Origin of the sequence: Sphingobacterium sp. 40-24, assembly GCF_001899705.1 — a bacterium.
Taxonomy (GTDB): Bacteria; Bacteroidota; Bacteroidia; order Sphingobacteriales; family Sphingobacteriaceae; genus Sphingobacterium; species Sphingobacterium multivorum.
Map to the genome: position 1 here is coordinate 1 of NZ_MKWH01000036.1, position 56,843 is coordinate 56,843.

At 40.8% G+C, this 56,843-nt stretch carries 56 protein-coding genes and 1 riboswitch (1 of these 57 running past the window's edge); of the genes, 24 read left to right on the forward strand and 32 right to left on the reverse strand.

Going from position 1 to position 56,843, the window contains the following annotated elements:
* Positions 1–154 precede the first annotated feature (154 nt).
* The 3 genes from BGP15_RS14170 to BGP15_RS14180 form a co-directional block, all read right to left on the reverse strand.
* Positions 155–895, reverse strand: a complete 741-nt coding sequence (locus tag BGP15_RS14170; RefSeq protein WP_286769898.1) for a MauE/DoxX family redox-associated membrane protein — start codon at positions 893–895, stop codon at positions 155–157.
* Positions 896–1,296: 401 nt separating this feature from the next.
* Positions 1,297–2,385, reverse strand: coding sequence for a hypothetical protein (locus BGP15_RS14175; RefSeq protein WP_286769899.1), 1,089 nt, complete (start codon positions 2,383–2,385; stop codon positions 1,297–1,299).
* Complete coding sequence (locus BGP15_RS14180) at positions 2,382–3,077, reverse strand: hypothetical protein (protein ID WP_286769900.1); 696 nt, start codon at positions 3,075–3,077, stop codon at positions 2,382–2,384. Before BGP15_RS14180 ends, BGP15_RS14175 begins: the two co-directional genes overlap by 4 nt.
* A gap of 423 nt (positions 3,078–3,500) precedes the next feature.
* On the opposite strand from BGP15_RS14180, the gene BGP15_RS14185 reads away from it, so the two are divergent.
* Both BGP15_RS14185 and BGP15_RS14190 read left to right on the forward strand, forming a co-directional pair.
* Entirely contained in the window at positions 3,501–4,529 is a 1,029-nt protein-coding gene (locus BGP15_RS14185) for a hypothetical protein (RefSeq protein ID WP_286769901.1), read from the forward strand.
* Between the two features lie 31 nt (positions 4,530–4,560).
* Positions 4,561–4,869: a hypothetical protein gene (locus BGP15_RS14190; protein ID WP_286769902.1), complete on the forward strand. Its 309-nt coding sequence runs from the start codon at positions 4,561–4,563 to the stop codon at positions 4,867–4,869.
* A gap of 16 nt (positions 4,870–4,885) precedes the next feature.
* On the opposite strand, the gene BGP15_RS14195 is transcribed toward BGP15_RS14190, so the two are convergent.
* The gene (locus BGP15_RS14195; RefSeq protein WP_286769903.1) at positions 4,886–5,512 is read right to left on the reverse strand and encodes a DKNYY domain-containing protein; all 627 of its coding nucleotides are present in this window, start codon (positions 5,510–5,512) and stop codon (positions 4,886–4,888) included.
* A gap of 163 nt (positions 5,513–5,675) precedes the next feature.
* On the opposite strand from BGP15_RS14195, the gene BGP15_RS14200 reads away from it, so the two are divergent.
* Positions 5,676–5,981: a hypothetical protein gene (locus tag BGP15_RS14200; protein WP_075993880.1), complete on the forward strand. Its 306-nt coding sequence runs from the start codon at positions 5,676–5,678 to the stop codon at positions 5,979–5,981.
* A gap of 30 nt (positions 5,982–6,011) precedes the next feature.
* Here the strand turns inward: BGP15_RS14200 and BGP15_RS14205 are convergent, their stop codons facing one another.
* A complete protein-coding gene (locus tag BGP15_RS14205) occupies positions 6,012–6,275 on the reverse strand; it encodes a 5-oxoprolinase (RefSeq protein WP_070567048.1) in 264 nt (87 codons plus the stop codon).
* A gap of 66 nt (positions 6,276–6,341) precedes the next feature.
* Positions 6,342–6,435: riboswitch (SAM-I-IV-variant riboswitch) on the reverse strand.
* Between the two features lie 210 nt (positions 6,436–6,645).
* Here BGP15_RS14205 and BGP15_RS14210 point away from each other — a divergent pair.
* From BGP15_RS14210 to BGP15_RS14225, 4 genes are all read left to right on the forward strand, one after another.
* Entirely contained in the window at positions 6,646–7,416 is a 771-nt protein-coding gene (locus BGP15_RS14210; RefSeq protein WP_088162597.1) for a DUF3050 domain-containing protein, read from the forward strand.
* A gap of 264 nt (positions 7,417–7,680) precedes the next feature.
* Complete coding sequence (locus tag BGP15_RS14215) at positions 7,681–8,958, forward strand: TolC family protein (RefSeq protein ID WP_088162596.1); 1,278 nt, start codon at positions 7,681–7,683, stop codon at positions 8,956–8,958.
* The gene (locus tag BGP15_RS14220; protein WP_286735364.1) at positions 8,958–10,019 is read left to right on the forward strand and encodes an HlyD family secretion protein; all 1,062 of its coding nucleotides are present in this window, start codon (positions 8,958–8,960) and stop codon (positions 10,017–10,019) included. Before BGP15_RS14215 ends, BGP15_RS14220 begins: the two co-directional genes overlap by 1 nt.
* Entirely contained in the window at positions 10,019–11,596 is a 1,578-nt protein-coding gene (locus tag BGP15_RS14225; protein ID WP_286735365.1) for an efflux MFS transporter permease, read from the forward strand. Before BGP15_RS14220 ends, BGP15_RS14225 begins: the two co-directional genes overlap by 1 nt.
* 70 nt (positions 11,597–11,666) lie before the next feature.
* On the opposite strand, the gene BGP15_RS14230 is transcribed toward BGP15_RS14225, so the two are convergent.
* The 4 genes from BGP15_RS14230 to BGP15_RS14245 all read right to left on the reverse strand — a co-directional run bounded on the left by BGP15_RS14230 (position 11,667) and on the right by BGP15_RS14245 (position 15,898).
* Positions 11,667–13,043 carry a HAMP domain-containing sensor histidine kinase gene (locus BGP15_RS14230; protein ID WP_088162593.1) on the reverse strand — a complete coding sequence of 459 codons (1,377 nt, stop codon included), beginning with the start codon at positions 13,041–13,043 and terminating at the stop codon, positions 11,667–11,669.
* On the reverse strand, positions 13,043–13,723 hold the full coding sequence (locus tag BGP15_RS14235) for a response regulator transcription factor (RefSeq protein ID WP_088162592.1): 681 nt from the start codon (positions 13,721–13,723) through the stop codon (positions 13,043–13,045). The genes BGP15_RS14230 and BGP15_RS14235 overlap by 1 nt, the downstream gene beginning before the upstream one ends.
* Before the next feature lie 204 nt (positions 13,724–13,927).
* A complete protein-coding gene (locus tag BGP15_RS14240) occupies positions 13,928–15,214 on the reverse strand; it encodes a sensor histidine kinase (protein ID WP_088162591.1) in 1,287 nt (428 codons plus the stop codon).
* 9 nt (positions 15,215–15,223) lie between these two features.
* A complete protein-coding gene (locus tag BGP15_RS14245) occupies positions 15,224–15,898 on the reverse strand; it encodes a response regulator transcription factor (RefSeq protein ID WP_088162590.1) in 675 nt (224 codons plus the stop codon).
* Positions 15,899–16,064: 166 nt separating this feature from the next.
* Here BGP15_RS14245 and BGP15_RS14250 point away from each other — a divergent pair, with 166 nt between their 5' ends.
* The gene (locus tag BGP15_RS14250; RefSeq protein WP_088162589.1) at positions 16,065–16,589 is read left to right on the forward strand and encodes a DinB family protein; all 525 of its coding nucleotides are present in this window, start codon (positions 16,065–16,067) and stop codon (positions 16,587–16,589) included.
* Between the two features lie 144 nt (positions 16,590–16,733).
* Here BGP15_RS14250 and BGP15_RS14255 read toward each other — a convergent pair whose 3' ends face one another.
* Entirely contained in the window at positions 16,734–17,483 is a 750-nt protein-coding gene (locus BGP15_RS14255; RefSeq protein ID WP_088162588.1) for a hypothetical protein, read from the reverse strand.
* 244 nt (positions 17,484–17,727) lie between these two features.
* Between BGP15_RS14255 and BGP15_RS14260 the strand changes: the two genes are divergently transcribed.
* Positions 17,728–18,852 (forward strand): serine hydrolase domain-containing protein, encoded by a 1,125-nt coding sequence (locus BGP15_RS14260; protein ID WP_088162587.1) that lies wholly within the window; start codon positions 17,728–17,730, stop codon positions 18,850–18,852.
* Between the two features lie 81 nt (positions 18,853–18,933).
* On the opposite strand, the gene BGP15_RS14265 is transcribed toward BGP15_RS14260, so the two are convergent.
* From BGP15_RS14265 to BGP15_RS14280, 4 genes are all read right to left on the reverse strand, one after another.
* Complete coding sequence (locus BGP15_RS14265) at positions 18,934–19,830, reverse strand: 3-hydroxyacyl-CoA dehydrogenase (protein WP_075993853.1); 897 nt, start codon at positions 19,828–19,830, stop codon at positions 18,934–18,936.
* Between the two features lie 64 nt (positions 19,831–19,894).
* Entirely contained in the window at positions 19,895–21,835 is a 1,941-nt protein-coding gene (locus tag BGP15_RS14270) for an oleate hydratase (RefSeq protein ID WP_088162586.1), read from the reverse strand.
* 97 nt (positions 21,836–21,932) lie between these two features.
* Entirely contained in the window at positions 21,933–22,829 is an 897-nt protein-coding gene (locus BGP15_RS14275; RefSeq protein ID WP_159333224.1) for a helix-turn-helix domain-containing protein, read from the reverse strand.
* Positions 22,830–22,893: 64 nt separating this feature from the next.
* Complete coding sequence (locus tag BGP15_RS14280; protein ID WP_088162585.1) at positions 22,894–23,394, reverse strand: GNAT family N-acetyltransferase; 501 nt, start codon at positions 23,392–23,394, stop codon at positions 22,894–22,896.
* Positions 23,395–23,611: 217 nt separating this feature from the next.
* Here BGP15_RS14280 and BGP15_RS14285 point away from each other — a divergent pair, with 217 nt between their 5' ends.
* Together BGP15_RS14285 and BGP15_RS14290 are read left to right on the forward strand one after the other, a co-directional pair.
* Entirely contained in the window at positions 23,612–24,064 is a 453-nt protein-coding gene (locus BGP15_RS14285) for a GNAT family N-acetyltransferase (protein ID WP_286769904.1), read from the forward strand.
* Between the two features lie 19 nt (positions 24,065–24,083).
* Positions 24,084–24,536: a VOC family protein gene (locus BGP15_RS14290; RefSeq protein ID WP_075993850.1), complete on the forward strand. Its 453-nt coding sequence runs from the start codon at positions 24,084–24,086 to the stop codon at positions 24,534–24,536.
* A gap of 16 nt (positions 24,537–24,552) precedes the next feature.
* Here BGP15_RS14290 and BGP15_RS14295 read toward each other — a convergent pair whose 3' ends face one another.
* The 5 genes from BGP15_RS14295 to BGP15_RS14315 all read right to left on the reverse strand — a co-directional run bounded on the left by BGP15_RS14295 (position 24,553) and on the right by BGP15_RS14315 (position 28,171).
* Positions 24,553–25,092, reverse strand: coding sequence for a GNAT family N-acetyltransferase (locus tag BGP15_RS14295; RefSeq protein ID WP_145329604.1), 540 nt, complete (start codon positions 25,090–25,092; stop codon positions 24,553–24,555).
* A 3-nt stretch (positions 25,093–25,095) separates the two neighbouring features.
* On the reverse strand, positions 25,096–25,458 hold the full coding sequence (locus BGP15_RS14300) for a DUF4180 domain-containing protein (protein WP_115050019.1): 363 nt from the start codon (positions 25,456–25,458) through the stop codon (positions 25,096–25,098).
* A gap of 128 nt (positions 25,459–25,586) precedes the next feature.
* On the reverse strand, positions 25,587–26,510 hold the full coding sequence (locus tag BGP15_RS14305) for a Dyp-type peroxidase (protein WP_145329601.1): 924 nt from the start codon (positions 26,508–26,510) through the stop codon (positions 25,587–25,589).
* Positions 26,511–26,583: 73 nt separating this feature from the next.
* Positions 26,584–27,405: an alpha/beta fold hydrolase gene (locus BGP15_RS14310; protein ID WP_286769905.1), complete on the reverse strand. Its 822-nt coding sequence runs from the start codon at positions 27,403–27,405 to the stop codon at positions 26,584–26,586.
* On the reverse strand, positions 27,386–28,171 hold the full coding sequence (locus BGP15_RS14315) for a class I SAM-dependent methyltransferase (protein WP_286769906.1): 786 nt from the start codon (positions 28,169–28,171) through the stop codon (positions 27,386–27,388). The genes BGP15_RS14310 and BGP15_RS14315 overlap by 20 nt, the downstream gene beginning before the upstream one ends.
* Before the next feature lie 499 nt (positions 28,172–28,670).
* Between BGP15_RS14315 and BGP15_RS14320 the strand changes: the two genes are divergently transcribed.
* Positions 28,671–29,504 carry a YgdI/YgdR family lipoprotein gene (locus BGP15_RS14320; protein WP_286769907.1) on the forward strand — a complete coding sequence of 278 codons (834 nt, stop codon included), beginning with the start codon at positions 28,671–28,673 and terminating at the stop codon, positions 29,502–29,504.
* A gap of 171 nt (positions 29,505–29,675) precedes the next feature.
* A complete protein-coding gene (locus tag BGP15_RS14325; protein WP_088162579.1) occupies positions 29,676–30,716 on the forward strand; it encodes a linear amide C-N hydrolase in 1,041 nt (346 codons plus the stop codon).
* Positions 30,717–30,801: 85 nt separating this feature from the next.
* Here the strand turns inward: BGP15_RS14325 and BGP15_RS14330 are convergent, their stop codons facing one another.
* From BGP15_RS14330 to BGP15_RS14340, 3 genes are read right to left on the reverse strand one after another with little or no spacing between them, the layout of a single operon-like run.
* A complete protein-coding gene (locus BGP15_RS14330) occupies positions 30,802–31,899 on the reverse strand; it encodes an efflux RND transporter periplasmic adaptor subunit (protein ID WP_075993843.1) in 1,098 nt (365 codons plus the stop codon).
* 21 nt (positions 31,900–31,920) lie between these two features.
* Entirely contained in the window at positions 31,921–35,211 is a 3,291-nt protein-coding gene (locus BGP15_RS14335; RefSeq protein WP_088162577.1) for an efflux RND transporter permease subunit, read from the reverse strand.
* Positions 35,212–35,221: 10 nt separating this feature from the next.
* Entirely contained in the window at positions 35,222–36,610 is a 1,389-nt protein-coding gene (locus BGP15_RS14340; protein WP_088162576.1) for a TolC family protein, read from the reverse strand.
* Between the two features lie 170 nt (positions 36,611–36,780).
* Here BGP15_RS14340 and BGP15_RS14345 point away from each other — a divergent pair, with 170 nt between their 5' ends.
* Both BGP15_RS14345 and BGP15_RS14350 read left to right on the forward strand, forming a co-directional pair.
* Positions 36,781–37,791 (forward strand): sensor histidine kinase, encoded by a 1,011-nt coding sequence (locus BGP15_RS14345; protein WP_286769908.1) that lies wholly within the window; start codon positions 36,781–36,783, stop codon positions 37,789–37,791.
* 3 nt (positions 37,792–37,794) lie between these two features.
* Entirely contained in the window at positions 37,795–38,490 is a 696-nt protein-coding gene (locus tag BGP15_RS14350; protein WP_286769909.1) for a LytR/AlgR family response regulator transcription factor, read from the forward strand.
* Positions 38,491–38,588: 98 nt separating this feature from the next.
* On the opposite strand, the gene BGP15_RS14355 is transcribed toward BGP15_RS14350, so the two are convergent.
* On the reverse strand, positions 38,589–39,065 hold the full coding sequence (locus BGP15_RS14355; RefSeq protein WP_286769910.1) for an OsmC family protein: 477 nt from the start codon (positions 39,063–39,065) through the stop codon (positions 38,589–38,591).
* Between the two features lie 382 nt (positions 39,066–39,447).
* Between BGP15_RS14355 and lpdA the strand changes: the two genes are divergently transcribed.
* Positions 39,448–40,851: a dihydrolipoyl dehydrogenase gene (gene lpdA / locus BGP15_RS14360; RefSeq protein WP_286769911.1), complete on the forward strand. Its 1,404-nt coding sequence runs from the start codon at positions 39,448–39,450 to the stop codon at positions 40,849–40,851.
* Between the two features lie 149 nt (positions 40,852–41,000).
* Entirely contained in the window at positions 41,001–41,570 is a 570-nt protein-coding gene (locus BGP15_RS14365; protein ID WP_153845230.1) for a Crp/Fnr family transcriptional regulator, read from the forward strand.
* Positions 41,571–41,607: 37 nt separating this feature from the next.
* Here BGP15_RS14365 and BGP15_RS14370 read toward each other — a convergent pair whose 3' ends face one another.
* Positions 41,608–42,504, reverse strand: a complete 897-nt coding sequence (locus tag BGP15_RS14370) for a LysR family transcriptional regulator (protein WP_075993836.1) — start codon at positions 42,502–42,504, stop codon at positions 41,608–41,610.
* A gap of 97 nt (positions 42,505–42,601) precedes the next feature.
* On the opposite strand from BGP15_RS14370, the gene BGP15_RS14375 reads away from it, so the two are divergent.
* Together BGP15_RS14375 and BGP15_RS14380 are read left to right on the forward strand one after the other, a co-directional pair.
* On the forward strand, positions 42,602–43,213 hold the full coding sequence (locus tag BGP15_RS14375; protein WP_088162571.1) for an NAD(P)H-dependent oxidoreductase: 612 nt from the start codon (positions 42,602–42,604) through the stop codon (positions 43,211–43,213).
* A gap of 81 nt (positions 43,214–43,294) precedes the next feature.
* Positions 43,295–43,585 (forward strand): putative quinol monooxygenase, encoded by a 291-nt coding sequence (locus BGP15_RS14380; protein WP_088162570.1) that lies wholly within the window; start codon positions 43,295–43,297, stop codon positions 43,583–43,585.
* A gap of 145 nt (positions 43,586–43,730) precedes the next feature.
* Here BGP15_RS14380 and BGP15_RS14385 read toward each other — a convergent pair whose 3' ends face one another.
* From BGP15_RS14385 to BGP15_RS14405, 5 genes are all read right to left on the reverse strand, one after another.
* Positions 43,731–44,054 (reverse strand): hypothetical protein, encoded by a 324-nt coding sequence (locus BGP15_RS14385; RefSeq protein ID WP_286769912.1) that lies wholly within the window; start codon positions 44,052–44,054, stop codon positions 43,731–43,733.
* A gap of 96 nt (positions 44,055–44,150) precedes the next feature.
* On the reverse strand, positions 44,151–44,882 hold the full coding sequence (locus tag BGP15_RS14390; RefSeq protein WP_088162568.1) for a type 1 glutamine amidotransferase: 732 nt from the start codon (positions 44,880–44,882) through the stop codon (positions 44,151–44,153).
* An 11-nt stretch (positions 44,883–44,893) separates the two neighbouring features.
* Entirely contained in the window at positions 44,894–45,625 is a 732-nt protein-coding gene (locus BGP15_RS14395; protein WP_286769913.1) for a YggS family pyridoxal phosphate-dependent enzyme, read from the reverse strand.
* Complete coding sequence (locus tag BGP15_RS14400) at positions 45,618–46,160, reverse strand: GNAT family N-acetyltransferase (RefSeq protein ID WP_286769914.1); 543 nt, start codon at positions 46,158–46,160, stop codon at positions 45,618–45,620. Before BGP15_RS14400 ends, BGP15_RS14395 begins: the two co-directional genes overlap by 8 nt.
* A complete protein-coding gene (locus tag BGP15_RS14405; RefSeq protein ID WP_286769915.1) occupies positions 46,157–46,783 on the reverse strand; it encodes an FMN-binding negative transcriptional regulator in 627 nt (208 codons plus the stop codon). Before BGP15_RS14405 ends, BGP15_RS14400 begins: the two co-directional genes overlap by 4 nt.
* A 153-nt stretch (positions 46,784–46,936) precedes the next feature.
* On the opposite strand from BGP15_RS14405, the gene BGP15_RS14410 reads away from it, so the two are divergent.
* Complete coding sequence (locus BGP15_RS14410) at positions 46,937–47,431, forward strand: GNAT family N-acetyltransferase (RefSeq protein ID WP_286769916.1); 495 nt, start codon at positions 46,937–46,939, stop codon at positions 47,429–47,431.
* A 104-nt stretch (positions 47,432–47,535) separates the two neighbouring features.
* On the opposite strand, the gene BGP15_RS14415 is transcribed toward BGP15_RS14410, so the two are convergent.
* The gene (locus tag BGP15_RS14415) at positions 47,536–49,350 is read right to left on the reverse strand and encodes a mechanosensitive ion channel family protein (RefSeq protein WP_286769917.1); all 1,815 of its coding nucleotides are present in this window, start codon (positions 49,348–49,350) and stop codon (positions 47,536–47,538) included.
* Between the two features lie 272 nt (positions 49,351–49,622).
* On the opposite strand from BGP15_RS14415, the gene BGP15_RS14420 reads away from it, so the two are divergent.
* Complete coding sequence (locus BGP15_RS14420; protein ID WP_502688441.1) at positions 49,623–52,091, forward strand: glutaminase family protein; 2,469 nt, start codon at positions 49,623–49,625, stop codon at positions 52,089–52,091.
* Positions 52,092–52,367: 276 nt separating this feature from the next.
* Here BGP15_RS14420 and BGP15_RS14425 read toward each other — a convergent pair whose 3' ends face one another.
* Both BGP15_RS14425 and BGP15_RS14430 read right to left on the reverse strand, forming a co-directional pair.
* The gene (locus tag BGP15_RS14425; protein ID WP_286769919.1) at positions 52,368–54,287 is read right to left on the reverse strand and encodes a sensor histidine kinase; all 1,920 of its coding nucleotides are present in this window, start codon (positions 54,285–54,287) and stop codon (positions 52,368–52,370) included.
* Entirely contained in the window at positions 54,284–55,027 is a 744-nt protein-coding gene (locus BGP15_RS14430; RefSeq protein WP_286769920.1) for a LytR/AlgR family response regulator transcription factor, read from the reverse strand. Before BGP15_RS14430 ends, BGP15_RS14425 begins: the two co-directional genes overlap by 4 nt.
* A gap of 235 nt (positions 55,028–55,262) precedes the next feature.
* On the opposite strand from BGP15_RS14430, the gene BGP15_RS14435 reads away from it, so the two are divergent.
* The 3 genes from BGP15_RS14435 to BGP15_RS14445 form a co-directional block, all read left to right on the forward strand.
* Complete coding sequence (locus BGP15_RS14435; protein WP_256604697.1) at positions 55,263–55,868, forward strand: Pr6Pr family membrane protein; 606 nt, start codon at positions 55,263–55,265, stop codon at positions 55,866–55,868.
* 71 nt (positions 55,869–55,939) lie between these two features.
* Positions 55,940–56,461, forward strand: a complete 522-nt coding sequence (locus BGP15_RS14440) for a hypothetical protein (RefSeq protein ID WP_286753346.1) — start codon at positions 55,940–55,942, stop codon at positions 56,459–56,461.
* 128 nt (positions 56,462–56,589) lie between these two features.
* Positions 56,590–56,843 carry the 5' portion of a VOC family protein gene (locus tag BGP15_RS14445; RefSeq protein WP_046675059.1) on the forward strand. The gene runs 154 nt beyond the window's last position, so the window shows 254 of its 408 coding nt (coding positions 1–254); its start codon is at positions 56,590–56,592; its stop codon lies off the right edge, out of view.

Here is a 56,843-nt window from a genome sequence, read left to right on the forward strand (position 1 = left end):
TTAACCTGATCCTCATCTTGAGGATTACCATGGAAGTAAATAGTCACAGGATCTAATTTTTTTCCTGCATAAGCCTCAGCACCTTTAAATGCTGAGAATCCGATAATCATGGCTCCGCCTAATATCATGTAGCCATAATTGTTTAAAAATTTGGTTAGCATGTAGCTACCCTCCTTTCTGTATTGCAAACCAGTAATTGATTAGTAAAGCTGCCAGTTTGCAAACTTTTGGTAAATAATTGTCGGTACGGTCCTGTGTACCGATCGTATGTAGATACCAGCAGACCTTTTACATTGCTGCTGGCAGTATTGGGCTGTTGATAGTCGTAAATGCTATCTGGTGCGTACCAAATATCCTTTGACTTCGTATAGTGGATATTACAGTAACTGATGGTTCCCATTGCCATAAAGCCTATCAGGAATAATGCGATATTTGTTCGGCCTGTTAGTGCCCGCTCGCCGTAGTTGATCGTCTTACGATGCAATCGCCATCCGGTTATCGATAGGCCAAGAATAATGAGATTAAAGATCAAATGTGCTGTCCAGGAAATATTGCTCAAAAAACTGGTGCACATGCAAGGTTTCTTGTCGTATACATTGAGGATGCCAAGACCGATATATATACTAAAAACGAGAATCAGTATGGTCGAAACTTTCCATCCCAGGGCACTCAACCTAGCTGATGGTATCGCTAGCAATACGCCAACACCAATTTCCATAAGCGGAAGTAGCCAAAAGAGTATTGGAGCCAGAGAACTGATCACTGGCTGCTGCTCCAGGGCAATCTTGAATGCACCGAGCTGCCAGAGTTTATCCATCCCCACATAGACCCAAAAAAGTATCATTGCTGCCCGGATGACCTTATATATAATGTTGCCAGTTTTATTCGCTTCCATAGCCTTTATTATTTGTATTGCAGTATTTATTATTTCTTTCCCTTGTTATATTATTTTTCCTCGTTTCAAAAACAGGGCGCCGTACCTGTCCCTCCAGTGGATACAGCGGCCTGCCTGAGCGTCAGCTTCTACTTTCTCGTACGCTGTAAAACAAAGGTAGTATGGAAAATAGGCCGGCGTAGGTGTAGCGAAATGGTTAATTTGGAAAGTGCACCTGGCTCTATTCGATTTAAATAAAGACTGGGATGTAATGAAGATGTATTATGCGGTAAAAAGATCAGCGGGGAATTCTTTGTAAAACGGTCGGTTTTAGCTTATTCAGGACTGTTTTTGATGGGTAGAATGAACACGTTTAGGAGGTGTAGCGGTGGCATACCCCCTGTTTTTTAAATTTTTATGTTTTATTTATTTAAGTCAGGAAACTGTCTATTCAGTTCGTCAAGCATCGTATTCAATACCTTGCGGATACGGAGCGCTGTATGAAACTCGGCGCTTTTGTCCATCCGGATCAGGCTATGCGCAGAAAGTAAGGTGCCTTCCCTCGTTTTGACGAGCCTGGAAAATACCTCAGCAACTTCTTTTTTCTCTGACGACCACATAATGTTCGCTTTTACAGATATATGCATCCAAAGTTTGAGCTCTTTGCCATTAAAATTGCTTTGAATAAATTGTTGGGGATAATCCTGCATTGTTGCTGATGGAGAGATTTTTTCATCCTCCATGTACCCGCGCATCAACTTGAGCAAGCTCCTACGGTTGCTATCATATGCAAAGTCCGGGATACAGGAGAAGTGTTTGGGGAAGCGTAACAAGGCATCCATAAAGGATGGGTCTGAATTGTAAAGTTCTTTCCAGCGATTGAAGAAGCCCATGTGGTTAAAATTGAAATTGACCATCAGAATCAAAAAGCGGTAATGCCAGTTTTTACTCTGGCGCTTGTCTTCAGCCAATTGGCAAAGTGATTCGATCATTTTGGTTAGGTAGTCCTGATGTCGGTATTGAATATAGGGAATCTTGCCATTTTCAAATAGGCTGTCCATACCCGAAAGGATCTCGGTGAGATAGGCTTTAGGTATGCTTTTCTGAGCCAACTTATCCAGAATATAGGGCATATGTTCGTATACATATTCATGCAGCCTCAGATAATAATGCTTTGGCAGCGGCGTACAGGGATCAATATCTTTTTTAAAGAGCTGTTCGATTCGCTCAAGTAATTCTTCTAGGGCAAATAGCGCTGCAGAACTCACAATTTTACGCACGTTACAGAAGCTATACAACAAAGAGTGTAGCCGCAACAATTGAGTATGGTAAATTTGGATAGCCTGACGGGCATTATTTACCTGAATAATCTCCCGATGGGCTTGTAGTGCCAATGCAAAATTAGTATTGCAGGCCTCGGCGATCTCACCCAAATGGTTTGGAATATCTTTGTTATCAAGATAAACCAAAGCTTCTATGAGCGTTGTCAGCTTCTGTAAACTTACGATCATCTGTACCTCCTTTTGATATCTTTATGGTACCACGGCCAGCCAAATCTCCCGGGATGCATCTGAAGTATGAGTGAATCTCCTTCGTTGGTCTGTTCATGTAGTTGGGGATTGACATTAATCGAAACTTTTTCTTCCTCACCTTCATAATTGAACGAAAACCATAGTTCGTATAGGTCACAGCAAGCAGGGCATTTCTGGATAACAATGGCGGGTATGCGTACAGCTTTTGCATTTGGGATATGCTGGCAATTAGCCATGATCAGCAGCATACGGATATACCAGGTACATGCAATGATCATGATGGGAAATTGGATCCCATAAAGTTTGAAAAGGTCTGTCTTTCTCCAGAAAAACAGATGTGCCATCGCGCAGATGATAAAGGCTGTCGGTATGCCCTTTTTTACAGCTGTCCAAAAGGGTTGTGAGCTGATCAGCAGCTGGTAGGGAAGGCGGTCAAATAGTGCTATGCTGCTGACCTGAATACAGACAAAAAAGATAACGAAAAGCTGCATGACGCGTTCTTGGCCACGCATTTCCAGAAATGGGATAAGAATGATCATTGCCCCGATGCTATAGACGCGCTCGCTATGTGTCCGGGCCCAGAAAATCCCATATAAGGTAATCAGTACAGCAATTGCAATAAATACATAATTGCGGCTAAATGGCAGTCTAAATTTCTTTATTGTCCTCATGATTTATGGTTTAATAATCAGTGAAGTTTTACGCTTTAAATTTACCCACTATAGCATGAAATTTCAGTGAATATCCCAACCATTTCAATAAAGGCCAATTTTTTACAATGAGTGCTGATTTCCTGACAGCGAAGGAGGATTTTCTATCAACAAAGAGTTAAATTTTCATCCGGAAGGGGAATTATTTGAGCCATAAAACGATACAAAGGCATTGATTTAAGTGAGTTGGACATTGTTTAATAAATAATTGGCTAAATTTATATAACAAAAATTTCTTCGACAGGGGAGTTTTTAAGGAAGTTCTCCAGTACTAGGAATTTATGTAATGCCGGATAAACTTAATAGGTGAAAGATAGATTGGAAGAAAGTATAAATCTGATAAGTATGTAAATTTTAATAGCGTTATTAAAATGTCGTTTGTACATGAAAAGTTTTAGCAAAAATAGATATCAGGATAATAGAACATTGACGGTGCAGTATCCCGATGGGATCTGGCAGTTGATTGCATCTTTCATTTTTGGAGGATTCTGTTGGTATCTGGGCTATCGGGGCGCCTTGGCGGAATGGCTTTTAGACTGGCCGGTCACCTATAGCTATCTATTTTTTGTATTGATGGTAGCGATTATTTTCTTTTATATAAGATTGGTTATCATTATATTGGACAAAAAGCAGAACTGGCTGGTTAACCCCGAAAAACGCGCCGGTATGCAATTATTTTTTTGCTGCATACTTCCGACACTTTTATTGTTCTGGATCATTGGCCCAGATCCACAGGCGAAGGATGAATGGCTGCTGTTTCCTTTAATGGTCATATTTAGCGGCATTTTGGTCCTGAATATGTCCTATACAGTTTATTTCTATGTCGCTGTTTACCACAGGCAAAAACTCATAATTTTTGAACAGAAAGAAACTATCCTCCAGCAAGAATTAAGAACGAGAGATCTCCAGGAGCAGATTGAGCTGCTTTCTCCGGGTATCGAAGAGCTGAAAGAGATCCTGGAAACAGCAGGGGAAGATAGAGATGTGGATTCCATGGATGAAATAGATTTAACCATGTGCAGATCCATGGATCTGGAACAGGAAGTATTCCTGCTCAATAATAAAATCTTGTCCCAAAAGATATCCTATAAGGATATCGGGATTTTTACTTATAAAAATGGTATAGTCAGCCTTTATTTAAGAACTGCGATGGACGAAAATCTGACTTGTGGTGAGCAGCGCAGCTTAAAGGAAGTTGTTAATATCACGAAGGGATTTGTACAGAAGATTGACCGGGATAAAGCCATACCCTTGGATATGATCCAAGCTTGCCAGCAACTGAAACGGGGCCGATTGCGTATCGTGCTCAAAATACCTTTTGAGGGACGGTACTATTTTGAGGTGTCCGACAAGATTGCAAAGCATATCAGGGAATGGGTCATGTTGCAGGTGCCAATAGAAAAAGAGCAATAAAATATATTAGGTAAACTTTAATAGATAGATTATGGAAAAAGTAAGGGACAATACCTGGAAATGCCGAGCTACTGGTAAAGTTGGATTTCCTTCTTTAATTGAGGCGCAATGGGCAATGCTTCACTTTAAGTTCAGATCCCGGATGAGAAACAAACTGGATGGTAAACGTATCAAACACAGGATGGGTAAAGACGCCTGCAAAAGGGCCTATTATTGTAAGTTCTGCAAAGGTTATCATATTACCACCTGGGAAAAAGGTCACTTTAATGATTATAAGGCCAAAGCCGAATCCTGGGAGATACCGAAAGTATTAGGAAATTGGAATTATTCGATAGAATAATCCCGTGGTCTATTTTCTATTCCAATTTTTTTCCTCTATAATATTCATTCCAGTTATCCTTCGCATAACCTTTACCCAGATATTTAAATGTGAAAGCAGTTGCATCCTTTATCTCTTGACCAAAATAATAGACTTTCCAGCTATCTTTACTGTATCCGTCACCGAGAAGAACAAAGCTTTGGGCGGATACATTTTTTATTTGATTGCCTCTATAATAAACATTCCAGCTGTCTTTGGCATATCCTTCATCCAGTATTTTAAAGCTGGGCGCAGAGACATCTTTAATCTTAACGCCACGATAATAGGCATTCCAACTATCTTTGGCATATCCCCAACCAAGTGATTGGAAAGAATGTGGCGATACATCTTTAATCTTAACGCCACGATAATAGGCATTCCAGTTGTCTATTGCATAAGCATTGCCGAGGTCTTTGAAAGATCGTGCATCGACACCTTCGACCATCTTATCCCTGTAGAAGATCCGGTTGCCTATGTTGACATAATCGTTTTCTCTGTCATGTCGAAACGTCGTCTGAGACGTAGATCTTTTATTGTGACGACCTTGTTGAGCAATACTTTTCCCCAATATACATAGCAATGCAAAGGAAATAACAAGCATATTTTTTAAGTGGATAAAGGCCATAATGTATCTGTTTTATAATATGATATTTATATTGAATCCCTCCTTTATGACCAAGATAATTCACCGAAGGTTTAATCATTTTATCATTTTATTTCTCGTTATCCTTATCCGTTTCAAATGCAACTATTTTGGAATCCAAATATTTTTTTGTATATTGCTGGTTATGAGTTTTAAAGAAAAATTAGAGAACTGGCGCACGTCAATCAATCGCGCCGGTAGTGGTGAGGAATTGTATATTTTGCTTTTGAACTATAAAAGGTTTATCAACAAAAATTGGGTGGACGATTTTGGCGATCCGGGCAACTGGAAATCGGAATTAAATCAGGTCATCAGCAAAGTAAGAAACAAGGTGGATGTAGCAGATATCAGAGCCTGCCAAGATTTATCGTCCTATCAGGACGATGCCCGGCAGACCGCACATTCACTCAATCATACGTTAAAATATCATCACTCATTGACAAAAGGGTAGGCTAGGCCTACCTTTTTTTGCCGATAACGATTACTGTAAAGGAATCAGGACATTCTGTTCCAAGCGTACAGGGACATGCTTCACCGAGGTAAAACCGTCTTCCTTGGAAATGATGTTGGAAAGATCCAGTCCTCTTTTGGAGAACGTACTGATCAAAGCTGTTCTAAAGGTTGCTTTGGCTGAACCCCAGCCTTGTCCTAAAATCGTGTCATTGTTGAGCTGGATCAGTTCATCTGTTGAGTAATAACTGAATTTTTCCAGTAAGTGTTGGTAAAGATTTGTTGTAGTAGCCATACAATTTAAAAATTTAAAGGATTAAACCATAAACTGTATCCAGATCTTGTTGGGAAAATAATCGTTCTGTGACGTTTATTTTGGTCGAAACCCGTATTAATTTACCACCGCGGTGCCTCCACTCGGTTGGTATTGCATCATGCAATTCTGAATACTCTACAAATATAGTAGATTATTTTTTATAATAAAAAATATTTTTGTTTTTAAGGGTAAATGAGCGCTAACAACAGGAATAGGGAGGTCAAAAGCGAGGCGCGTTGTTGGCTGTGATTTGGTTATGAAGCGGATAGCTGGGCGAAAAATTTATCATGTTACTGTAATCTCATCGAAAATACTTTTAAAAACAGAGATAAGACAATACTTTTGCGCCATGAATAGAATTGCGGAAATTAACGAATACATTGCTGCCGAACGCGAGGTATTATTGCAACACCCTTTGTATCGTAAGATCAAAACGATCAAGAATCTACGTTCTTTTACAGAAGGGCATGTGTACGCTGTATGGGATTTTATGTCTTTACTAAAAGCTTTACAGATTAAATTGACCTGTACGACTTTACCTTGGTTTGCGAGTGAGCATCCATCAACACGCTATCTAATCAACGAAATTGTATTGGCTGAGGAATCGGATGAATACATTGATGGCCGCCGTTTGAGCCACTTTGAGATGTATCTGGACGCCATGGATGCCATGGGTGCCGACCTTCATCTGGTCAACAAATTTATTGCTCAAGCCAAAAAATCGAACAACATATTCGATGTCATTGCAACGACCACATTGGACAAGCGGATCAAAGACTTTTTGAATTTTACATTCGAAGTGATTGCTGAGGGCGAGGTGCATAAAATTGCCGCAGCATTTACATTTGGACGCGAAGATCTTATCCCGGGAATGTTTACCTCTATTTTGGAAGAGATTAAAACAAACTTTCCTACAGCCAATCTGGATAGCTTTATTTATTATTTTCAACGCCATATTGATCTTGACGGCGACGAGCATGGACCGTTGGCGATGCAGATGATCACAGATCTTGCCAAGGACGATGAGGTTAAATGGACGGAAATGAAAGAGATCAGTAAAATTGCGCTACAAAAAAGAATCCAGCTGTGGAATGCAATAGAAGATTCCTTATATGGATAATCTATTATTATACCATCGAGAAAGGCCTTTCAAATCACGATTTGAAAGGCCTTTTTTATGTGCTGTAAAAAAGGATATTGTAAGGACTTATTGGCAGATATTGGTCTTTTTGTTTGAATTGATGAAAAAATGTCTTTTTTCCATAACATATTGGCGTTTGTGAAGAAATCCAAGTTCCAATAAGTGTCTAAGTTTGCAACGCAAAAAAATTACATAGCACACGTGAACTTTTTTCCTCCCTATTGGGCAAAAGGCATACTAACCATGGGATTGTTAGTATGCGCTATTTCGGACACCTTCGCCCTCGATTCTTTGCGCATGTCCCTGAAAGACATGATCGACAAAGCGCTACAGAACAGTAAATACATCGAGCAGTCTTATTTGCAGCTCAAAGAAACTGAGGTGGCAGTACAGCAGCAACGCATGGAGTTGCTGCCCAAGATTTCCGCCAGAGCTTCTGCTAGTTATGCAAGTAATATGCCTGTGTATGACCAGGGTCTTTTAAATAAACCTTCCCAGCATGATATCATTCATTACTTGTACGATAGCGGCCTGGATTTTTATCTGAACCTCTACAATGGGCATCGGGACCTAATGAAAATTGAGTCCAAAAAATTGGAAAATGAGCTGGCCAGAATCGATTGGAAGAATGCCGCAGCGCAGACGAAATTGGAGGTTTGCAATCTTTTTTTGGATTTGGAACTGTCGTATAGTAACCGATCTTTAATTGAGCAGGATATCGCTGATCAACGGGCACAGCTCAGGGAGATTGAGCATCTGTATAAGGCGGGTGTTGTATTGCACAGTGACGTCTTGCGTATTTCGTTGGAGCTTTCGAAGCGGGAACTGTTGCTCGTGCAGATCGGTCATGATATTCAGGCTGCAAATCAGAAGCTGCAGCTAATTGGTGGTATTACTGCGGAGATTGTGCCCCTGCCCGAGCAGTTTCAGGTGGAAAACCCCAGCTATGAAGCGCTTGTTGCCGAAGCGCGAAGCCATGCTTTTTCCCTCCTAAAATCCGAACAGGAAGTGGTTTTGAAGAAGTTGTCGGTCAAACAGGCGCGATCAAATTATCTTCCTGAGTTGGGTTTGACCAGTACATTCACCTTTGCCAATCCACAGGTTTTCTTGTATCCCTATAATCCCAGCTGGTATAATCTGAGTATCACAGGGCTCAAATTAAACATACCGATCTCGGCAATTTATCTCAATAAAAACGTGGTGCGCGGAGCACAGATCGCATTGGATCGACAAGAGGTAAAACACCATCATGAAGAGGAGATTCTGGAAAATCAGCTTTTACAGGCCTTGTTGGATTATCAATTGGCTATTAAGCAGCAGGAGGTCTGTCAAAACAATAAGGCGTTGGCGCAGGAAAATGCACGAATTATAAAAAACAGGTATTTTAAATCATCGGCTTTGATTACAGATCTATTGGATGCTGATATGCAATACCTAAAAACACTTTTTGATCTTGAAACCGCACATATTGCGATACAGAAACATTATTATTTTATCGAATTTTTGAAGGGTACTATCTAATGAAACCTAAATCACGAAGAACAGTTGTGGAGGCACAACTCACTCGAATCACCAACTGGTTGGCCGGAATTGTCTTGTTGGCCTTGTTGTTATGGGGCGCTCAAGCATTATGGATGCGACTGCGGTATACCTACACAAATGATGCACAGGTAACACAGTATATCAATCCCATTGTTTCTCGGGTAGGAGGATATGTGGTTTCTGTGCATTATCACGATCATCAATTGGTTAAACGGGGTGATACCTTGTTGCTTATAGATAATAAGGAATATAAATATGAGGCTGATCAGGTAGCTGCATCCGTCAATAAGGAAGCTGCAGAGATCAATGTTCTTCATAGTCAAAAGGAAATTCTCCAGGCGGAACATGAATCTTTACGGACCTCAATTGCTGCCGGGGAGGCTCGGGTAACCAAGCAACAGTTGGAATATGATCGCTATAATTATTTGTTTCAGGAAAAGTCTGCAACGGCACAGCAACTGGAGGATGTAAAAGCAACGTTGGATGTGTATAAGAGTGAGCTGGCTTCGTTAAAGCATAAATTACAGGCTTCACAGGAGCGTGTGCATGATGTGGATATGAAAAAAGGTGTGGTCGATGCCGAACGTGTTCGTTTGACGGCTGCTGTCGGCCGTAAAAGGCTTGATGTTGGGTATACCGTTATTCGTGCACCTTACGATGGGCAGATTGGCAAACGCACGATTGAAAAAGGTCAAATGATAAGTGCTGGCGAAGTTTTAGGCTTTATCGTCAATAGAGAAACCCCAACCTGGGTAACGGCTAATTTTAAGGAAACACAACTGCGTTATTTGCATCTTGGCAATAGGGTTGAGGTGGTGGCTGATGCGTATCCGGATCAAAAATTTTATGGAAAAATTATTTCCATCTCCCCGGCTACAGGATCTGCATTCTCCCTTTTGCCACCAGATAATGCAACGGGCAACTTTGTGAAGATTGTACAACGCGTACCTGTGCGCATTGAGCTGGATAGGCAAAAGGGAGCGCAACAGCTTCTTTCGGGAATGAATGTGAATGTGTCGGTATCAAAAAAGCAGAACTAGTGAAAGGAATTTTTAAAGAATGGGTACCGGAGTGGTTGATCAAGCTTATCCTGTTTAGCAGCTTGATGCCGAGTATGGTCTTATTTTTCCTGCCAGGTGCAAATACAAATGTCACCGCTGGATTTTACGGTGCCCAACCCAGTGATGTTCAGTTCCTGATCATTTTGTTTTATGCTGGTTTTGTTGGATTCTACGTTTTAGAACGACGCTTTTTTTTATACTTTCCCATCAAGCAGTACTACATTATTTTTAATCTTCTGCAGCTATTGAATTGCTTTTTGATGTACAGCATCACCGATATCAGCTGGGTATATGGCCTGCGCTTTTTCCAAGGGATGTTGTTTGCTTCTGCCGTAAACTTATCGATCTCCATGATATTCTCACGGTTGAAAAGCGATCGGGCTAAGGAAGTAAGTTATGCTGTCTTTTTTGGTATGTTACTCTGCAGCTCCCCATTTAATACTTTCGTCACGGCTGAATTTATCGATTCATTCAATTTTGATCAGCTCTATCTATACGCTGCCTTATCATTTGTACCGGGTTTATTGCTCATTATGCTGTCGATGCGCTCTATACGGCATATACGCCCTTACCCTTTGTTTTCATTAGACTGGGCAAGCTGTATTTTCTATAGTCTTGTGATCGTCAGTTTTGGCTATTTAATGGTGTATGGACAAGAAGTTTATTGGTTTAACGATCAACATATGCTGATCATATTAGGGGTAGGTCTAGCGTTGCTTATTCTTTTTATTGTTCGGCAAATGGTGCTCAGGCGTGTGTATGTTCATTTGGCGATTTTTAAAAACAGGAACTTTCTCTTGGGCTTATTGATTTTGTACATGATGTATATCGAGCGCTTCTCCTTGACTATCTCAAATCAATATCTCGTACAGGTTATTCAACTCGATCCTATTCATTTGTCCTATATCCAGTGGTTTAATATTGCTGGTATTGTCGCTGGTGTTCTAGGCTCATTGTATTGGATGCTTGGGCAACGCCCCGTAAAATGGATCTGGATTTCGGGCTATTGTTGCTTGCTGCTGTTTCACCAATGGATGTTTTTCTCCTTTGAGGGGCAGGGTAATGATGCGCATTTTTGGATACCCTTAGTTTTACATGGACTCGGAGTAGGGATTATTATGGTACCCACCATCTTATTTTGCATTACCAGTGTCAGCCCTCAATTGGGGGCTTCTGCTGCTGCGGTCTGTCTTGCTATCCGATACCTGGGCTACACGAGCAGTATCGGTTTGCAGAATTTTTTCAAGTTGTTTGAATATGCCCAGCACCAGCAGGTTTTTAGGGACCAAACGGAAGTGGGCAATCCCTTATTTCGGGAGTACCTGCAGCAGGAATCTGTCAGCATTTTGCAGCATGGACTGCAGTATAAGGAACATACGGCAGCCTTAAAGCTCGTTGCTGAGCGGGTCAAGATCCAATCCTTTGTGAGGTATGCCATGGATTATTATGAGATCATGTCCATGATCAGTATCAGCATACTTTTGCTGATACTGATTTCGCCTTCCTTGAAAAGCATGTATAAAAAGTTGAGAAAAAACAGAATTTCTCCTGCTTAGCTGACAGTGCTACATTTTTCCTTTACCACAATATGCTGGTTAAGAAGACTTAAAAAAAAATAGCATGCTATCAGGATAGGGAACGATGTGAGATATCAATGCTAAAAACACTTCCAACGCCTTTTGCCGAGCGGACGGTGATCTCGCCTTGATGGAGAAGCACGATTTTTCGGGTAAGCGATAAACCAATACCATTTCCCTCGCTATAATCTTTGTTGCTTCCACGATAGAATGGTGTGAATATATTGGGCAGATCGACTGGGTCAATGCCTATTCCGTCATCTTTAAATTCCAGCTGAATTCTATTTTCATCTGCTTTGATAGCGATTAGGCATTTTTGATTGGGTGAAAATTTACAGGCATTTTCAATGAGGTTGACAAAGGCAACCTGCAATAGATACTCATTTGCATTGATGGATAGAAGTTTTTCATCTTCAATCGCCGGATCGACAAAAATGTCGAGTTTATAATTTGGACTTGACTGGAGAACCTGCTGACATGCATCAATTAGTATTTCGTCTATACGTAAGGTTTTAAACGCGATTTCAGCACTGTCATAACTTGCTTTTGCAAAATCAAGTAAGCTATTAAATAACTTCTTCAGTTTCTGTGCATCATTTAGCGTATTGTCGATGACAGTTTTATACTCCACTATGCTGCGGTCCTTATTGGCAGAAATCTCGAGTTCTGCAATCATGGCGGCCAAGGGTGTTCTTAGCTCATGCGAGATATTGGAGACAAAATGCTTTTGGGCATCAAAGGAGTTCTCGAGACGGTCGAGCATCGCATTGAATGTGCTGGCCAATTCGGAAAGCTCGTCTTTATTTCCGCTACTCGTAAGCCTAGCATCCAAACTTGTTGCAGAAATGGTTTTTACACGTTGTGTCATTTCCAGGATAGGTTGAAAGACCTTTTTGGAAAAGAATATTCCTGCCGCATAGATCAGAAATATAGACAAAATGAAAACCAAAAGAATAGTAGATAATAGACTATTGAGTTTATTGTAGCCGTATTGATCATAAGCCGCGGCTGTGATGATGTAAGTTTTGTCTTTATATGGAAAGGTTATGCCGATGACCTGCCATTTTTCCTGATAAAATCGTATCTCTTTATTTTTGAGAATATCCTGCAGCATGGCTGGTGTCTCTTTGACAAAATCGATATCTACGGCATCATGATACAAGAGATCAAAACGGGTGTCGTAAATTGCAACCTCGACTTCGTTGAGGATTTTTCGGTTGTTGTGGTAGATATCTTCTAAGGTCTTTTTGTCAACTTTTGCATTCAAAAAAAGGTTTGCTTTGGTGTAAGCTTCTTTTTTCAATAGGGCGTAAAATTCTCTTTCCCGATTCTCTACCGCTGAAAAATATACTGTACAGGCAAATACCAGCAATATGGTGGCTGTAATCAGCGTGAACAATATGGAGATTCGTGTCCTGATTCGCATTAGTCTTGTTTTAGAATAAAGCCCATTCCGGATTTAGTATGGATATATCTGGTCGCAAAATCTTTGTCGATTTTTTTACGTAGATAGTTGATGTAAACATCAATGAAGTTGGTTCCGGTGTCGAAATGCGTTTCCCATACTTTTTCAGCAATTTCCATTCTGGAAAGGACACGCTCGGGATTTTGCAATAAATAATGGAGTAACTTGAACTCTTTGGGGGTCAAATGGATTTCGGTATTATTCCTTTTGACGCTTTTGGTATGGAGGTTCATTTCCAGGTCTCCATAACGCAAAATTGTTCCTGTGAGTGTATCTTGTTTTTGATATCTTTTGAGCAGGACTCTGATGCGGGCTAGGAGTTCGCGCATTTCAAAAGGCTTGACCAGATAGTCATCCGCTCCGGCGTCAAACCCCTCAATTTTATCGTCTGTAGTTCCTAATGCTGTTAACATGATAATGGGAACATCGGGTTTGATATGACGAATTTCTTTGCAGAGATCCAATCCATCCATCTTAGGGAGTACGATATCGGTTATGATAAGATCAAAGTCGTGTTGTAAGGCCATTTTCTTTCCAGATATGCCGTCGTAGGCAATAGCTGTTTGAAATTCATTTTCATCAAGTCCGCGTTTGATCAATCCTGCGACACGTACGTCATCTTCGACTAGGAGAATCTTCATATAAAGAAAAACGTTAAAAACTTCGATAAATCGAAATTTATCTATGATACCAAATCATGGGCCATCCATGCATTGTCCCTACAAATGTATCAAACTAAGCTAAATTTACACGGATATGCAAATAAAACTTTCTACACGGTCCTGCGATGACATCACTTACCTAATGTCTGTTATTGATCGTAGAATAGGACTACTTTTGGAATTTTAAAAATGAATGGAAAAAATATGTTGATTATTTTCAAATTGATAATCAACAGTCCAGCCTTGATACAGGGCGATTTCGGTAATAATTGCCAATCCTAAACCGCTGCCTTGGCTGTTTTTCGAGAGTTTGGAAAACCGTTTGAATAAAAGTATTTTATCTAAGGGCATTGAACCGGGGTTATATACCGTTAAAGAAGTTTGATTGAGATGTACAGCAATTGTATCGTTGGCATTGCTGTAACGTATGGCGTTCAGGAGTAGGTTGTTGATCAGAATTTCGGTCAGACTGCTGTTTCCTGTCAGCAGCACCGATGGTTGGATCTCTTGTTGCAGTCGTAGCTGTTTTAGCTCCAGATGTTCTTGCATGACTTCAATACTTTGTGTAACAAGCGAGTCCATACTGATTTTTTCGGAATGATCGAATTGACTGTTGTCAATCTTGGCGAGCAGCAGCAGGTTGCGGTTGATTCGCGTGCTACGTGAAAGCGCTTTATGCATATCTTCAAAGAGCTGGTATTGCTCATCGCTTAGATCAGGGTACTGTAATAAGATATCTAACTTATTTTTTAGGATTGCCAAAGGTGTTTGCAATTCATGAGAAGCATTTTCAGTGAATTCCTTTTGTGATCGGTATACGGCCAGGTTTTTTTCAAGAAGCTTGGATAAGGATTGATTAAGCTCATGGAACTCTATGGTGTCCGTTTGCTGGAAGTCAACCTGTTGTTGACTATTGAGATTAAATGCCTTCAATTTATCAACGGTATCTCGAAATGGTTTCCAGAGCCTAAGTGATATTTTTCTGGAGATAATAAGTAGACCAATGACCAAGATAACAAAGAAAAACAAGGTTGTTGCGGCGATGGCGGCAATAGTCTCTACGGATTCTTCAATATTTGTTTGTACGGTAAAACGATAAGGCGCACCATTGATCTGAATAACAGATGATAGGCATCTAAATCGGTCAATTGTCTTTGGTTCGACAAAACGCTGCGGTTTTTCGATGGTATACACGCTATCTTGCAATAAATCGCCCGGCTTTACGCGATGTATATTGGTTTCAGGTTGTATGTTATTCCATAAAGCGATGCTGGCTTCGAGCTTGTCTTCGGAGAGTTTTAAACTGTTCAGTTCGTAGGTTGTTTTTTTGACGATAATTTCGTTATGTTCGTCTAATTCACTTTTCCATATCCCGTCGATTACAAAATAATAAACAGGAATACTGACACCTAGTACAATCAATACATAGAGTAGAAATGGGGTCGTTATTTTGCTCAGTAGGGGTTTCATCTCACTATTTTAATTTTCCCATTTGTAGCCCGTACCGTATACCGTTTTGATATAGGATTGACTTCCGGCGTCCTGTAGTTTCTTTTTTAAATTTTTGACATGAGCATAGACAAAGTCATGGTTATCGAGCATATCAGCAATGTCGCCGGACAAGTGTTCTGCTAAGGTACTTTTTGAAATTACTTTATTTTTGTTGCCAATAAAAAACATCAGCAGATCGAACTCTTTTTTTGTCAATACAACAGGAAGATCATTGACGACAACAGTTTTTGCAAGTAGATCAATCTGTATTTCATTTTGCACAACAATATTTGAGCTATTGAATTGTTTGCGACGGATCAAGGAATAGATTCGTGCTGTGAGTTCAGATAAATGGAAAGGTTTGGTCAGATAATCGTCGGCCCCCAGTTGTAGTCCATGGATTTTGTCGTCCAATGCATTTTTTGCAGAAATGATGATCACACCGTCCTGCTTTCGCTGCGTCTTCAACTCTTCGAGTAGTTTCAGACCATTTCCATCTGGTAGGCCGATGTCCAGTAAGATACAGTCATACTGGTATAACTGAATTTTGTCCAGAGCATCCTGCAAAGTTGGCGCAAATTCGCATAAATAGTGTTGTTCGCTAAGGTACGTAGCGATGCTTTTGGCCAGCTCCAATTCGTCTTCTATGATCAAAATCTTCATGTGGTAAAGATAGAATGTCAATTTAGTAGAAATTTAGAATTTATTTCGCAATGATCTATCAATTTTGTTCATTTTTATTTCTTGTCCTACGACAAGTGTAATCGCTATTGAAACGTGTAATTTTAGTGTAAATCAGTTATTTAGTATTAAAAAAAATCAAAACGAAATGGATAAACCGAAATCATTAAAATTAGAAATCATCATTCCTGCTTATCGCATGCACAGTCAAATTTTTCTGAATGCGTTGGATGGCGTTTCGGAAGAAGATGCATTAAAACGAATTGATGGACAGACCAACCATATCGTATGGATGGCGGGTAATTTTGTAAATGTGCGTTATGCAATGGCACATGTTCTTGGGCTTCAGGAAAATGATCCTTACCATGAGCTATTTTTTATGGGAAAGACACTCGATGAAAGTTATCACTATCCCAGTGTGCAGGAATTAAAAGAAAATTTTAAATCGATATCTCCGAAAGTCTATGCTGCTTTGCTGCAAGTGGACGATACGCAGCTGGCTGAACTATTTAAGATTAATATGAATATCCCTTTTATTGAGGAGGACAAGCTAAATTTCATAGGGATGTGTATCGGACGGGAAGATTATCTGGCCGGTCAGATTGCCTTGATGCGAAGGTTGCTGCACTATTCAGGCATGAAATACGATATTGACGAAAACATCCAGTACTAAAAGAAAAAATTCAGTACTAAAAATAGAGACTCAAGATCGGCCGCTGCTTAAAACGTCCGATCTTGAGTTTTTTAAGTATGGATCTAGCCGCATGATCTGTCTGCGCTGAAAAGTCAATACCTTGGTTTTAGCAGGGAACAAGGATTACTCGCTACCTTTTATCGTCAATATAACACCTGAATATTTCTCGTGGTCTTTACCGATATAGAGCAGATCGACTTTTTTTGTCGCAGCATCCTCGAGCTGTTTTTTCAATAGATTTAAATCCATTTTTTCCGTTTTTTCCTGCCATTCATCGGTCGATTGGGGCCTGAACGAAGCAATGTTCTTCATGTCAAAAAGTGCCGAATTTGTGTCGAGCTGCTTTGAACGATGTATAAAAATAGTGTCGCCTACGATTTTATCTATTTTTATCCAACCTGCAGGAAGTCCATTTATACTGTTACCGTCCTGATCGGTAAAAAAAGTAGCGCCATAAAGTTGACCTGCCTTTAGTTGCTTCAAATTATCAACCATCTGACCAACTTCTTTTTCCCGTTGTTGATTGCCCAATTTATTCTTTACCCCATAAATGACTGCCCAGATAAGGATTGCCGCAGTGACAATTAGAAATCCTTTCCATAACTGAAAATAGGGGATGCTATACTGACTTTTGAACGCTTTGATCTCGGCTTTTAATTCATCTGAATAATTCCGCGCGTGAATCAATTTTCCTTGTTCGTCGTAAAGTCTGGAAAGTTTAACAAATCCACCGCCAAAAGGTAGGCCTATAAACCGACGGGCTGGCGTAATAATCTGTAAGGTGAAATTTCGTGGCGCGTTTTCTTTTTTTAAGGTTGCTGTTACCGTTTTTTCTGCTAATACAAAGTCGTAGATACTGAAAATAAAAAACATAGTCTGTCGTGATTTTTAATGAAGAACTGAGGGAAGGATTCCGGATCAGTTCGACTTCATGAGCAATGAAGCATAAAAGCAAAATTAAAAGAAATAAATAAAAATCAATAAAAACACCCGGGCATTGCAAGAAAATTTCGATTTTTGAAGGGTACATTTTTGAAAAGCAATAAGATCAAATTGATTTAATACGCTGTGCCTTTCAGTAGGCTGACAATATAAACCGAAATGTGCGGTATAAAATATGATAAACCTAAAACTGAGTTTTATTTTGATCTGTGTAACAAGTGTTGTTATGGGGCAAAAAATGGATAAATCAAAATTGGATAGCACCATTGCAGGCTATTACAAGGACCCGGCAGCTCCGGGAATTAGCTGTGCAGTTAGCCAAAAAGGTCGTCTTATTTATCGTTATGCAATTGGACGTGCAGATTTGAAGGAAAAGCGTGCAATCACATCCAGCTCACATTTTCGCCTGGCATCGGTAAGCAAACAGGTGACTGCACAGGCGATATATACCTTAGTGATTCAAAAGCGTTTAAAACTAGACGACCCATTGTCCCTTTTTTTTAAAGATCTGCCAGTCGCGCTGAAAGATATTACTGTAGCACAGCTTCTGCAACATACATCCGGAATCTGGGACTATGAAGAACTTATTCCGAAAGAGAGGAAAGATCAGGTATCGGATACGGATGTACTGAAGTATATCCGGCAGACTGATCGTTTATATTTCCCTTCGGGAAGTCAATTTCGTTATAGCAATACAGGCTATTGTCTTTTATCGCTGATTGTCGAGCATGTTGCAAAAAAATCCTTTGCTTCATTTGTCAAAAGTCACTTGTTTGAACCCATAGGCATTAGCAAGGGATTGGTATATGAACCGGGCACGACGGTTGATGAACGAGTCTACGGTTATCATCCGACAGAAGGCTCCTACCTGTTTGCCGATCAGAGTGTGACAAGTGCGACACAGGGGGATGGGGGTGTTTATCTATCTGCGGATGAATATCATACATGGGCCAATTTTTTGGTAAAAGATCGGTTAATACAGCCGGGACTGGAGCAATTGTTCGATCAAATGGCCTACCCGGTAAAGGATGGAATAGCGTATCATTTCGGATGGTTTATTCAAAAAAATGCAGGCCATAAAATCCTGTTTCATTCAGGTGAATCTACCGGGTTTCATCATATCGTATATATCGATGTACAGAAAGACCTTGTGGTTTCACTTTTTAGCAATCGTGATGATTTTATGATCGGTGAAGCTTTTGATGCCATCCTTAAAACAATGGGTATCAGCAAACCGGTATTGAATGAACAGCATCGCTCAACTTTTGCATGGTTGAACGGAGTTTATGCGAATGAGTGAAAGAGGGGAGCGGATTGAAATAAGCAGAAACAATAAATCGTCACAGCTCCACCTGCGACGATTTATTGTTTCTGAAGAGACCTATTTTAAAAAGTCGGGCGATTGATAGGCCGGATTGGGATAGGTATAGAACCCTTCCCCAGTAGCGACGCCCAATTTGTTTTTGTCTATAAAATGCTCCTTGAGATAGGCCACTGTTTTGATCTTTAAGGGGTCATTTGTTGCTTCGGCGCTCATTTTATTGATATTATAGGCTGTTGTGATGCCAACGATATCGAGTATGCCGAAGGGGCCTGTTGGCGCTCCAGTGGCAACCATCCAGGTTTTGTCGATCGTTTGGGCATCCGCCACTTCGTTGACCAAAAGATCCGTTGCCGCCGAAAGTAATGGGACAAGTAAGGAGTTTACAATATAGCCAGGCTGCTCCTTATGCAGCGGTAGGGCAACCATGCCAATGGATTTTGCAAAGTTTACAACCTGCTCAAATACCGCTTTGTCTGTACCAGGATGGCCCATAATTTCTGCTGTATTGTGCTTCCAGATTTCATTGGCAAAATGTAGCGCCAGGAACTTCTCGGGACGGCCGGTTTCTTGGGCAAATTGACTTGGCAGCAAGGTTGAGGAGTTTGTGGCAAAAATGGTTTTCTCCGGTGCCACTTTCGCTAATTCCTGATAAAAACCAATTTTAATGGCTGGGTTTTCGGGAACGGCTTCGATAAGAAGATCTGCTTTTGCTACCGCCGCGGCAAGATCTGAACTATAACTGAGCCTATCAAAGGTTGAAGCCAGTTGTTCTTTACTCGCATGAAGATCTTTCTCGAATGCCTGCGCCAAAATATCAAATTTTGCTGCAGCTTTTTTTAGTACATCGTCGTTGATGTCGTATACAGTGACATGATAGCCATGAAATGCTGTTTGGAAAGCGATTTGATAGCCTAAAACCCCGCTGCCAGCTATCGTTATATTTTTAAAGTCCATGATGTTATTGTTTTTTCAATTCGTAAAAACCTGCGCCACGGAACCATGGCGCAGGTTGTGATCCTTATCCTTTAATTCCTTTTAACCAATCTTTGAATTTGGTGATCTGCTCTGTCAAGAAAGATTCATGTTCTTCTTGTTCTTCAGAACCGATAGGCAGGATATGTTCAAAATAAGTGCCTTTTAGAATTTTACGCAGTAAGCCTTCGCCCACAAATGGTTTGTCATCATTTAATGTTTTGGCTGCTTTCAAAAGATGACGGATGTCGTATTGTAGGGGATTGATATCCGGAACCTGCTTGTTTAAGTTCAGCAGTTCATATACCGCAATACGTGCGGTACGTACCGAGCTTTCCATGGTAAAGACAACGTCATTGTTGGTTTCGACAAACTGACCGATCAAGCCCAGGTTTTTACATCCTTCAGGTACGACTCTCGGACGGTCGCCTTTTGCTCTTGGCATAAACATCGAGGTGATGTAAGGCATGAATGTCGTACGTACAATCGTATTTTTGATAACATCGTCCAGTTGATCAATAATGCCCAAATGGTGACATAGTTCGGCTAGAATTTCATCTCCCGTACATTGTGGCATTGGCTTTTTGATGTAATTTCCTTCTTTATCCATAAATAAGGCATATACCCATAAGACAAGAACATCATCCGGTTGGCCAGGGAAATGTGGCTGTCTATTACAGGTGAAACTCATCAGCCAATCAGAATCGGTAATGGTAATAATACCGCCAGTGACTGTTTTGCCGGAATAAGGGTCATTGACAGAATATTCTTTTAGTTTTTCGACTAAAGCCGAAGGTTTACATGTCAGGGTCGCAGACTCCCATGCTGATTTTTCGATGTTACTGCAGAACTTTTCGGGTTTACCAAAGATGGCGGATTTGGCAGCCAGATTTTTCCAGAGTTTCCAGCCTGCACTTTGACCGCTGCTGCTGTTGTCGATAGCGATGATCGGTGCATTTTTGTTGTCGCCGTAGAAGGTATCTTCTGTCATTGATCCAGTTGTCACAATGACGAAGTCGTCTTTTCCGATTGGAATTTTTACCTCTTTACCGTCTTGTTCTGTAATCAGGGCCTCCACAACTTTTCCATCGGTATTGCTTTGGATATCCAAGTCTTTGACTAACACATTGAATCGAATGTTTACACCTTTGCTTTGGAGTACTTTGCGCAAAGGGGTCACAAAGGTGTCGTATTGATTGTATTTCGGGAATACGAGTGATGAAAGATCATTCAATCCGTCTATCGCATGTAAAAAGCGGTGCATGTACAATTTCAGCTCAAGTAAACTATGCCAGTTTTCGAAAGCGAACATGGTACGCCAGAAGGTCCAGAAATTGCTGGATAAAAATGACTCGCTGAAGTAGTCTTCGATGGTTAAGTCATCTAAATCTTCTTTATTTTTGAGGAGCAATCGAATGATGGCCAGCTGATCCATTTTGCCCAATCCAAACTTGCTGAAGTCTTTTATCTCACCAAGTTTATGAATAAGCCTTGCTTTGGAGTAGTTGGAGTCGTTGTCATTGATCAAACGGTACTCGTCCAGAACACTGTAGGGGGCAGGCATTTCCAATGCAGGAATGTCCTGAAACATATCCCAAAGATTTTCGTAGGTCATATCCATTTCCCTACCACCGCGGATGACATAGCCGTCGGTTGCATTACCGGCGCCATCTAACGAGCCGCCTTCCACATGGAGCTGTTCAAGGAATGTGATGTTTTCAGCAGGAACATGACCATCTCGGATAAAATAGTAGGCTGCAGACATCCCTGCTATACCGCTTCCGACGATGTAGATTTTACTGTCTTTATATGATTTTGGTGGAATACCTTTATTGCGTTGATAATTTCCGATCTGATCAGAAAAGGGCATCGATTTTTTCGGTGTGTTACGTTGTTGTTCTTTGCTTGAATCGGGTTCATGATTTACATTTCCATATTCAGCAGATGCATTTAATACTTTGTCGAATTTTGAGGTGATTTCTTTCATGATTCTTATGTTTTTTTAATTGTTGAGTAAAGTTACAAAGACCACCTTAATCATTTGTGCCCTCAAATTCGCTATTGTTCTACCGAATTTCCTCTTTCTACATATTTTGTCGCTTTCGGTACTCTGATGGCGATAAGGTGGCGTATTTTTTGAAAAAACGACCAAATGCTGAGATGGAATTAAATCCGATTTCATAAGAAATTTCTGAGATAGTCTTTTCGGGATTCCCGAGCAGCACATAGGCTTCTTTAAGCACACGCTCATCAATAATTTCATGTGGTGTTTTACCTGATGCTCTTTTAACAATCTGAATGAGGTATTTGTTTGAAATAAATAACTGGTCGGCGTAATATTGTACTTCTTTGTATTGATTGCTATGTCGCTGAACCAGGTCTGTAAACTTATAGAACAGGTTGTTGGTCTCTTGTACACTTTCCGTTGTATTATGGTCTTTAGAGACCAATTCGTCGGCGATCTCTAACAGGAGATTAAAGATGATCGTGCGGATGATATCTGCTGTAAAATGTGTTGTTCTTAAGGTAACTTCTTTGAAGTAGTCCATTAATTTTAACAGCTTGTCAATTTGTTTATCTTGGGAGCTGACAATGGTAAAGGTCGAATTTTTAAAAAGCCCCAGTTGTTCGATAAAGAATGGATTGACAATATGTTTAAGCAGGAATGCTTTGTCAAAAAAGAGTAGCTTCATTCTAAAGTCGGCGCTGACCTGCGAAAACCGGATAATTGTTGTTGGGGCGGATATGAGGATATGGTTTGTCGAGATATGGTATTCCTGATTGTCTACCTGAATATTTATATCGCCTGCCGTGCAGATACAGATGGCATAATAATCAATACGAAAAGCATTGCTTGGGTATTCAAAAATCGGATTTCCAGAAGAAATATAATAGGGGCGGTGGCAATTTACGCCAAAGAATGATAAGGTATCTTGAAGACTTTCGTGTGTATTATAAGTTGTTTTTACCTTAAACTTCATTGACTTTTTGTTCGGCTTGGGCATATACAGTTCCTATTGTTTTAAATATTCGAATGGGCTTTGTTTATTCGGATGCTGTCCGTTTGAGCATCAGCTTTTCTGTGGCAATATCGTCTTCTATCCCCACGAAGAAACTTTTGAATCCGAATTTATTCAGTAGTCGTCTCGATGCGGTGTTATCGGGATCAATGATACCAATCACATCTTTACCTGGATTTAATGTTGTGGCAAGGGCTAGCATCGACTCGCAAATCTGTGTTCCCAGCCCCTTTCCCCAATGTTCTTTGCGGAGCAAATAACCAATTTCGAATACACTTGGATCTTTTTTGTAGTTAACAAGCTTACAGTCGCCTAAAAGCTTTAGCGTATCCGCTTCGATTGCTTTAAAATAGCCTAAATCAGGATCCTGGTTGATTTCTAGAATCGAATCGAACTTTTTCCGGGCCTGCTCTTCGGACAATCCTTTGCCGGTAATGTATTTCATGACATCATCCGCTTTAACCAAGTCGTGGAAAGCGTCAAAATCTTCCGGAAGATATTTTTTGAATAGAAGTGTATTGTACATGGCTAATGTGTTTATTTACAAGATAAGGTTGTTTTCTCTGAAATCAAATTATCGGAACCTAAATCATCATCTTTCTGTCTTATTTAACTTTTTCATGATTTTAGTTCTCCAATTTAACTTACATTGCCTTTCTGTAAAGCGGAAGGGAAGCTTTTATAAGAATGCTATTCCGTAGCGATACGGTGTAAATAAGAATTTTTAGAGGGAGATAATCGTTATGGAAATAAGAGCGGCAAGTGGAGCCGACTATGCGGCAATCCTGCGCATTTGGGAAAATTCGGTTCGGGCAACACATGATTTTTTGAAAGAGGAGGATCTTCAGTTATATAAGAGACTGATCCCAACCGAGTATTTACTACAATTAAAGGTATATGTCATCGATGATGAGGGACAGCCTACTGCTTTTTTCGCTGTCTCCGATGATAATCTAGAAATGTTATTAGTGGATTCAGCCTACAGGGGAAAAGGTATTGGGACTGTGGCACTACAGTATGTGCTGGATAAGCTCCAGGTGTATAAAGTTGATGTCAATGAGCAAAATCAGCAGGCTGTTGATTTTTATCTGAAAAAAGGATATCAGCTTATCGGACGCTCAGCTGTAGATGGTATGGGCAAATCCTATCCGATCTTGCATTTACATCACGAGCGCGCTATCAATGGATTGAAATAATTTTAAAATGAAATAACTTATGATACAAGGTTTATACGAAACGCATATTCAGGTGCGTGATTTAGCCAAATCTGTCGCATTTTATACGGAGGTATTGGGATTGCGTGTGGCACATCGCGATCCGACACGTCCTATTGTTTTTTTATGGATTGGAACCGGCAAAGACTATATGTTGGGCCTGTGGCAGGAAGAAACAAACTTTCAACCGAGACATTTTGCTTTTAGAGCGGATAAAGAGGATATCTTGAACTATGCCGTGGACTATCTGAAAACACGTGACCTGACACCTTATAATTTTTTAAAGGATGGGATCGAAGCACCGATGGTCTTTGCATGGATGCCGGCATTGGCCATTTACTTTAATGATCCGGATGGCAACCAATTGGAGTTTATCGCAGTTTTGGAAGGGGAGGGCAGGCCCGAACTGGGCGTGCTGTCTTATGCCGATTGGATCAATCGTACGACACAATAAGTCGCGAAGAGACGACTTATTGTGTTGAATCCCATTCTTCGGCAAGGATTGCAAAGACCACGTCATCTTCCCATTGACCGTTATGGAAATAGCTTTTTACAAAATGAGCTTCCTTTCGGAATCCCAAACTTGTGAAAAGCTGCATGGATGCCTTGTTTTCCGGAGCTACCGAGGCCATGATCCGATGTTTATGATACTGACGGAACAGGGCCTCTATAACTGTTTTCAGTCCTTCTTTGGCATAACCCTGTTGCTGGAATTCTTTTTTTATGGTACAGCCCAATTCCACCTGCAGGTGTTCAGTACCAAAAAAGTGAACGCCAATATCGCCGATTACTGCGTTTGCTATTTTGTCGGTCATAACGAGCTGAAACCAGGACTCTGGAAGATTGAATGTGCCCGGATTTTTAGCTATAAATGCATCGACTTCTGCCAAAGAGTCTGGAATCCAGCCCTGGTATCTATTGGTTTCTTTATCCGAACGGTAACCGAATACGGCCTGACTGTCCTCCGCCATAATAGGCCGAATCGCTAATCTTTCTGATTCAATGTGCATGGTTTAACGTTTTGAAAATCTGGCTATCGCTTCTTCACGCGTACCTACAAAATTGATTTTCTTTGATTTATTGCTTTCGTAGATAAAATCGTTTAGACTTTTGCTGTTGTATCTGGAGAAATCGCCAACGATGGCAATGTCAAAGCCATACTGCGTATATTTTTGAAGAATTTCACCGGCAAGTTTTGTTTTAAGTTCGAAGAAATCGTCTGTGATGTTCTCTTGATAAATAATTGCTTTGTATGCTTCTTGCGCGCCACAGTCGACCATAATCTGTAGACCATCATCGAGATTATGGATAAAGACGCCTGAACCTTTAACTTCAGCAATGTTTTCGTCACCTAGCTGAATAATAGTGATTTCCATTTTTTTTGTCGTGTAGTGTTAAAAATAAATTTGTGGGACCATATTCCATTGGGACCATATTCCATGACCCAGTGCTCTACGTTGGGAAATCCTGTTGGAAATGATCCGAGATAATGGGTATACAGCTTTTAACCAGCAAATTCTTTCAGCATATTGATTGTTGGACAGAAGAACAGGGAGCCGGTATGGGCCGTACTAAAGTCCAGTATTCTATCGTAATTCCCCTCGGGTTCACCAATAAACATTCTGTTCAGCATCAATTGTACGGTACTGAATGTGCTGGCGTAAGCGATAAAGTAGGTTCCCATTTCATTTGTTGCGATTTGCCCAAAAGGCATATTGTCGCGAACAATTTTCAAATCGTCACCGACATTGGCTAGGGCCGAATGTGAATTAGTCGGTTTTTCATCGTCGCCCATCTCAATATCGTTTGCTTTGCTTCTGCCGATGACCTTCTCCTGTTCAGCGACGGGTAAAGAACGCCAGGCGTTCATGTCGTGAATATATTTTTGTACAAATAAATAGCTTCCACCCGTATAGGCTACATCCTCATCACCAACGATACCAAAGAAAGCACGATCCTCACCAAGGGGATTTTCTGTTCCGTCGACAAAACCCAAGATACTTCGGCCATCCCAATATCTGAACCCATGAATTTCCTCCTTGCAATCGGCAACGGGACTTAATAAGGCTGCAATTTCGGTGGCCATGTCAATGCAATAGCTTTTTTCATAAGCGCGAATATGGAAATGTAAATCTCCGGGGGTAGCCACAGCAACATGTTTTTGACCGATGATAGGTTCGAAAGGAACCAATTCCTTTGGCATAGGTTCGTTGAGTTCAAGCTTTTTCCAGGCATGGTGGCTTATGCCCAATACCACGCTTGCTTTTACAAGGTTTGAACGTACCTGCGCCGAATTGTTGAGATTGACAACCAATGCACATAAGCGTTGGAAGACATCCTTAATGACCACATTTTCGTGGAAATTCCATACCATAAACACCGTATTGTTGCTCGGTGTATCGATGACATTTTGGGCCTGATGATCCATAAGATAAGTTGTTGTGTGTTGTACAGCCTTGCTAAGCTACAAATAAAATCGGTTGTACGGATAGACTTTTTGATTACTCGGATGCGGTTTTTTGATATAGTTTGACGATTTCATCAATGACCAGATCCGGTTCGTCATAAAAGACATGATGCTCCGCATTTTGAGCCAAAAGATAACGTCTATTGTTTTTTTGATCTGCATATTTTTTAAGGGCAGCAATAAATAAACTGCGATCGGGTTCTTCAAAAGGTGATTTTCCTGAGCCAATGACAGTCATAGGAACATTGATTTTTCCTGCAACCTCATGTAAAACAGCCGTTGATGCTTCGTAGTTTAAAACGAGATGATAGAACCCTAAGCTTTCTTTTTTGATGTTATCAAGTTCACTGGCATATTCGCTCTTCAATGATTTGGATCGCTCCATGGTCATGAGATAAGGGGAGACAATATCGATCATTACTGTGCCAACAACCTGACCGGGATTGGTCGTTATAAATTTCATCGTATAGTTACCACCGAAGGAATGGGCAACAAAAAAGTACCGATCACGATAGCCCAATTGCTGCAAGGCATTTTTAAGATCCTTTACTTCATTTGTCAAGCTAATGTTAACGGTGTCTATTTCACTTTTCCCAAAGCCAGCCCTGTCATAGGTAATTAAAGGTGCGCCCAATTTGCTCGATAGCGGTTCCAATAACTTTCTCCAAACGGAAGCGTCATTTCCCGCTCCAGATTCAAAGACAATGGGGATACCTTTTCCTTCCATTAAAGTAAAATGAAGGCTATGGTTGCCTACATTGATCATGGTATCCCTGAGCTGTGCTTTTACGGCCAGCCCGGGGAGTATCAGTAGGAGGAAAACGGATAAAAGGAGATTATACTTTAGCCCGTACATCGTTCATTTTAAGTGTCATGCTTGTCGCTTCTGTCTCGATCCATTGGCTGTATTCGGCGATAGCCTGTAAGCGAAGTTCGTCGGAGATATACCCTTCCGTAACCATTTGTCGCGATTGGGCGACTTTGTTCCAGATGGCCAGATTGGTATCAAAGTTAGCTTCTCCTTTTTTGTAGGTCTGATCGGCATTGATAACTTGAACCGAATGGAAACCTGCTTCCTGGAGCAGTGCAGCGACCTCATCAGCAACACGATTGTTCATACCTGCATCTGCTCTCCACTTCAGGAAAGTATGGTAAAATGTGAGCATGCTTTCCGGAGGGGCGGGGTTCCATTCAATGGCGGTGTGATTGTAGTCTAAAATAGAAATTTGTCCTCCGGGCTTTAACCAGGATTTGAATAAGCCCAATGCCCTGGGAATATCACTTAACCATTGCATGGTGCGCGCCGTTATAATCAGGTCGAACGGATGTGGAGGCTGATAATCAAAAATATTGCTGCAGACCAGGTTCAGATTTTGGGTGTTACCATAGCGCTCATTGCCACTGTCGATAAAAGACGGTGTATTATCGAGCCCGATTATAGTTCCGTCGCCGATATAGCTTGCTACCTCATTCGTGAGCGTTCCGGTACCACAGCCTACGTCCAAGATTTCCATGCCGGGAGACAGTAAGGGAATAATCGTTCTATAATCGGAGGATAATGTTCTTCTTTCAAATATCTTATTGGCCTGTTGGTCTTTTCTGTCGATAAATTTCTCTTTCATTGGATTTGGTTTAGTTGACTGTAAATATAGCTTTTGCTTTCCGGTTAAAAAAACTTCTATTCGTTTAACCGTTTTCGTTACGCTAATCAGACCAACAGTTGAGTATATTCCTTGATTTGTTTATGGTTACTATCAGTCGAATATCCTATTCTCCATTAAGAAGGATATAGTAGTCTTTTTACAAGGTATTAACAGGGGGTTAACTGGGTATTTAGCCCTGCTAACCCCCTGTTATACCCCTGTTAACCCCCTGTAATATCCCTGTTATTATGGAAACTGATGTAAAGCAATTTCAAAGCTGTATCGGACGATAAAAGAGGGGCATTTACTGCTTTATGACGATCATTTACTATTTTGATAGAAACAGTGATACTTTGCGATTAATACCCTAATTAGGAAATTATTTTAGGTCGTTTCGCTGTTTTTTTAATAATAGTTTTTTATATTGTTGTACAATAGTACTCGTGCCGTTGTAATTACACTAAGATATCCTGATATTATGCGAAAAGTATTCAAAGTTCTCACGCTAACGTATTGTGCTGTTTTTCTTTCAGCCTGTTCTTCCAACTATCTCATGACATTCAATGGGGAGAATGTAAAAAAAGATGAAGACAAGGGAACGTTTTCATTTAATAATGATACAGTACAAATTGATTATTCCTTTGCCGACAGAGATGGTCGAATTTACCTTCGAATAGAAAATAAAATCGATAAACCGATCTTATGGGATCTTAAAAGTTCGGCCATGGTTATTAATGGTAAAACGCAAGGTTATTCTGCTGAACAAGCTGCTTTTAATGGAAAGATGAATGCTTCGGTTTCCGATATAGGCACTAGTAAATCCACTATATTCAATGATGCTTGGGTGAACGGTTATATTACAGGATCGGTAAGTTTGCCTAAAGATGTGGTACTTATCCCACCACATGCCTATGTGGATGGGCATTATTTTGATTTTAAAAACGATGTTAAATCCATTGTACGATCATCCCAAAAAGAAAAAGTGTATATGTATGATATGAGTGGCGAGAGTTTTGCGGTAAAACTTGCTCGATTTGAAGTCGCCGATTCACCTTACAGTTTACGTAGTTATTTAAGTTATTCGATTTTAGAAGATGGTAAAGCCATTGTTAAAACTACGGAGCAAAAATTTTATGCTGCCCAGCTTTGGCAGACCGGTTCAGTAGCCCTTAATGATATTATTGAACTGTATAATAAGCGTGGAGACGTGCTGGCTGTTAAGGAAAAAAAGGGGCAGGAGGCTATGATCGTTGGGGGTGCCTTAGCATTAACTGCAGTTGCTGCCGCAATTGACCCGAAAGCGGCAGAATAGTACCTAGAGCCATATATTATGGCTATAGATTATGCTCGTCTAAGCTGTGCCGGATTAAATCATGCCGGTTACAGCTTAGACAAACAATAAGCTCAAATTATTGTTTATGGAATTGGAGTGCTTTTGCACGCTATCAAGACAAAGTCATATCACGCAAAAAAATCTATACATATGAAGTATCTTGCACAATTTATGTTGATCGTATTCCTTTTTGCCGTTAAAGAAGGCCGATCCTGTACACGCGTTGTTTATAAGGGACCTAATCAGACTGTTATCACGGCAAGGAGTATGGACTGGAGAGATGATATCGCGGCCAATCTATGGGTGTTTCCGCGTGGAATAGCGCGCAGTGGAGAGGTAGGACCTCAGTCTTTGAAATGGACTTCCCAATATGGGAGTGTAGTTTCCAGTGCTTGGGACATTGCTACAGTCGATGGTTTAAATGAAAAGGGATTGGTGGCCAATGTACTCTGGCTTGTCGAATCTACTTATCCTAAATTTGATCCAGCGGGACCAAAAAAAGGGCTTGCAATCTCGGCTTGGGCCCAATATGTTTTGGATAATTTTGCGACAGTCAATGAAGCCGTATCTGCCTTAAAGGATGAGCCATTTGTAATTGTAAGTGATTATATCCCGGGAACTACCAAATTTACGACTATACATTTATCGCTGTCAGATGCCACAGGCGATAATGCTATATTTGAATACATCAACGGTAAACTGGTGATTCATCACGATGCGGCCTATACAGTTATGACAAACTCGCCCGTCTTTGAAGATCAACTGGCGCTAAACAGGTATTGGCAGGGAATTCCGGGAACTATCATGTTGCCGGGAACAAACCGTGCTGCTGATCGTTTTGTGAGGGCTTCCTATTACATTAATGCGATCCCGCAAACAGACGATGTGCGGCTTTCTGTTGCCAGTGTTTTCAGTGTGATCCGCAACTGCTCGGTTCCATTTGGAATAAGCTCGGAATCTGAACCTAATATTTCGTCTACACGATGGAGATCCGTGGCTGATCAAAAGAATAAAATCTATTATTTTGAGAATGTATTGGTTCCGGGAACGCTGTGGGTAGATCTGGCTAAATTTGATTTAAAGAAAGGGGCTCCGACGATGAAGTTGGACATGAAGCAGGGGATGGCAATAAATGGCATTTCAAATACGCTGTTTAAGGCTGCCCAACCCTTTAAATTTATGGGCATTTAAATTAGAAAGACCGAATAAATTAGAAAGACCGAACCCGGTTGTAATGGGTTCGGTCTTTCTTTTGTTTAGGAATTAGTAGAAAGTCCTATTTGACTGACGTTCCGTCTATAATCTCTTCATCCGCTTTGCTGACCAATTTAGTATCTTGTTTTAAGTCACCAAATATTTCGATCTGACCATCGATGCTGCGTCCTTTCTGTACAGGAATACGTTGTGTTTTGTTCGAAATAACAGCAATCACAAAACTTCCTTCGCCTGAAGTAAATACCGCCGATTTCGGTACAACAAAAGTACTGTCTTGAGATGTTAAAGGCAATTCGACCTCTGCAACCATACCCGGCAATAGCTTGTTGTCGGTATTGTTAATGTCAATTTCTACCCGCTCGGATCTTAATCGGCTGTCCAGGGCACCCGATTTACGAGCGATCTTACCCGAGAAGGTTTGCCCTGGCAATGATTTGACAGTAAATTGTAAGGGCTGGTTTTCGGTGAGGAAACCCGAATATTGTTCCGGAACAGCAACGGCTAACCTCAGTTTGCGTTGTTGTTGAATGGTCATGATGGGCATTTCCGAGCCACGGCCAGCAGGACCAACATAGGCGCCCTGATTGACATTTCTTGTTGCGATTACACCGTCGAAGGGTGCCCTGATTTCCAAATAATTCAACAGGTTTTGTACCTCTGCGTAGGCCGATTTAGCGGCTTGGTACTGCGCAAAATCAGCATTCTTTTTTGACTCAGCAACCTCAAGATCCAGTCTAGCCACCGTTCCCTCTACTTTGCTGGTTTCAAAGAGTCTGTCGTAAGTGCTTTTTGTAGCCATATAGACCGCCTCCTGTGATTTGAGCCGCGATTTGGCTGCTGACAGCTGTGAACTCAATTCGGGAGCCTCCAGGACAGCCAATAGCTGACCGGCATGCACTTTACTTCCGATGTCCACGTTGAGACTTTTGACGTAACTGCTGACCTTAGCGTAAATCTCGACCTGCTGGAATCCCGTGATTTCTCCAGGGATCTGCATTTTATTTGTTAATTTCTGTTTGGTGGGTACAAATGTCTCCATTGCCGGAGCTGCAGCTTCCGGACTTTCTTTTTTTGCATTTTCCTCGGCAGCCGAATGGCATCCTGTTAAGGATGCGATCAGACCGGCGATAGCTAATATTTTGAACAAATTATTTTTCATGTTTTATAGATTATACTGCTTTTACGATAAAGGTTTTAATGCCGCAATATAGTGTTTACTTTCTTTGTCTTCAGGATCTAATGAGATCGATTGTGTACTGCTTTTTTCTTGTGCCCAAGCAAATATAAGCGGTAAGATGACGAGTACGGCAAAAGTCGAAAATAGTAATCCTCCAATTACGGCTCTACCGAGTGGTGAAACCTGTTCGCCACCTTCACCATGACCAATGGCCATAGGGAGCATACCCACAATCATGGCCAAACTGGTCATGATAATTGGGCGAAGCCGTAAGGATGCTGCCTCACGGGCTGCAGCCAGCGCATCGCCATTATGCCGACGGATATGTTCGGCATTGGTGATGAGCAAAACAGCGTTCGCAATGGATACACCCACCGACATGATAATCCCCATGTAGGATTGTAAGTTGAGGGTAGATCCGGTTAACAACAGCAGAATCAATGAGCCCAGCACAACCGCAGGCACTGTGGTGAGCACAACCATAGAAACTTTGAACGACTGAAAATTGGCTGATAGCATCAGGAATATAACGATAATGGCTACGGCCAAACCCGATTCGAGGCTGCTCATGGTCTCTGATAATACTTTTCCAAGTCCTATTTGCTCCATCGATAAACCACGAGGAAGCTCGCCAAGGGCTTTGATACTGCGCTGTACATCCTTGGAGGCTGTTTTTAAATCGGTATGATCAATATTTGCTGTAACTGATACATAAGGCATTGCACCTAAATTGTCGTTTTCGCCATAGGTGAAGGACGGTGTGATCGTTGCAACGTCGCTCAGAATTGGTCGCGCTGAATTTTTCAATAAAGGGATTTCACCGATTTCTTTCTCATCTTTCATTTTATCGATGGGAACCTGAACTTGGACGTTGTAAGAAAGTCCTGCTTTTTCATCGATCCAGGTGTTTTTTTCGGTATAACGCGAAGAAGAGGTGGAAGCGATCAGCGATCGTGTGACTTCGCTGAGATCTACACCCAATTGTGCGGCCCTGATGCGGTCTATCTTAATATCGTAAGAAGGGTATTTAATGGATTGTGCTAATTGTACATCTCTAAAATAAGGGATGGCTTTTAGTTCCTCGATCAATTTACCAGCGTACTTCTCGTTGTTCTTTTTGTTTTTTCCTGCTATCCGAACTTCAATAGGAGTGGGCGATCCCTGACTTAATACTTTATCCGTAAGCTCGATCGGTTCAAAGGATACCTGTACATCGGGAACTGCCGCTTTCAGGCGTTTTCGGTATTCATCACGGAACCTGTCCATATCGTGATGGTAGTCTTTCAGTGCAATTTGGAAAACAGCTTCATGTGGACCAGCCATGAAAAGATAGATCGGTGATACTGAAAACTGTCCGGGGTGTTGACCGATATAGACAGAAGATATGCTGATATGTTCTTTCCCAACCAGCTTTTCCAGTTCGGCCAGCGCTAGTTTTGCTTTTTCTTCGGTGCGTTCGATACGTGTACCTTCAGCCGCACGGAGGCGCATTTGGAACTGACTGGAGTTAACTTTCGGAAATACATCCTGTCCAATTGTGGAAAGTAAAATGACAACAAGACTTATTGCTCCAAGCAGATAAACTACGGTAATGGTTTTCTTTCTTTTGAACAAACGGTCGATCATTTTCATGAATCTGTTTCTGAACCGTTCAAAAATACTGATCTTTCCATCGTTGTTAAAGTCTTCCCGTTCAACCAATAGTTTCTTCTGATTTAGGGTATCTTGCTCGGATTCTATGGTCAGTCCAGTTGCTGCAAATTGAGCTTCATCTGTATTTAAACCCACTGGTTCGGTCGCTTGTGGCGCTTTATGCGCATGATCTTTCATGAGCCAGTTTGCCATGATAGGAACAAATGTCTGCGAAAGGAGGAAGGATATGATCATTGAAAATCCAATGGACAGGGCCAAGGGAAGAAATAACGAACCCGGGATGCCTGTCATGGTAAATGCCGGCGCAAATACGGCTAGTATACAGAGCAGGATCAATAATTTGGGTAAGGCGATCTCTTTACAGGCATCCCAGATAGCCAAGGCTTTGGGTTTACCCATATCCAGATGCTGGTGTATATTTTCTATCGTTACCGTACTTTCGTCGACCAGGATACCAATAGCCAAGGCTAGTCCACTAAGGGACATGAGGTTGATGGTCTGCCCGAAGAGTTTCAGAAAGAGCACTCCGGAGATCACGGATATCGGAATGGTTAGGATAACGATCAGCGCAGCTCTTCGATCACCTAAAAATAGGAGGACCATTAGTCCGGTGAGGATAGCACCGATTGCACCTTCAGTAATCAAACTTTTTACGGAATTGATGACATAGACGGATTGATCAAATTCATAAGATAACTTGACGTCGTCGGGTAAATTCTCCTGAATTTTTGGTAAGGCTGCTTTTAAATTCTGGACAACCTCCCAGGTTGAGGCATCACCGGCTTTGGCGATACTGACGTACACGGAACGTTTGCCGTTGACCAAAGCATAGCCTGCGGTAACGTCGGCACCATCTTTTACGGTAGCAATATCGCCTAAGTAAAGATTCTGTACCCCACCTTTAAATAATGGGATTTTTTCAAAATCTTTTACATCCTTGATGGTGTTGTTCGTTGGTGTAATGTAGTTTTTGTCCTGAATACGTACGTTTCCTGCTGGAGCGGTTTGATTGTTTAGTCTTAGCGCTTCTACGACCTGATCGGGTGTCATATTGTGACTCCGCATTAAATCGGGATCAACGTTGACCTCAATTGTACGTGGACTTCCCCCAAAAGGAGGTGGCGACAATAGGCCGGGGATTGACGTAAACGATGCCCGGACATAGACGTTGGCTAGATCTTGTAGTTCGTTGTTAGAACGCTTGTTACTGCTCAATACCAGTTGGCCTACAGGGAGGGATGAGGCGTCAAAGCGAATGATGAACGGCGGTTGTGAGCCTGGAGGAAAGGAGGCTTGGATCCGATTTGCCAGGGCACTTAGCTCGGCTGCAGCCTGGGCCATGTTGGTGTCTTCGTAATACGATACTTTCATTAAGGTCAGACCTTGAATATTCTTGGTCTCAATAGACTTGACCCCATTGGCAAAAAGAAGGATATTGACGTAGTTTTTGGCAAAATAAGATTCCATTTGATCCGGCGAATAGCCACCAAATGGATGGGCAATATAAATAACCGGAAGGTTCATTTTTGGCAGGATATCCACCTTGATCGATCGAACGGCACCTATGCCAAAGACAATAAGTCCCAATACGAGTACGAGGATGGATATCGGCTTGCGTAAGGCAAAACGTATTAAATTCATGTAATGTTATTTATAGTTCTTTGTTGAAAATATCAAAATCTCCCGCAGCTGCGGCTTTTAGTAAAAGCGACTGCCAAAGATTGATGTGGACGATCTCTCGATCGGTTTCGGCTCTATTTAATGTGTAAAAGGTCTGCGTCACGTCGACAAGTGTCGCTAGGCCGTTTTTATACATCGTCATTTTTTGATTGTAAGCTTGCTGAGCTGCCGACACTTGTCGGGGAGCTTCTAGATCACTTTTTAGGGCCAATTGGATTTTCACATCAGCGGCATCCAGCTGTGCTGTCAATTGGGCTTCGGCAGTTTGGTATTCTTCTCTCAGGGCATCATTCGTAAAGCGCTGTGCACTGATTTTTTTATTGATACGCGCAATCGAAGTCAGATTCCAGTTTATGCCCAATCCCAAGAGATAATTTTGCCTACTGGGACGAACCCCTTTCCAATAATTTGTGCTATATGCTTGTAAATCCGTAATGTAGTCGCTCTTAAAACCAGATCCCCTTGTCTGAAAGACCCCAAAGGCACTTACAGTGGGAAGATACTCTTTGGTTGATAGTTTCAATTGTTGTTCGCCAAGTTCAATTTTACTTTTATAAAATTGCAGAATAGGATTACTTTCAATCAAGTTGCCTGAAAGCGGAGTTAGCTGTACAGGAGTTTTCTGAACCAGAACAGTATCTATTTCGAGGTTTTTCGCTGGAATCCCCATCAATACCGTCAGCTTATTGTTTTGCTCCTTAACATTTTCACGGGCCTGATTGAGACTGATTTTTGCGCGCGATACTTCCGCTGAAGCAAGTGTAGAATCTACTCCGGGTAATATTCCGTTTTTTACTTTGGTGGCAGCAATATTTAAAAATACCAGTGCGCGATCCAGATTCATCTGTTGATTTTTTTCCAATCGTTGACTAGCCAATAAATTGAGGTAAGCCGCAGCGATCTTGATTTTATGCTGGAACTGTTCCTGACCGAGATCGGCCTGTAGTCGTTTGGTATCGGATTTGGCCAATTCGATACGTTCTTTTTTTCGTCCAAAGGTGTAAATGTCCCAATTGACATTGGCTAAGTAAAGCGCACCAAATGCGGCATTCCAATTTTGTTCTGGAAGAGCGGCTCCCGAAGAAGCTACACCCAGCCCACCAAATCCATACAGTGGACCATTTTGTCCGTTGACTGTTCCAAAGTCCTGTTGGGCTACGATGTTCAGATTGGGCCAAAAGTCGCGTTTGACTTGTTCATTGGTCTGCAGGGAGGACTGGAGATAATATTCCTTTGCCTTGATATTTCCATAATTTGCAATACCCTGTTCTACGGCATCGCGGAGCGTAAGCTTCTGAGCGAAGGAAGAGGAGGTCGCAAGTGATACAGCCAATGACAGCACTAAATTCAATTTCAGCATAGGTTATCTATCATTTTATGGACACGAAGATAACGATGAGATGAACTGTGATGTCCCTTTAAAATGATCTATAGCGTTTAAAAGTGACCAATTTAATTCGTCATTTATTTTTCTGCTGTTATAAACTTAAAACTTTTACTTTGTAACAGATTTTTAACAAAAAAAGGATTATGAGAAAGGTTTTTGAGAACAAGATCATACAGGAGATCGTGCTATTGATCTTTTCGTTTATCCTCTTTACTTTGAACGATTGGATTTTGATCCTGAGCTGGAAGGGATTTTTGATGGGCGTGTTCTATTTCTTGATCCTTTATGCGCATGCACAATTGAATCGCTTTTTCCTGTTGCCATTGCTACTTAAGAAGAATAAACCGCTGTTGTATATTTTGGCGTCGGTGGCAACACTACTGGTTTTTGCACTCATATTAAAAGAGCTAACGGATAACGTGATCTACAAGAATTGTTTTCTTTACAAGAATCTTGTTCAGAAAACGTTCCATTATCAATTTGGTGTATTATTGGGTTCGTTGATCTGTATATTGGGTAGTATCCAATTTATTGAATTTTATCGCTTTCAGCGTGTGAAGACCCGACGTGAACTGCTTTCCAATCAGACGCAATTATCGCATTTAAAAAAACAGCTCAATCCACATTTTCTATTCAATACATTGAATACCATTTATGGTATTAATCTGAAGTATCCGGAACGTACGTCCGAATTGATCATCAAAGTTTCTCAGCTTCTCCGTTATCAGATGGAATGCAGCGATCGGGAATTTGTCGGTATGGATGATGAGATCGATTTTATCTCAAGTTATATCGAGCTGGAGCGCGAACGGTTAGGCTATCGCACGAAAATTGAATTTGATTATCAAAAAGAAGAAGATATCAATTATCAGATAGCGCCGATGCTTTTGATTACTTTCGTAGAAAATGCTTTTAAACACGGAACCTGCAGTATTGAAGATTGTTTTGTACATATTTCGATCAAGATTGAAAAAGGGAACTTATATTTGCATGTACGGAATTCTGTTCCCGTTAAGAAAAGGAATGTTTTTTCGGCGAAAATAGGTCTGGAAAATACAATAGCGCGGTTAAAGCTTTTGTATCCTAATCGGTATACGTTAACGACAAATTCCCAAAAAGAGGAGTATGAGGTGTCATTGGTTATAAATCTTTAAACAATGAATAAAAATAGCTGTATTGTGGTTGATGACGAACCTGCGGCGCATTATGTACTGGTAAATTATATTGAAAGAAGTACTGATCTGCAGTTGGTCGCTCAGTGTTATAATGCTTTTGAGGCATTGGAGTTTCTTCGGGAGAACAAAGTAGATTTAATCTTCCTGGATATTGAAATGCCCGAAATTAATGGGATGGAGTTTCTGAAGATGCTGGATAACCCACCCAAAACGATTTTGACAACAGCATATTCTGAATACGCATTGGAGAGTTATGATTACGGCGTTGTTGATTATCTGTTAAAACCTATTTCATTTCCTCGTTTTTTTAAGGCTGTTCAACGTTTTTTATCCTATAACATGGCTGTTTCGCCCCAGGAAGAAGAACCCAAATCAATTAGTATACGCATGGATGGCCGTATTATTGACGTTAAATTATCGCAGATCGATTTTATCCAGAGCTTTGGCAATTACGTGAAAATTGTCACTCCTAGTCAGACATTTTTGACCGCAAGCACCACCCAGCAAATTCTCACACAGGTGCCGGCATCAAAGTTTATCCGTATCCACAAATCTTACATTGCTTCGATCAATAAGGTGATCAAATATGAGCATGGAATGGTGCAGATCAATAATACGTCCCTACCGGTCGGTATTACTTTCCGTCGGGAGTTACAGGAGCGGCTAGCCAATAAATAGCGCTAAGCTATGTCGTAATTCGATTAGGTATCGCCGTTCTTGTCAATTCACAGCATATCATGTGACAGCATATCATGTGAAGAAGAAAGTTCATTCATTTAGCTGGATGTGCTGATGCTGACGTTGGGTTTATGCAAGACCGGAAAGTTTACTGAATTGGCAATAAAACAATATTCACTTGCTTTTTGATGTAATTCAATGGCCTGTGCAATCATCGTTGCATCTTTTACCCGGACCGAAGGGTTTAGTGTAACTTCTTTAAAACGGCCTTTTCCACATTCTTCTTCAAGCATGATCGCTGTTGCATGGTCTACATATTCTTCTACAATAATTTTATTGACCGAGCAGAAATGCAGGTACCATAACATATGGCAGGAGGACAGGGAGGCAAGCAATAGTTCTTCGGGATTGTGTTTGTTGGGGTCTCCGAGGAACGCTGGATCCGAAGAACCTTCAATCTCAGCTTTGCCGTCAATGGTAATGCGATGGCTTCTTTCGTAGTTTTTATAATGATCGGTTCCGCTGCCGCGATTTCCTGTCCACGTAATTGTGGCGATGTAATTATGCTGTTTCATTTGAAAATAATCGTTTGACGCTGTTGGTGCTAATCTGGAAGCAAGTTAAAAAATATCCCTTTATCCTAAACATAAGCACAATCTCTTCTGCGTAGAATTGACTTTCATATTATTTTTTTTGATCTATTTTTTTTATTAATAATATACTGATTGGTATTTTATTTGTAGGTTTGTACTGATTTTAATGAAATCCAATATTTATGTATAGTACGGTGTTTTCTGTTTTTTTTAAATATACCTTTTGGTATTTTATTTTGTGTTATGATTGGCGTATGTATTGAAATTTTTATCGTAGCCTTTTGGATGGTGGCAACTATACGGGACATACTTGTAAGACCTGTTTTGGTCGTGAATAATTCTGTTAACTAAAAATAGTTCGTATATGGAACAATATGATTTGGTTGTCATTGGGTCTGGCCCAGGCGGCTATGTTGCGGCGATTCGCAGTGCCCAATTGGGGTATAAAACCGCACTTGTAGAGAAATATGATACATTGGGTGGTACCTGTACCAATGTGGGCTGTATTCCCACAAAGGCAATTTTGGATAGTACGCATCACTATGATGAAGCACAGCATCATTTTGCTGCACACGGGATTCAGGTAGCGGGACTATCGGTGGACTTTGATCGACTGTATGCGCGTAAAGATAAAGTGGTGTTGCAAAATACGCAGGGGCTGAATTTCCTGATGAAAAAGAATAAGGTTACGGTGATCCATGGAACGGCTTCTTTTCTCAATAATTCAACGGTGGAGATTGCTACGTCGGCGGGGGAGCGGCTGTCCCTTGGAGCAAAGAAATTTATCATCGCTACAGGTTCCAAGCCAGCGACAGTTCCGGGAGTAACCATAGACAAAAAACGTATCATCAGCTCAACAGAGGCGTTGTCCTTGCAAGAGAAACCAGATAAAATCGTTATTATCGGTGGCGGTGTAATTGGGGTAGAGATGGCATCCATATTCAATAGATTGGGGTGTGAGGTCACGATTATCGAATATGCCGATCGCCTCCTTGCCAATATGGATCATGAATTGGGGGATGCCTTGAAAAAGATACTGCTGCATGATGGCATTAAAATTTTGCTTGAACAGGCTGTTTACAAAACAGAAAATATAGGCGCTGCGGCAAACGTTTTCTTTAGGGATCGAGTTGGTAACGAGCAGCAGTTACAGGCGGATTATATTTTGGTCGCTGTCGGGCGGAAAGCATTTACAGCGGGGCTTGGTTTGGAGAATACAGCTGTTCAACTGGATGCCAGAGGGATGATCGTTACCAACAAGCAGCTACAGACGGCCGTTCCCCACATTTATGCTATTGGTGATGTGATCGGCGGGGCAATGCTGGCTCATAAAGCTGAAGAGGAAGCAATCTTTGTTGTCGAACATATGGACGGCCAAAAACCAAAGATACATTACGATCGGATCCCGAGTGTGGTTTATACCTGGCCCGAAGTGGCTTCCGTTGGCGCAACAGAAGAGGAGCTCAAAGCAAAGGGTATAACGTATACGATTGGGAAATTCCCGTTTTCCGCCAATGCCCGTGCCCGCGCGGGGATGGATACGCAAGGTTTTGTAAAGGTGTTGGCCGATCCAAAATATGGCGAACTATTGGGAGTTCATATCATTGGAGCACGTGCCGCCGATCTGATCGCTCAAGGTGTTTTGGGCTTGGAATATGAGATCACTGCCGATAGCATGTCAAGAGTGTCTTATGCACATCCTACTTATTCGGAGGTCTTGAAGGAAGCGCATACCATTGCTTCGGGGCGGCCATCCGTAAATATATAAGTATCCTATGCGTCTTTTCGGCGAAGAACAAAACGTATTTCTTTTAGAAGAGCTAAGCGTATTCCCTTCGTAGAAAAGGCGCTGCTTGTCTATTTTTTTGGATACAAACATCAATTTATCTATGTTTGTTCTGTATCATCCTTTAATTTATGGACAAACAGCTATTGTTGGACAGTATTCAGAAAGAGATCGACCTCACGGAAGATGAAATCGTACGCCTATTGGCTGTTGTGAAATCCAAAAAAGTGAAGAAGAAACAATATTTGCTGCTGGAGGGCGATCTGAGCAGGTATGCTCTTTTTGTCGCTTCGGGTTGTCTACGAAGTTATTGCGTGGATGAAAACGGCTTTCAGTATATTCAACAGTTTGCTCCCGAAGGCTGGTGGATCGGCGATATGTATAGTTTGGTAACCGGAAAACCGGGCAACTTATACATTGATGCGGTATTTGAATCTGAGGTATGGATGATTTCCAAAGTAGACCTGCATCGGCTCTATCAGGAGATTCCGAAACTGAATGTCTATTTTCGGATACTTGCCGAAAATGCATTGGTTTATTATCAAAGTCGATCGATGGAGAATCTCCGTCTAGCTGCCAAAGAACGTTACGAAAAGTTCTGTACACGTTATCCTACATTGATCGACTGTCTTCCGCAGAAACAAGTTGCGGCATATATTGGCGTTACGCCCGAATTTTTAAGTAAAATGCTGCATCAATAGCGGAAATCGGACTATCGGCAAGAAATTGCCCGGTGATCTACCATTTCTCTTTTAACAGCGTTTCCAATTGACCGATTTCTTCCTGATACATGGTTTTCTTTCTCGTTCCAAAGTAAAGTATATTCTCCACGGGAGAAGTCCCTTCCCAGATTAGTTTTATTTTTCCGGATGCAAGTGCTTCGGCACAAAGAAAGTCGGGAACAATGGAAAAACCAGTATTGTTGCTCAAGCAGCGTATGATTGAGCTGATATTTGGGACGATATAATTGGGACTGAAGTCTGGATGTTCGCCAAAGTGTGTCGACCAATAGTTTTTTAAATGATCCATATCGGCAGCCGTGCTATACCACAATTGTTTTTTCAGGAGTTGAGCTGCTTCCTTAATTTTATTGTCGCTCAGTAGTGACTCGAGTGTGGATGTGTCGGTCTGACAACCTGCAATCAAGACAATGCGCTCTTTTGAGAAAGCTTCATATTGTAGATTCTGCTGGTTTCCTTTTTGAGGTGTAATAATAAGATCCAATAAACCATTATCAAGATCCTGCTGCATCTGAGGATATTCTCCAAATTTGATAATTAAATTAAAGGGGAGCTGTGCAATATGTTCTTCCAGCGTGTATTGAAAGGTCTCAAAACACATTCCGATACTGATTGTGACACGTTCGTCCAATGCACGCTTGTGAAAATGCTGTTCACCGGTTTCTAGTTTTTTAAGTGGGTCAATAACATAGTTGTACAAGATTTTCCCCTTTTCGGTCGGCACCATTCTTCGCGCAGATCGATCAAAAAGCTTGTGGCCGGTAAAGGCTTCCAGGGAATTCAGATGTAGGCTGACACCAGGTTGAGAAATAAACAATTCCTGTGCAGCTGCAGATAATGTTCCGGTTTCATAGATTGCCTTAAATGTACGAAGCCATTCTAAGTTCCATTTCATAGTTATTATTTTTATGATACAAATATACAATTTAAATTATTTGTATGATTTAAAAATATGATAGAAATTTGTGTTATCAATAAGAAAAATTATAGAAATGAAAATATTTATTATCAACGGCGGACAGAAATTCGCACACTCGGGTGGTTCTTTCAATACCACAATAACAAATTGGACTGTTGAAACATTGGCTGAAAATGGACTTGAAACAAGGGTAACCAATATCAACGATGATTTTGATCCAATGGTTGAAGTTGAAAATTTTAAATGGGCAGACATTATCGTTTACCATTTTCCTGTATGGTGGTTTCAGGTTCCGAACCGTCTGAAGCTCTATATCGATGAAGTTTTTACGGCGGGTCACAACAACGGTATCTATAAAAATGATGGTCGTTCACGTAAGAATCCGGCCATTAATTATGGTACCGGAGGTTTGATGCATGGTAAAAAATACTTGGTGACTTCGAGCTGGAATGCTCCTGAGACAGCCTTTACAATGGAAAATGAGTTTTTTGATCAGCATTCCGTTGATGCTGGTGTTTTATTCGGGTTTCACAAGATGAATCAGTTTGCAGGATTGGAACATCTGGGAAGCTTCCATTTTCATGATATGGAGAAGGGTGCGTCTCAAGAACGTGTCGACAATTACGAAAAGGAATATAAACAATATTTGGAAGAGGTCTTCCATTTGGAAACTACGTTGAACTAAAAATTTATTGATCGATAAATCGCTTTATCCATGGCGTTATTGCGATGAAAAGAGTAAATTACCAAAATAAAAATCAATAACATGAAGGTATATTTAACCGCAATTTTAAAGGCAGTTCCCGCACATCGGGAAGAAGTATTGGCATTATTGTTAGAAATGGTCGAAGCAAGTAGAAAGGAAGAAGCTTGTATACAGTACGATCTGCACCAGGTAAATAGTGATGAAAACCAGTTTATATTTTATGAAATCTGGGAAGATCAGGCGGGCTTGGATGGGCATAATCAACAACCTTATATTGTCGCATTCGGAAAAGTTGCCGCTGAAAAATTGCAGGAAGCGCCTCAAATTATATTAATGAATAAAATCGCTTAATTTACAATGTGGCCTGTAAGGACCTTATTGAAAAGATAGCAAAGAATATCATGTAGTGGATGATGTGTACAGGCGGAAGATATTAACTATAATTGAAGTATTGGTGGGTACCAAAATCATTTGTGTTGCCTTGAATAAGCTTGTTTTATTCTGATTTAGTGACGCGAATGATTTTGTTGGTACCTTGCTGAACAGCGACATCGACTTTATTTCGTTGTGTGTAGCTCTGTTGCAGGAGGTTCAATTTTTTGGCCAGTTGACCATCCTGATTGTCCAGCCAGAAGGTCGCAGCCATAATACCAATTTGAACTCTATAACTGGAATCAGTTTCCGGAACAAGCTGCTCGATAACCTGATGTTGATACCAAGTCAGATTTTTGTTTTCTTTTTGGGAAATACAGGCATGTAGGAAAATTGCCAGAAGGGCTAGATAGCCCATTTTTAAAAGTTGACCGCGTCTTAGGTTCATCAATAGTTTTTTTGTGTTACACCAAATCTACTATTTTTTATCCAACGAATGAATTACTGCTGTAAATTTTTACGCTCCTGTTTAGACAGAAACCCTTCATTTACTTATTAGACTTCTCGTGTATGCACATTCAAGTAAATCTAAAAATGTATGAAGTTTGCTGTTCATTTCGCGGTAATCAAAAGTCTTAATTTCTTCAGGTGATTGCACAAATTGGAGCGATTGGCTTTGAAGAAAGAGATCTTCTTCTGCATCTATCAAGAGCCGGACGACTTCAGGAGTGAGTTCCATATGGCATTGAAATCCGTAGACGAGATTTGTATAGCGAACAATTTGTCGAGGGCAGCCGACGCTGCTTGCTAAGATTTTACTTTCAGGGGTAAGTCCAGGCATATCGTTGTGCCAATGTCCGACCGGTAATGGGCTGCCAAAATGTGCTATTTTGCTGTCATTTATTCCTTCCTCTGTGAGCGTGATGGGGAAAACTCCAATTTCTTTTTGCGGACTATGTCTGTACGTTGCCGACAGCGCTTCGCCAATCAATTGTGCGCCCAGACATATACCAACAACCGCCTTGCCGGCATCAATACATTGGCGGATAAAAGCGATTTCGACCTTAGCGTCAAAATAAGGGTATTCGGACGGGGATGAATCTGGGCTTTGAGGTCCGCCCATAATGATCAACACATCGATGGAATCTATTTCTTTTGGAAGGGGATCTTGTTGATAAACATGGGAGAAAGTAACTGAATGTTGCTGTTTTTCTGCCCAGGTTAAATAGGCCCCGGGTGCTTCAAAAACTTCGTGTTGTATAAAATGTATCCGCATTGGTTTTTATGTTATAGGTTCTCATTCCAGTAATAACTATCTGCTGTAGGACGCTGTCCAAAAATTGCCGTGCCTACTCTGACAATCGTAGCGCCTTCCGCTATCGCGATCTCTAAATCTCCGCTCATGCCCATTGACAATTCTTGCATCGATACACCTGGAATAGCTAGGGCTATAATTTGTCGTTGAATTTGTTTGAGCAATTTAAAACAGGCACGTACCTGTTCGGCCTCGGCACTCAATATACCGATAGTCATCAGTCCTTTAATCTTTAGTGTGCTTAATGTTGCTATTTGCTGAACCAGGCCGATCACTTCCCCTGGGGCAGCGCCGTACTTGCTCTCTTCGAAGGAAGTATTTACCTGGATGAGCACTTCCATGGTTTTATCTTCCTTTAAAAGTCGCTGATGCAATTTTTCGGCGAGATCTATACGATCGATCGAATGGATGCAGGATACGTTGCATTTGAGCAGGTCCTTGATCTTATTGGTTTGAAGATGACCAATAAAATGATTGACATGGGGAACAGCGTTTAAATATTCAAATTTGTCTTTCAGTTCCTGCACTTTATTTTCAGCAATTAGGGTTTGACCAGCTTGCAGTGCGATTTCTATACGTTCGGCAGGTACGGTTTTAGTGGCCAGCAATAATTTTACCTCGTGGGGATCGCGACGGTTTGTTTTGCAGGCTTCGTCTATACGTTTTTGTATGACCTGTATATTTTCTGCTATAAACTCATGCATGGTGCGGTTGTACTGTTTTTTTCATCATGATATCTATTTGTTTATCGTCACCCAGTTGAAAAATATGCTGGTCGAACGCGACAAAACCATTTTTCTGATAGAAATTGATTGCCCGCAAGTTTTTTTCCCAAACACCAAGCCAGATAAATGAAGCTGCTTTTATTTGGGCTAAGGCTAGCGCTTTTTCAAACAATAACTGTCCCACTTTTCTACCATGAAATTCCTGTAATACATAGATGCGCTCAATTTCTAATGCCTGCGGGCACTGTTGTTCGGTCTGCGCCTGTCCGGTATTTACTTTTAGGTAGCCAATAACATCATTTTTCAAGACGGCAAAGTAAAATTCAGATTCGTTATCGCAGAGCTCGGACAATAATTTTTCATTTGAAAACCCTTCGGCCAGATAGGTATTCATATTCTCTTCGGTGTTTGTGTCTGAAAAGGTCTGAATAAATGTTGCTTTTCCTATTTCCTGCAGCAGGTCAATATCGGTTAGTTTTACCTGTGTGATTTCTATGTCAGTGTTTGTGTTCATTTTTTTTCGTTACTTATTGATCCATTTTTCATTGCTGCGGCAATATTTCTTTCGAGCTCATTGTCGCTATTTTTTAAAAAATCACGGATACGCTGTCTTTCTGTTTCACTTTTATTTTGACTTAATTTTTTTTGGCCCTGTAAATCTGTAACGACAAGCTCGAAGGCAACGATACCCTGCATCATACCACTTTTAAAACGATCGGAGAGGCTGTTCCATTGCGTTAGATAGGCTTCGTCATAACTGAGGATCATCTGCTCTAAGGCCCTGTTTTTTGCTTTTTCGTCTGTAAGAATGGAGGCAAGTCCATAGGCATGTACAGCGATGTAATCCCAGGTTGGCACGCTTTCCTTCTTTTCGTAGTGTTGTGGTGAGATATAAGCATGTGGTTCGGAGAAAATAACCAATGACGGCGTATTTTCGATATAATTTGTTTGCTCGTTTGCGCGAGCGAAGTGTGATGTTAAAAGCAACTGATCTTTATCCGTACGGATATGGAAGGGGAGCTGTGTGGCTATTGGAATCCCCTCTTTAATCGATACAATGGTCGCAAAACTATACTGTTGCATAAATTCAACCTTTTCTGCGTAATCCTCGAACTGGAAATGTTTGGGTACATACATGCAAATAGCTATTTCTTGATTTAATCCAAAATTACAGTCAATAGATGCAACTGAGCTAGTCCAATTTGAATAATGTAGCTGGTCCAGTTGTTCATTTATTGCGCTTGCTTAAGTATATTTACGCTGAAAGATAAGCAAAGAAAGGTGTAGGAAATGGAAAAATATGAGCTAAGACGTTTAGAAATAGGAGAATGGCATGAATATAAAAAAATTAGACTGGAGGCCTTATTTTCTACCCCTGAGGTGTTTGGAAGCAATTATCAAAAAGAAGCAGGGTACAGTGATGCAGAATGGATGGCCTTGCTTGATAATCCCAAATGTGCGATGTTCGGCTTGTATAACCTGGGAATATTGGTCGGGCTGACTGGTGTTGTATTGGATAGAGCAGATGAGTCAAACGCGATTTTGATCGCTTCTTTCATTCAGGAGAGTTATAGAGGCCGGGGTTTATCCCGCTTGTTTTATGAAGCGCGTATCGCATGGGCACGTGAGCAAGGATGTGGTCAGATTACGGTATCCCATCGGGTGGGGAACGATGCGTCTAAAGCAGCGAATCAGTCATTTCATTTTAAATACACGCAATCCAGGGATGTCGTTTGGCCTGACGGAGTCGAAGCCGAAGAGCTAATCTATGTTTTACATCTTTAGTGAACAAGCTCACAACAGTGGATGAATTCAACAGGGCATTCATACCGGTCAAAATACATCAACTATTCTTTGCCAGTAATCAGCTAAAGAAGTGTGCTTTCAGATCAGTTATTGTGCGAGCTGTTGGGCATTTTTGGATTATATTGTTGTACATGGTCAACTTTGGCAAATAGGTGTGGGCCATTCATTTCAATTCCTGCAGCTAGAAAGTCATCTAAGATCGATTGAAAAATTTCAGATTTTGCCAGTTCAATTTCTCCAGATTTAGCGATATACACATTCAGTTCATACAGGACATAGAAGTCGTCTAATTTTTTTTGTAAGACAAATGGTGCGGGGTTAAGGTTGACTCTTTTTATTCGGGGTGGGATGCTCAGCAGCAGTTCGTGGATACGTTGCCAAGGTTCTTCGTAACCGACTGTCAATTCCACCTGAAAGCAGATTCCATCTTCTGAGAAGGTTGAATAATTGACGGTATTTCCGGAAAGTACCGAGGAATTGGGGATGGTAATTTCTTCATTTTTTATCGTTCGAAGCCTTGTTACCAGTGGTGATTTTTCGATAACAACGCCTGTTTTGTCGGCGATAGTGATACGGTCTCCGATACGGAAAGGACGCATATAGGTGATGACAAGTCCCGCTATGATATTGGAAATTGCAGAAGATGATCCTAACGAAAATAGGACACCTATAAATACGGATATTCCTTTAAAGATATCTGAATTTGCACCGGGTAAATACGGGAATATGAGCACCAGTGTGAAGGCTTGGAGCAGAAAGCGAACAATAGTAAAGGTAGGCATGGCAAAATCGCGATGAAAGCCATTAACCTCTAATTTGCCTTTGTCAATTTCGCTAAAGATATACTTTATGAATCGAACGGCATACCGCATGACAACGAGTATGACAAATACAGTAATCAGATTGGGAATATAATCCCAAATTGCCAAAACTGCAGTCTTCAGGGGCTTTGTAAAAAGTCCAATGAGATTGGATGCCCAGCTCTGTGTAAATGGAAAAACACTGAAGACAATCGGCAGCATGATAAAGGCAATGAGTACGATCAAGCCCCAACGTAAGATATTTATGGCATTAATAAACATCCGTGTTTTTTGTACAGAGGTGACAAGGACGTAATTTTTGATCTTAATGTCTTTGATCCGCTGTGTTCTTTCTGTCAATATACGTCGCGTACCATATTTTTTCAATTTGTTTATCAATAGAATCAATATCGAAAAAACGACTAGAATGAGAAATACAAGCCCAATACGGGTAAGAAGTTTTGTAATGCTGTTATCAGCACGTTCCGTTTTGATTGAATCCTGAATTCTTTTTAGGTAGTTTGCCGCAATCTCTTCTTTGCTTTTTCCTTCAAGAAGGGCATCGAGTTCTGTGACGGAAGTTATGACGAGATCTTTATAAACGATGTCGGCACTTATTTCGCTGTTTTCGATTTTAAAGGAATCTACTTTCACAAAATCGTCTTCATATAGATTATGAATTCTGCTGACCACATTGTAGGCGCGGTCTTTGGCTAATGATGATCCAAGTTTATTATAGATATAGAATAGCGTATCCTGAAATGGCGCGACCGCATATCTTTTTGTGTTTTTTTTGATGGAGTCTACTTTAACTTTCAGCTGCTGCTTCCGAAGGTTATTTTCTTCGTCAAACTCATTCAGCTGCTGTTTTAAATTTTCTTTTTTGGGGCTATTTTGACTTTTAAGATCGGCAATTTCATGCTGAAGCTTTACCCGTTCAAGAGAATCATTAATTTGCTGTTGTCTAATTCCGTTCAGTAGGGAACTTAGATCCAATTCTTTTTTATTGACCGAATCTGTTTCTTGTGCATAAAGCGGTGCGCTCGTTGAAAATAGACAAGATATAGTTATTAAGAAATAAACGTAAATACTTCTCATCGTGTTATTGGTAAAATTGAATGCCGATGTTTACTAGGTTATTTTGCGCATAACGATCGGACAGGTTCTCAAAGATAATAATTATCTCGATTAGACGGCAGATCGTCAAATATGATATAAATTGAAGGTAAAATGATACGATGCGACAGCTGAATTTAACTTATTCCGACTTTCTTTGTTAAAACGATTGAGCATATGCTTAATACGAAAAACTGTATAGCTAATTTTATCTAAAAAATATGATTAAACTTTTTCAAAAATCTATTTATGCAATGAACAAACTTGGGAAGATAGGTCTCTGTGTTATTGTAGCCTGTGTTTCCACTGTTTTAGATGGACAAGCCCAAGAACGCAAAGCTCCGGCTTATCCATTGATTACACACAACCCCAATTTTAGTATATGGTCAATGACAGATCAGCTTCATGCATCGACAACAAAGCACTGGACAGACGCTGATCATTCGCTGTTGGGCTTAATTGATGTTGATGGTCATATTTATCGTTTTCTTGGCAAAGAGGAACCGAGTTATGCGATTATTTTACCGACTGCCGAAGATAAATCTTATACGGTACAGTATACAGAATCAAAACCTCAAGGTGGCTGGGAATCTTCCGCTTATAATACGGATACGTGGAAATCGGGACTTGCACCCATAGGTGATGACGAGAAGCAGGTAAAAACCCTTTGGAAATCGGACGATATCTGGGTGAGACGTGAGTTTTCCGTAGCGGATCCGAAGGGTATTAATGAGTTGTTTTTAAAACTCAATCACGATGATAACATAGACGTATTTTTGAATGGGAAGAAGGTTTACGAAAAAGTAGGTTGGACCAACAACTTCCAGTATATACCGATTGACAAGGCGAATTTGAAGGCTGGGCAAAATAATATTGCCATCCATTTGAAGAATAGTGCTGGCGGTCGTTATCTCGATTTTGGTTTGGTTGACAGGCTTAAAGAGCGTGGGGCACGGATTCAAGAAGCCGTGCAAAAAGATGTAGAAATAACAGCGACGCGTACGGTTTATAACTTTCAGGCAGGTAAGGTTGATCTAAAATTAACCTTTACGTCGCCTTTGCTTATGGATGATCTGAATTTATTGGCTCGACCGGTAAGCTATATCACGTATAACGTCAAAGCAAACGATGGCAAGCAGCATGCGGTTAAAGTTTTTCTAAGCGCATCCACAAATATTGCGGTGTATAAACCTTCACAGGAGGTGATTGCCGAAAAATATGAGACAGCAAAATTGTCTGTGCTAAAAACGGGAACGGTCGAACAGCCTATTCTGCAGAAAGGGGCCGATGATATGCGGATAGACTGGGGGTATTTTTATGTTGCTGCGCCGAAGCGGGATAAAACGCAACAGTTTATTAGTCCGAGAGGCGGAGCCGTAGACGCCTTTAGAAAGGGAACAACGACATCGGTAAAAACTGTTAAGGGGACATCACTTGCGCTGAACACGGTCATTCCATTTGGCAATGTGGGGGCGAAAGCGGAGGAACGTTTTGTAGAGGTTGGGTACGATGAAATTTATGCGATTCAGTATTTCAAAAATAATTTGAGACCATGGTGGAACAACTCCGGTAAAGAAACGATGGAAAATCAGCTGACTTTGGCTGCAGATGAGTATCGTAAGGTACTCGATAAGTGCGTGGCATTCGACAAAACAGTGTATGCAGATGCGCTAAAATCGGGTGGAAAAGAGTATGCACACCTTAGCGTTCTCGCTTATCGTCAAAGTATTGCAGCACATACCTTGGTGAAAAGTCCACAAAACGAACTATTATGGCTTTCCAAAGAAAATAATAGTGGCGGATTCATCAATACGGTCGATGTCACTTATCCTTCAGCGCCATTGTATCTGATCTATAATCCGGAGTTGTTGAAAGGGATGTTAAGTGGAATATTTTATTTTAGTGAGAGCGGTAAATATCCCTATCCTTGGGCAGCGCACGATTTGGGTACGTATCCATTGGCCAATGGTCAAACCTATGGTGAACCTATGCCTGTGGAGGAATCGGGCAATATGATTATTTTAACTGCTGCAATCGCAAAAGTGCAAGGGAATGCTGACTATGCCAGGAAGCATTGGAAAACATTGACAACATGGGTAGATTATCTCGTTAAAGATGGTTTTGACCCTAAAACGCAGCTCTGTACAGATGATTTTGCCGGTCACCTTGCACGAAATGCCAATTTATCTGTTAAGGCTATCGTTGGTATTGCTTGTTATGCGCAGCTAGCGGAGGCCATTGGTGAAACCGCAATAGCAAAAAAATACCGTGCAATTGCCGAGGAAATGGTTCCGAAATGGATGGAAATGGCAGATGCCGGTGATCATTATGCACTGACATTTGATGATAAAAATACCTGGAGTCAAAAATATAATTTGATCTGGGACAAAGTGTTGGGATTGAATCTGTTTCCACAAAAAGTGTATGATACAGAAATTAAGTATTATCTGACCAAGCAAAATAGATTCGGCATACCATTGGATAGCCGTAAAGCATACACAAAAAATGACTGGATTCTTTGGACGGCATCGTTTGCTCCATCAAGAGAAGCATTTGAAGCTTTGATAAAACCAGTCTATAATCATGCGATTCAAACGGAATCCCGTGTCCCATTAAATGATTTTTATGATTCGACTACGGGGATCCGTGAAAACTTCAAGGCGCGTAGTGTTGTTGGAGGTTTTTACATGAAACTTTTAGCGGATATCATGAAACAGAAATAAATGAGGAAAATGAGTAGGAGACGGGAGTCCACAATGAAATATTTAGTTTGTGTTTAGTTAATAAGACGGCGGGCAATTAAAGAATTGCTCGCCGTTTGTTTATAGGGTTATGCGTTTCAATATCTCGTATTTTACGGTATCGAAATTTGGCTCAACATGGTTCTTTTTTCTGATTTCTGTTGAAATACGTGTTGTCTTGCAAGTTCTGTATTGTTTTCCTGAAATTTTCACTGCAGTAGAACCTAGAAAGGACGTTAAATATTCCTTTGTTTGCCATTAATATGTCACTGGTATATTCAGGATGACTGTGGTACCAGCAGTTGGGTTTTTGGTGATCTGTACACTTGCTTTCTTGCCCAACAGCTGCATGCGTTCACGACTGATGGTCCCAGAGAGTGAACGATGGGTAATTACAGGAATGTCGGGATTTACTTTACCACTATCTTTAATCGTCACCTGTAGGATATCTTCAGATAACGTAAACTGGATGTCGATACTGCCATCGCCCGTTTCGAGGTTTATGCCATGCAGAATCGCATTTTCAACATAGGGTTGTATGAGCATTGGTGGTAGCATGACCGCACTTAAATCTTGATCTTCAGGTTGTGTGATATGGTAATGAAAGGCATCTTCAAAACGCATTTGCTGCAAGATCAAATAGTTTTCTAAGGTTTCCAGTTCCTCATTTAATGGAACAAGGTTTTCACGGCTTAATTCGAGATTGCTGCGTAGTAGTCGACTGAAACGATTTAAATATTTGATGGCATTTTCCTTCTTATCCAGGCGCATGAAACTCTGTACAGCGGAAAGGGTATTGAAAATAAAGTGCGGTTCCATCTGTGTGCGCAACAACTGCTGCTGCAACAAGACCTTTTCTTTCTCTTGTATGGAACGGCGCTGGCGAAAACTGTAATATAGGAAGAAAAGTATGATGATCAATAAAATAACCGCGAGCGAGGATATGATCAGCCCTAAACGATTTTGTTGTAGCTGGAGTTTATTGATCTTGATATTTTCGTTCAGTATTCGAATAGATTGATCCTTCGCCTGGAGTTGATATAGGGCATTCATTTCTGCGATCGCTTGTGTATTCTCCGATTGGTAAATACCCCTTTGTAATTGCACAAGATGATTCAATACGTCTATTGCGGCTTTATTTTTTCCTTGCAAGCGATAGACGGCTGCTAGACTGTTTTGAAATGTAATTTCGTTGTTGGGAAAGATTAATTTTGGAAACTGCGCTTTAAGTTTGCTGGCTTTTAGGATGAATTTTTCTCCCAAGGCCGGCTTATTTAATGAAACATAGATTGCGGCAACATTACTGTAGTCTACGAATAAATTGTTCATCAATATAGAGGACGCTGTTTGTTGGTGCAAACGTTCATCTATCGCTATTTTTAGCAACTCATAATGTAAAATGGAGTCCGGTTTTTTAGCCGTTTCATAGTATTGGATCTTCGAATCATATAGAAAACTAATGTTGTATTTGTCTGGATTTTTAGCATGTAACTCTTCGAGTTGATGAAGGAAGGGGGCAATATCTTTTGCTGGCCGCTGTAAAGTATTCAGCGTCTGGATCATTTGTACCAATACGCGTTGTCGGTTAATGTGTCCTTCAGGCAGTGAATCAATTAGGGGGAGTACCGAACGATTCATTTTTTCTGCAAGGTTATACTGAAAGGAGCTCAAGTTGTTTTGGGCAGCGGACAGTAATATCGCTGATTTCGCTTCGGTTGACAATCCTGATGCGGTATCCGACAAAACAATCGTGGCGGCTTTGTTGTAATAATAGCCCGCTTCGCGTTGTTTTGCTTCTATGCTGCGGATATTTCCTATACCATTGTAAATAAGAGCTTTGTATTTAGCGTTTCCGGTGGTGGGTTCAATGAGTTCGAGCGCCTGTTGAACAAAAAAAAGAGCCGAATCCTGGCCACTCATAGCATAGAGTCGTGCTAGATAATATTTTACACGGGCAGCGAGTACCGTGTCTTTTTTTACGGTGGCATGCTGGTCCAACTTTAACCAGGCAAGTTTGATGGAATCCCCATTTGCTGCATTTAATCTTTGGTCCTCCAGCGTTTTAATCTCTGCGGCAATAGCATCATGATCGGGCGACAGTGCGTCATTCTTTCGAGCGCAAGCGATCGAAAACAAAGACAGTAGCAGCCAAGGGAAAATGCGGTTCAATAGGCTCATTTTTCAGGAAACAGCTGATTTAAGATCGAGTTTTTTCTGCGTGATGAAATCGGAATTTCCTCTTTGTTTTTTAAGACAATATACTCGGAACGATTGACACCAGAAATATGTGACCTATTAACAAGATAAGATTGATGGGTGCGTAAGAAATAGGGCGGTGGCAATAATTCTTCATAATATTTGAGGGGTTTAGAAATTAACTCCTTGGTACCATCATTTAAAAAGAAAAAAGTATAGGGACCGTCTCCTTTGCAGTACACGATGTTGTGAACGGGGACGATACGTACATGGTGTATGGAAGACAAGGCGATGCTTTCGGGAAGTTCGTTGGCATGTAAAGCTTCTTGCGCCATAGATAAACGCTGCATCCATTGGGGATTGTTTTCGCTTTTACGCCGGTAACGTTCTAATGCCTCGTTTAATTCGGTTTGGTCGACCGGCTTTAAGAGATAATCCAAAGCACCATATTTGATGGCTTTGATTGCAAAATGATTGTAGGCCGTAATGAAAATAATATTCTGTGGAATAGCGATTAGCTTTTTTAGGATGTCAAATGCTGTACCATCACGGAGCTGAATATCCATGAGTATAACGTCTGGTTGTTTCTCTTCAATCAATTTTACTGCATTTGTCACCGTATCACTCCAGCCAACAAGTTCAACATCAGTTTCCTGTTGGACCAAATAGCTGATTTCTTTGCGTACCGCCGGCTCATCCTCGATAATGGCTACTCTGATCATTTATCAATACTTTATAGCCTATAAAAATAATAATTGTAAGTAAGGAAACTGAATCCATTTACAATTCGTTGCAATTATTTACAATCTGGATTTAAGATTCGAGTAGGGGTGAATTGGATTTGATCATTTAAAATTCCAAATAGCAGTTGAAATTTTTATATTTAGTATTGTATAGACCACTAGAAATATGGAGGCTCAGAAGTCATTAAAATCGGTTTTTGCTGGTAGCATTGGTATGATTACCTTGTTTGCAATTGTTGGACAGTTTATCTTAAGTGCTCATACCTCCAAGCTTGACAGGATCGACTATATTATTCAGTTTTTTAGTTATTTTACAATTCTGAGTAATGTAATGGTTATGTTATGCTGTTTTTTTACTATTTGCTGGTCAAAAAGTCGAATGGGCCTATTTTTTACTAGACCCGAAACAATTACTGCCGTAACATTATATATTCTTATTGTCGGAATTATCTATAATACCATACTTCGCTTTTTGTCGCATCCACAGGGTTTATCAATGGTGGTTGACGAATTATTGCATGTGCTCGCTCCTTTGAGTTTTTTCCTTTTTTGGTGGCGTTTTTTGGACAAGGGAACAATCCGGTGGAGTCATATTTTTTATTGGTTGATCTTCCCATTAGTCTATCTTTTTTATACGTTGTGGCATGGTTCGTTTTCTGGATTTTATCCCTATCCTTTTGTCAATGTTTCCGAATTGGGGATGGACAGGGTTATTTTGAACAGCTTTGGAGTAACGTTGGTTTTCATCGTCATTGGTACATTGCTCATTGTATTGGGAAAGTGGCAAAACAAACGGCGTTCTCAACGGATTAAAAAATAAGAAAACTCAAAGCTCTTCGATATTGTTATATCACAAAACGGCGTTTATTTTTTACTTTAATTGAATTGAAAATGGTTATACGATTTTTTATCTGTGTCTCTTTGGTATTATGTGGGATTTGTTGTTTTGGTCAAGTGGATGTTGATAAAATGAGAGCCGAGTACGCGACTGCTGTTCAAAACAAAAAGCTCTGTGAAACGAATCTGAAACTATTGGAAAAAGCTGCCAATTCCGCCACAGAAAAGGGTTATCTCGCGGCTTATGAGATATTATGGGCAAAACATATGGGCAACCCGTTTACAAAATTGGGGCAATTCAAGAAAGGAAAAAAGCTCCTCGAAGAAATGATCATGAAATACCCTGACAATATCGATTTACGTTTTATCCGTTGGAGCGTGCAGACGCACGCACCATCTTTTTTAAGCTATGGTAAAGATAGATTGCGTGATAAAGATTTCTTGGTCAAAAATTTACATAAATTGCCCAATCCAAAGGGCCGAGATGTAATATATACCTATCTGAAAGAAGCGAATGGTTATCTAAAAGGCGAGCATGTGTTTTCGCAGGCCGAATTGAATGAGCTCTCCAAGTAACAAGCTTTCCAAACAAGATTTAGCTATTCCACCAGTTCATTGATGCTGAATAAAAATCTTCGCATAGGCCAAGTTTTTTTTGGACGGAAATTTTCATCTTTGTTAGATCAGTAGCAATTAAACTTTAAATGATGAAACAGATATTTATAAATCTCGCAGTAGCAGATGTGAATAAGTCAATGGATTTTTATACACAATTGGGCTTTACGAACAATCCTCAGTTTTCGGATGAGCAAGGCAAATGTATGGTTTGGAGTGAGCATATTTTTGTTATGCTTTTATCTCCGGATAAGTTTAAAACATTTACGGAAAAACCGCTTGCAGATACAAAAAAACAGATCGCAGGACTATTTTCACTTGCTGTCTCTGGTCTGGATCGTGT

What these genes read in the sequence shown, in the direction of transcription:
- BGP15_RS14170 (WP_286769898.1), bottom strand. Translation starts at nt 895, where the DNA reads ATGGAAGCGAATAAAACTGGCAACATTATATATAAGGTCATCCGGGCA.
- BGP15_RS14175 (WP_286769899.1), bottom strand. Translation starts at nt 2,385, where the DNA reads ATGATCGTAAGTTTACAGAAGCTGACAACGCTCATAGAAGCTTTGGTT.
- BGP15_RS14180 (WP_286769900.1), bottom strand. Translation starts at nt 3,077, where the DNA reads ATGAGGACAATAAAGAAATTTAGACTGCCATTTAGCCGCAATTATGTA.
- BGP15_RS14185 (WP_286769901.1), top strand. Translation starts at nt 3,501, where the DNA reads ATGAAAAGTTTTAGCAAAAATAGATATCAGGATAATAGAACATTGACG.
- BGP15_RS14190 (WP_286769902.1), top strand. Translation starts at nt 4,561, where the DNA reads ATGGAAAAAGTAAGGGACAATACCTGGAAATGCCGAGCTACTGGTAAA.
- BGP15_RS14195 (WP_286769903.1), bottom strand. Translation starts at nt 5,512, where the DNA reads ATGGCCTTTATCCACTTAAAAAATATGCTTGTTATTTCCTTTGCATTG.
- BGP15_RS14200 (WP_075993880.1), top strand. Translation starts at nt 5,676, where the DNA reads ATGAGTTTTAAAGAAAAATTAGAGAACTGGCGCACGTCAATCAATCGC.
- BGP15_RS14205 (WP_070567048.1), bottom strand. Translation starts at nt 6,275, where the DNA reads ATGGCTACTACAACAAATCTTTACCAACACTTACTGGAAAAATTCAGT.
- BGP15_RS14210 (WP_088162597.1), top strand. Translation starts at nt 6,646, where the DNA reads ATGAATAGAATTGCGGAAATTAACGAATACATTGCTGCCGAACGCGAG.
- BGP15_RS14215 (WP_088162596.1), top strand. Translation starts at nt 7,681, where the DNA reads ATGGGATTGTTAGTATGCGCTATTTCGGACACCTTCGCCCTCGATTCT.
- BGP15_RS14220 (WP_286735364.1), top strand. Translation starts at nt 8,958, where the DNA reads ATGAAACCTAAATCACGAAGAACAGTTGTGGAGGCACAACTCACTCGA.
- BGP15_RS14230 (WP_088162593.1), bottom strand. Translation starts at nt 13,043, where the DNA reads ATGCGAATCAGGACACGAATCTCCATATTGTTCACGCTGATTACAGCC.
- BGP15_RS14235 (WP_088162592.1), bottom strand. Translation starts at nt 13,723, where the DNA reads ATGAAGATTCTCCTAGTCGAAGATGACGTACGTGTCGCAGGATTGATC.
- BGP15_RS14240 (WP_088162591.1), bottom strand. Translation starts at nt 15,214, where the DNA reads ATGAAACCCCTACTGAGCAAAATAACGACCCCATTTCTACTCTATGTA.
- BGP15_RS14245 (WP_088162590.1), bottom strand. Translation starts at nt 15,898, where the DNA reads ATGAAGATTTTGATCATAGAAGACGAATTGGAGCTGGCCAAAAGCATC.
- BGP15_RS14250 (WP_088162589.1), top strand. Translation starts at nt 16,065, where the DNA reads ATGGATAAACCGAAATCATTAAAATTAGAAATCATCATTCCTGCTTAT.
- BGP15_RS14255 (WP_088162588.1), bottom strand. Translation starts at nt 17,483, where the DNA reads ATGTTTTTTATTTTCAGTATCTACGACTTTGTATTAGCAGAAAAAACG.
- BGP15_RS14260 (WP_088162587.1), top strand. Translation starts at nt 17,728, where the DNA reads ATGATAAACCTAAAACTGAGTTTTATTTTGATCTGTGTAACAAGTGTT.
- BGP15_RS14265 (WP_075993853.1), bottom strand. Translation starts at nt 19,830, where the DNA reads ATGGACTTTAAAAATATAACGATAGCTGGCAGCGGGGTTTTAGGCTAT.
- BGP15_RS14270 (WP_088162586.1), bottom strand. Translation starts at nt 21,835, where the DNA reads ATGAAAGAAATCACCTCAAAATTCGACAAAGTATTAAATGCATCTGCT.
- BGP15_RS14275 (WP_159333224.1), bottom strand. Translation starts at nt 22,829, where the DNA reads ATGAAGTTTAAGGTAAAAACAACTTATAATACACACGAAAGTCTTCAA.
- BGP15_RS14280 (WP_088162585.1), bottom strand. Translation starts at nt 23,394, where the DNA reads ATGTACAATACACTTCTATTCAAAAAATATCTTCCGGAAGATTTTGAC.
- BGP15_RS14285 (WP_286769904.1), top strand. Translation starts at nt 23,612, where the DNA reads ATGGAAATAAGAGCGGCAAGTGGAGCCGACTATGCGGCAATCCTGCGC.
- BGP15_RS14290 (WP_075993850.1), top strand. Translation starts at nt 24,084, where the DNA reads ATGATACAAGGTTTATACGAAACGCATATTCAGGTGCGTGATTTAGCC.
- BGP15_RS14295 (WP_145329604.1), bottom strand. Translation starts at nt 25,092, where the DNA reads ATGCACATTGAATCAGAAAGATTAGCGATTCGGCCTATTATGGCGGAG.
- BGP15_RS14300 (WP_115050019.1), bottom strand. Translation starts at nt 25,458, where the DNA reads ATGGAAATCACTATTATTCAGCTAGGTGACGAAAACATTGCTGAAGTT.
- BGP15_RS14305 (WP_145329601.1), bottom strand. Translation starts at nt 26,510, where the DNA reads ATGGATCATCAGGCCCAAAATGTCATCGATACACCGAGCAACAATACG.
- BGP15_RS14310 (WP_286769905.1), bottom strand. Translation starts at nt 27,405, where the DNA reads ATGTACGGGCTAAAGTATAATCTCCTTTTATCCGTTTTCCTCCTACTG.
- BGP15_RS14315 (WP_286769906.1), bottom strand. Translation starts at nt 28,171, where the DNA reads ATGAAAGAGAAATTTATCGACAGAAAAGACCAACAGGCCAATAAGATA.
- BGP15_RS14320 (WP_286769907.1), top strand. Translation starts at nt 28,671, where the DNA reads ATGCGAAAAGTATTCAAAGTTCTCACGCTAACGTATTGTGCTGTTTTT.
- BGP15_RS14325 (WP_088162579.1), top strand. Translation starts at nt 29,676, where the DNA reads ATGAAGTATCTTGCACAATTTATGTTGATCGTATTCCTTTTTGCCGTT.
- BGP15_RS14330 (WP_075993843.1), bottom strand. Translation starts at nt 31,899, where the DNA reads ATGAAAAATAATTTGTTCAAAATATTAGCTATCGCCGGTCTGATCGCA.
- BGP15_RS14335 (WP_088162577.1), bottom strand. Translation starts at nt 35,211, where the DNA reads ATGAATTTAATACGTTTTGCCTTACGCAAGCCGATATCCATCCTCGTA.
- BGP15_RS14340 (WP_088162576.1), bottom strand. Translation starts at nt 36,610, where the DNA reads ATGCTGAAATTGAATTTAGTGCTGTCATTGGCTGTATCACTTGCGACC.
- BGP15_RS14345 (WP_286769908.1), top strand. Translation starts at nt 36,781, where the DNA reads ATGAGAAAGGTTTTTGAGAACAAGATCATACAGGAGATCGTGCTATTG.
- BGP15_RS14350 (WP_286769909.1), top strand. Translation starts at nt 37,795, where the DNA reads ATGAATAAAAATAGCTGTATTGTGGTTGATGACGAACCTGCGGCGCAT.
- BGP15_RS14355 (WP_286769910.1), bottom strand. Translation starts at nt 39,065, where the DNA reads ATGAAACAGCATAATTACATCGCCACAATTACGTGGACAGGAAATCGC.
- lpdA (WP_286769911.1), top strand. Translation starts at nt 39,448, where the DNA reads ATGGAACAATATGATTTGGTTGTCATTGGGTCTGGCCCAGGCGGCTAT.
- BGP15_RS14365 (WP_153845230.1), top strand. Translation starts at nt 41,001, where the DNA reads ATGGACAAACAGCTATTGTTGGACAGTATTCAGAAAGAGATCGACCTC.
- BGP15_RS14370 (WP_075993836.1), bottom strand. Translation starts at nt 42,504, where the DNA reads ATGAAATGGAACTTAGAATGGCTTCGTACATTTAAGGCAATCTATGAA.
- BGP15_RS14375 (WP_088162571.1), top strand. Translation starts at nt 42,602, where the DNA reads ATGAAAATATTTATTATCAACGGCGGACAGAAATTCGCACACTCGGGT.
- BGP15_RS14380 (WP_088162570.1), top strand. Translation starts at nt 43,295, where the DNA reads ATGAAGGTATATTTAACCGCAATTTTAAAGGCAGTTCCCGCACATCGG.
- BGP15_RS14385 (WP_286769912.1), bottom strand. Translation starts at nt 44,054, where the DNA reads ATGAACCTAAGACGCGGTCAACTTTTAAAAATGGGCTATCTAGCCCTT.
- BGP15_RS14390 (WP_088162568.1), bottom strand. Translation starts at nt 44,882, where the DNA reads ATGCGGATACATTTTATACAACACGAAGTTTTTGAAGCACCCGGGGCC.
- BGP15_RS14395 (WP_286769913.1), bottom strand. Translation starts at nt 45,625, where the DNA reads ATGCATGAGTTTATAGCAGAAAATATACAGGTCATACAAAAACGTATA.
- BGP15_RS14400 (WP_286769914.1), bottom strand. Translation starts at nt 46,160, where the DNA reads ATGAACACAAACACTGACATAGAAATCACACAGGTAAAACTAACCGAT.
- BGP15_RS14405 (WP_286769915.1), bottom strand. Translation starts at nt 46,783, where the DNA reads ATGTATGTACCCAAACATTTCCAGTTCGAGGATTACGCAGAAAAGGTT.
- BGP15_RS14410 (WP_286769916.1), top strand. Translation starts at nt 46,937, where the DNA reads ATGGAAAAATATGAGCTAAGACGTTTAGAAATAGGAGAATGGCATGAA.
- BGP15_RS14415 (WP_286769917.1), bottom strand. Translation starts at nt 49,350, where the DNA reads ATGAGAAGTATTTACGTTTATTTCTTAATAACTATATCTTGTCTATTT.
- BGP15_RS14420 (WP_502688441.1), top strand. Translation starts at nt 49,623, where the DNA reads ATGAACAAACTTGGGAAGATAGGTCTCTGTGTTATTGTAGCCTGTGTT.
- BGP15_RS14425 (WP_286769919.1), bottom strand. Translation starts at nt 54,287, where the DNA reads ATGAGCCTATTGAACCGCATTTTCCCTTGGCTGCTACTGTCTTTGTTT.
- BGP15_RS14430 (WP_286769920.1), bottom strand. Translation starts at nt 55,027, where the DNA reads ATGATCAGAGTAGCCATTATCGAGGATGAGCCGGCGGTACGCAAAGAA.
- BGP15_RS14435 (WP_256604697.1), top strand. Translation starts at nt 55,263, where the DNA reads ATGATTACCTTGTTTGCAATTGTTGGACAGTTTATCTTAAGTGCTCAT.
- BGP15_RS14440 (WP_286753346.1), top strand. Translation starts at nt 55,940, where the DNA reads ATGGTTATACGATTTTTTATCTGTGTCTCTTTGGTATTATGTGGGATT.